31 protein-coding genes, 1 tRNA gene and 1 rRNA gene (1 of these 33 running past the window's edge) are annotated in these 42,503 nt (G+C 61.8%); 13 read left to right on the top strand and 20 right to left on the bottom strand.

The annotated features are described in order from the left end of the window. Together rrf and O6Y00_RS20020 are read left to right on the top strand one after the other, a co-directional pair. Positions 1-104, top strand: a 5S ribosomal RNA gene (rrf, locus tag O6Y00_RS20025); the annotation flags it as partial. An 86-nt stretch (positions 105-190) separates the two neighbouring features. After that, a tRNA-Met gene (locus tag O6Y00_RS20020) sits at positions 191-267 on the top strand. Between the two features lie 54 nt (positions 268-321). Here the strand turns inward: O6Y00_RS20020 and O6Y00_RS20015 are convergent. The 7 genes from O6Y00_RS20015 to O6Y00_RS19985 form a co-directional block, all read right to left on the bottom strand. After that, positions 322-531, bottom strand: coding sequence for a ribbon-helix-helix domain-containing protein (locus O6Y00_RS20015; protein WP_156359569.1), 210 nt, complete (start codon positions 529-531; stop codon positions 322-324). A 241-nt stretch (positions 532-772) separates the two neighbouring features. Continuing rightward, complete coding sequence (locus O6Y00_RS20010) at positions 773-1,189, bottom strand: hypothetical protein (RefSeq protein WP_353444294.1); 417 nt, start codon at positions 1,187-1,189, stop codon at positions 773-775. A 106-nt stretch (positions 1,190-1,295) separates the two neighbouring features. Beyond that, entirely contained in the window at positions 1,296-1,499 is a 204-nt protein-coding gene (locus O6Y00_RS20005; protein ID WP_353444293.1) for a DUF5818 domain-containing protein, read from the bottom strand. Between the two features lie 109 nt (positions 1,500-1,608). After that, positions 1,609-2,004 (bottom strand): hypothetical protein, encoded by a 396-nt coding sequence (locus O6Y00_RS20000; RefSeq protein WP_353444292.1) that lies wholly within the window; start codon positions 2,002-2,004, stop codon positions 1,609-1,611. A 469-nt stretch (positions 2,005-2,473) separates the two neighbouring features. Continuing rightward, positions 2,474-3,424 carry a hypothetical protein gene (locus O6Y00_RS19995; protein WP_353444291.1) on the bottom strand — a complete coding sequence of 317 codons (951 nt, stop codon included), beginning with the start codon at positions 3,422-3,424 and terminating at the stop codon, positions 2,474-2,476. A gap of 192 nt (positions 3,425-3,616) precedes the next feature. Then, positions 3,617-5,098 (bottom strand): hypothetical protein, encoded by a 1,482-nt coding sequence (locus O6Y00_RS19990; protein ID WP_353444290.1) that lies wholly within the window; start codon positions 5,096-5,098, stop codon positions 3,617-3,619. Continuing rightward, complete coding sequence (locus O6Y00_RS19985; RefSeq protein WP_353444289.1) at positions 5,086-9,621, bottom strand: AAA family ATPase; 4,536 nt, start codon at positions 9,619-9,621, stop codon at positions 5,086-5,088. The genes O6Y00_RS19990 and O6Y00_RS19985 overlap by 13 nt, the downstream gene beginning before the upstream one ends. Positions 9,622-9,968: 347 nt before the next feature. On the opposite strand from O6Y00_RS19985, the gene O6Y00_RS19980 reads away from it, so the two are divergent. From O6Y00_RS19980 to O6Y00_RS19970, 3 genes are read left to right on the top strand one after another with little or no spacing between them, the layout of a single operon-like run. Further along, the gene (locus tag O6Y00_RS19980) at positions 9,969-12,566 is read left to right on the top strand and encodes a type I restriction-modification system subunit M (RefSeq protein ID WP_353444288.1); all 2,598 of its coding nucleotides are present in this window, start codon (positions 9,969-9,971) and stop codon (positions 12,564-12,566) included. A gap of 1 nt (position 12,567) precedes the next feature. After that, a complete protein-coding gene (locus tag O6Y00_RS19975) occupies positions 12,568-13,848 on the top strand; it encodes a hypothetical protein (RefSeq protein ID WP_353444287.1) in 1,281 nt (426 codons plus the stop codon). 11 nt (positions 13,849-13,859) lie between these two features. Continuing rightward, positions 13,860-16,985 carry a type I restriction endonuclease subunit R gene (locus tag O6Y00_RS19970; protein WP_353444286.1) on the top strand — a complete coding sequence of 1,042 codons (3,126 nt, stop codon included), beginning with the start codon at positions 13,860-13,862 and terminating at the stop codon, positions 16,983-16,985. A 338-nt stretch (positions 16,986-17,323) separates the two neighbouring features. Here O6Y00_RS19970 and O6Y00_RS19965 read toward each other — a convergent pair whose 3' ends face one another. From O6Y00_RS19965 to O6Y00_RS19915, 11 genes are all read right to left on the bottom strand, one after another. Next, entirely contained in the window at positions 17,324-17,956 is a 633-nt protein-coding gene (locus O6Y00_RS19965; RefSeq protein WP_353444285.1) for a tyrosine-type recombinase/integrase, read from the bottom strand. A 458-nt stretch (positions 17,957-18,414) separates the two neighbouring features. Next, positions 18,415-19,593: a beta-ketothiolase BktB gene (gene bktB / locus O6Y00_RS19960; RefSeq protein WP_353444284.1), complete on the bottom strand. Its 1,179-nt coding sequence runs from the start codon at positions 19,591-19,593 to the stop codon at positions 18,415-18,417. 20 nt (positions 19,594-19,613) lie between these two features. Then, positions 19,614-22,202: a TonB-dependent receptor domain-containing protein gene (locus tag O6Y00_RS19955; RefSeq protein ID WP_353444283.1), complete on the bottom strand. Its 2,589-nt coding sequence runs from the start codon at positions 22,200-22,202 to the stop codon at positions 19,614-19,616. 323 nt (positions 22,203-22,525) lie between these two features. After that, complete coding sequence (locus O6Y00_RS19950; RefSeq protein WP_353444282.1) at positions 22,526-23,317, bottom strand: cyclase family protein; 792 nt, start codon at positions 23,315-23,317, stop codon at positions 22,526-22,528. 2 nt (positions 23,318-23,319) lie between these two features. After that, entirely contained in the window at positions 23,320-24,246 is a 927-nt protein-coding gene (locus O6Y00_RS19945) for a 3-keto-5-aminohexanoate cleavage protein (protein ID WP_353444281.1), read from the bottom strand. 1 nt (position 24,247) lies between these two features. After that, entirely contained in the window at positions 24,248-25,054 is an 807-nt protein-coding gene (locus O6Y00_RS19940) for an ester cyclase (protein WP_353444280.1), read from the bottom strand. Then, positions 25,051-26,571, bottom strand: coding sequence for an AMP-binding protein (locus O6Y00_RS19935; RefSeq protein WP_056413773.1), 1,521 nt, complete (start codon positions 26,569-26,571; stop codon positions 25,051-25,053). The genes O6Y00_RS19940 and O6Y00_RS19935 overlap by 4 nt, the downstream gene beginning before the upstream one ends. Before the next feature lie 10 nt (positions 26,572-26,581). Continuing rightward, the gene (locus O6Y00_RS19930; protein WP_082445142.1) at positions 26,582-27,763 is read right to left on the bottom strand and encodes an acyl-CoA dehydrogenase family protein; all 1,182 of its coding nucleotides are present in this window, start codon (positions 27,761-27,763) and stop codon (positions 26,582-26,584) included. 31 nt (positions 27,764-27,794) lie between these two features. Further along, positions 27,795-28,640, bottom strand: coding sequence for a 3-hydroxyacyl-CoA dehydrogenase family protein (locus tag O6Y00_RS19925; protein WP_353444279.1), 846 nt, complete (start codon positions 28,638-28,640; stop codon positions 27,795-27,797). Positions 28,641-28,682: 42 nt separating this feature from the next. Next, a complete protein-coding gene (locus tag O6Y00_RS19920) occupies positions 28,683-29,441 on the bottom strand; it encodes a crotonase/enoyl-CoA hydratase family protein (RefSeq protein WP_353444278.1) in 759 nt (252 codons plus the stop codon). Further along, positions 29,438-31,375 (bottom strand): flavin-containing monooxygenase, encoded by a 1,938-nt coding sequence (locus O6Y00_RS19915; protein WP_353444277.1) that lies wholly within the window; start codon positions 31,373-31,375, stop codon positions 29,438-29,440. The genes O6Y00_RS19920 and O6Y00_RS19915 overlap by 4 nt, the downstream gene beginning before the upstream one ends. Before the next feature lie 350 nt (positions 31,376-31,725). Here O6Y00_RS19915 and O6Y00_RS19910 point away from each other — a divergent pair, with 350 nt between their 5' ends. From O6Y00_RS19910 to O6Y00_RS19875, 8 genes are read left to right on the top strand one after another with little or no spacing between them, the layout of a single operon-like run. After that, positions 31,726-34,377: a TonB-dependent receptor gene (locus O6Y00_RS19910; protein ID WP_353444276.1), complete on the top strand. Its 2,652-nt coding sequence runs from the start codon at positions 31,726-31,728 to the stop codon at positions 34,375-34,377. 16 nt (positions 34,378-34,393) lie between these two features. Next, complete coding sequence (locus O6Y00_RS19905) at positions 34,394-35,863, top strand: aldehyde dehydrogenase family protein (RefSeq protein ID WP_353444275.1); 1,470 nt, start codon at positions 34,394-34,396, stop codon at positions 35,861-35,863. A 2-nt stretch (positions 35,864-35,865) separates the two neighbouring features. After that, a complete protein-coding gene (locus O6Y00_RS19900) occupies positions 35,866-37,998 on the top strand; it encodes a PQQ-dependent dehydrogenase, methanol/ethanol family (RefSeq protein ID WP_353444274.1) in 2,133 nt (710 codons plus the stop codon). Further along, the gene (locus tag O6Y00_RS19895) at positions 37,998-38,480 is read left to right on the top strand and encodes a MaoC family dehydratase (RefSeq protein ID WP_353444273.1); all 483 of its coding nucleotides are present in this window, start codon (positions 37,998-38,000) and stop codon (positions 38,478-38,480) included. Before O6Y00_RS19900 ends, O6Y00_RS19895 begins: the two co-directional genes overlap by 1 nt. Beyond that, positions 38,477-38,998: a MaoC family dehydratase gene (locus O6Y00_RS19890; RefSeq protein WP_353444272.1), complete on the top strand. Its 522-nt coding sequence runs from the start codon at positions 38,477-38,479 to the stop codon at positions 38,996-38,998. Before O6Y00_RS19895 ends, O6Y00_RS19890 begins: the two co-directional genes overlap by 4 nt. Before the next feature lie 5 nt (positions 38,999-39,003). Next, positions 39,004-39,414, top strand: coding sequence for a Zn-ribbon domain-containing OB-fold protein (locus O6Y00_RS19885; RefSeq protein WP_353444298.1), 411 nt, complete (start codon positions 39,004-39,006; stop codon positions 39,412-39,414). After that, complete coding sequence (locus O6Y00_RS19880) at positions 39,411-40,604, top strand: lipid-transfer protein (RefSeq protein ID WP_353444271.1); 1,194 nt, start codon at positions 39,411-39,413, stop codon at positions 40,602-40,604. The genes O6Y00_RS19885 and O6Y00_RS19880 overlap by 4 nt, the downstream gene beginning before the upstream one ends. A gap of 10 nt (positions 40,605-40,614) precedes the next feature. Further along, entirely contained in the window at positions 40,615-41,376 is a 762-nt protein-coding gene (locus tag O6Y00_RS19875; RefSeq protein WP_353444270.1) for an SDR family NAD(P)-dependent oxidoreductase, read from the top strand. A gap of 16 nt (positions 41,377-41,392) precedes the next feature. On the opposite strand, the gene O6Y00_RS19870 is transcribed toward O6Y00_RS19875, so the two are convergent. Next, positions 41,393-42,322, bottom strand: coding sequence for an alpha/beta hydrolase (locus O6Y00_RS19870; RefSeq protein WP_353444269.1), 930 nt, complete (start codon positions 42,320-42,322; stop codon positions 41,393-41,395). Beyond that, positions 42,315-42,503 carry the end of a flavin-containing monooxygenase gene (locus O6Y00_RS19865; RefSeq protein ID WP_353444268.1) on the bottom strand. Its footprint extends 1,428 nt past the window's final position, so 189 of the gene's 1,617 nt are visible here — the last part of the coding sequence; its start codon lies beyond the right edge, outside the window; its stop codon occupies positions 42,315-42,317. The genes O6Y00_RS19870 and O6Y00_RS19865 overlap by 8 nt, the downstream gene beginning before the upstream one ends.

Here is a 42,503-nt window from a genome sequence, read left to right as displayed (position 1 = left end):
TAGCGTCGGTGTCCCACCCGATCCCATTCCGAACTCGGCCGTGAAACCCGACTGCGCCAATGGTACTATCGCTCAAGCGATGGAAGAGTAGGTCGTCGCCAGGCATTGAAGCCCGTGCAACATGCATTCACAACATATCCAAAACCCATTCACCATGTCTCCTACACCCAACGCACGCTGGCCGTGCCGTCGCGGGGTGGAGCAGCCCGGTAGCTCGTCAGGCTCATAACCTGAAGGTCACAGGTTCAAATCCTGTCCCCGCAACCAAATCATAGAACTACAACCGCCGCCCCTCGGGGCGGCGTTGTTGTTTGTAGGGTACTAAGTTACGTTCGAGTTCTTTCGCGGTCGATGCGACGACGGTTCAGCAACCTCTGCTAAAAGATCTACATTTTTACTCGCCGCGTGTATTTGAAGAGCATCACGAACAACTTCGCTGGCGCTTTCGTAATGTCCCAGAGCTACCTGACTACGAACGTAGTCACATATTGTCTTCGTCAGAGATACATGCAGGGAATGGAGTGCGGCCATACCCCAGACTTAGCTGCTTGTGCAAAGGGTGTCACCCGAAATCCGGCATTAGACCAATCGTTCTGAGAGCAGCTGTAGCTAGAATTTCACCCCATGCTGCGTCCAGGCAGATCTGCGTTACAGCTCTTTGCATCCCGCGGGAAGCACCTCCCGCCCACGTCTGGCAGCAGACTTTTAAGCCGCCTAACGTTTGAGTGGCTGTTCGGGTCGTGCGACGGCTTCAGCTAGATGATCATGCCGTCTAGGCCGTCACTGCCGTGACGTTTCGGATGTCCGATGCCTTCGTCGCTACCGCCATCAGATCTACGTCCGTCAGATCGCGGTAATCGATCCACCATTTGGCGTCGGTGATCTGGAGGCAAGCGTAACAGTCGTTGTCGCTGTTGGAATTTGTTAGCGCTGCGAGCTGCTTGGTCCTGATCGTCGACGCCCAGCTGATTTGCCGATCGGTCCCAGTCAGCGGCGGAAGAACAAGGTGTGAGACAGCGGCGCTGCTTAACGCTGCCGCAGCGGCCTCCTCAGCCCGCTTCTCCGTAATAAAGCAGTCACGACAGGTAGTCGTCTTCAACCACTTGGCCTTACGTTCCTGCTGGCTTTCAAAGCCGGTGAGATGATGAGCCTGCTCATGACCGCAGGCATGAATGATCCGCTGTTCCATGGCATGGATGATGCCCGCTCGTGGTTTGTGCGCAACGCCAATGAGTCAGGTTGAATCAGAATCGCGGCCAGTGGCTGACGACTGAACGGGACAAATATCCAGCCAACTAAGCTGGCGCAACGCCGTCAGCGTTCACCAGATCCGGGCCAACCAATGTGCCGATGAGCCGGACGCGCTTCTCTACGAGATCTACGGGGGTTCGATGCAATTCCAACTCGTAGCGGCCACCGACATCGCGGCTAAGATAGAAGGCTCCGCCATCGCGGACCAAGGTGCCTATCTCATTGATCCTTGTACCAATCGCCACCATCGCTATGTCGTCGCTCCGTTAATGATCATGCAAAATTGCGGGAGATCCTTGGGGCAGCCGATGCTCCTTGGTAGTCGCCTGATCCTGCGAATTCGTTCCCGACCGGTCTCTAAAGACTGATATTCCGCCGCGCCATTTCAACGAATGCCATATCCCCGATTGGTGAGCGGGGCTCGGCTTTAAAGATGTCGGCCAAATCGAGCAGATCCTCGTTGGAAAGGTTCGCGATCGAGGCTTCGATCTCGGCAAGCCGCCGCACGGCGTGATCGCCGCGATCGGCGACCCGCTTCATTCTTGTCTTGAGCATGCCGCCTTTTATCATAAACGTCGCGGGGGCGGCAGGGGCATTTACGGCCGGTTGGCTGAGGTCATTCGGCCAAAAATGCCCGCTATCTGCAGGCGGAAGAAGCTTCTCTAATGGAGAACCGCACCGCGTTTTGGCAGCAGATCCCAAAGCGGCAGGAGCGCGCAACTTCAAAGAATGAACGGCGCCATCACGGTGCATGCGGACCGTCCGCATTTACGGTAAAACTGGTGGAAAGCGGAACGGCCGCTTACGGGCGGCGATTGGCGTAAGCTGACGTTCGTTCAGGGGCAGGGGGCTGCTACGCCAGTTCGGGTGGAAAACGGCATGGCTGCTTGCGGACGCCGGCCGACAGTAAGCAGCCGTTCATTTAGCCAGCTGAAAGGAAGTGCGATCATCCAAATCCGGGGTTCGCGAAACATCATCGCCCCGAGCGGCAGGTTCGTTCAGTGCCGGACCTGAGCTAACTGCGGAACCACGCTATCATACTGACGTCGTCGACTGCTGGGCGGCGATCGCGTCAGCGATTATGCGCCGCCGCCTCGCGCGGTCCAGTACGACCCGGTCCTCACCTGTCTCTTCCAGCCAGCTCCGCAATCGGTGCATAGCGCCACGCACTGTCGTATCGTCGCGGCAATCCTTCAGCATCGCGAACTGAATATGCTGAACTTCATCTGCCGCGAAGATGCCAAATCCGGGTGTAACGAACGTCGCATCGGGAAACCCGAGCAAGGTCCGCGCTTGGGTCTCGGTCACCCCAGCGAGCGATGCAATAACATGAACTGGGCCAGCGACGTTCTTGCCGTAACCGGGCGTTGCTTGATGGTCCGCGAGGAACGGTCTGCCGACCTGCTCGCGCGCGGCTGCGACCGAGAAACTGGCCGGCGAGGCGTTGTAGGTGCAGTACGACTTGGCCACCTCCTAGCTTCACCTCGACCATGTTGGGCCCACGAGCCACGCCGCCGCTTTCGATCAAGGCGGCGGCCATGGTTGAGCGCATTCGTTCGGCGCGTGCTTCGAAGGATAGTCTACCCCACACCAAGGCATCGCCGGACGAGAAGCCGCCCTTTCCAGCTTCCATGACGCCGAGACCGACCAGCGACGCAACGGCATCTGCCACGGCCTTGTCGACCATCTCGAAAAGGTCCGCCTCCGTGCGCGCGGAGGGCGCGAATGGGTTGAGCTTGCCGACATAGTCCTTGAAGCGATCATTGGTCTTCGACAGCTCATCTGGGAGCGGTTGGGTTCCGACCAGCGGGATCACGCGGATCTTTGCCGGAGACGCGTTGTGCGCGGTCATCAACTCTGCATGGCAGATTCCGTTGTCGCCGTCATTTGGCGCCCAACCACCATGACCTGCGTTCAGGACGATCAGGATGTCAGCCTTGCGCACTTCGGCAAGGCAAGCGTCCCAGCTATTGATGTCGGTTCCGCGGCCGGCAGAATCTTCGTTGATCCATACGTCGAAAAGGCTCGTCCCGAGAACCGTCTGGGCTTCGATCCGATCGCGGATCTCGCGCCTGATGTCGGTGAGCGTTCGCCCACCGTCCGGAAACTGCCGGTTGCACTGGCTCGAGATCATGATCTTGATCTTGCGGACGGCTGTCGAGCGTCGCGCCATCCTAATTCTCCTACCTAGCAATTCCGATCCAGAGTCGGTGCATACTTCGATGGTAGTTGAAAGAGATGGCGTGGTCACGCGTCGGACGCAAAGACAGCTCACTATTAACCGCCTCTGCGCCAACCAACAGTCCCCCCGGCCGGTCCAAGACCTCAGTTAATCAAGCGGCCTCGATTGTGTCGCCCACGCGCGTTACTGTGCGGCGCCTGAAGCCTGCGCGGTTAAGAACAGCGTTCGTTCCACAAGTTCGAAGGGTCCGTAATCTTTCTCACGGCGCCAGATCCGCAGTCTCGCCGACCACGCGAGTTGACGGCCCGTCATCGACGCATACGCCATCAGGAGGGCTTGATCCATGATCGCCCAAGCGCCGCATCTGGTACTGCCGCCGGACAGGGGATAGTTCGGACTCCAGTGGTCGAGCCAGTATCGCGTTGTCGAAATATCGACGTCTTCCTGACGGAGCGACAGGCGGTTACGATCCGCCTGGATGAAGGTATGCCCGGGCGCGACGAAGCTGTTCGGCACGGGAATGCCGGTCGAATGCAGGTGACCGTGCCAAAGGCCGTGGGGCAGGGGCAGGAGGCTGCTGCATACCGGCAGCGCGTCACCATGAAGACCCTCGACGCGAACCTCGTCCGGCATCGTCGCGCATAGGGGTTGATCGATCGTCAAGCCGGTATGCGCCATCAGTACGGCGGTCGGCACTGCCGGATGCCGTGCGGGCGCGACGAAGTCTGCGCTGACCAAGTACGACGTCAGGGTCACGTCGCCGAACCGCTCCACGGTTCCGTCCAACGGCGCATGGAGTGAGACCAGCGCCCGGCCGTCGGCGGGCCGGTTGGCGACCATGGCCCTCAATAGTGCTTCCAGATCGTCGGGTTCCGCTGCGCAACGCTCCGGGAAGTCGCTCAACCACGCCGGACGCTCGACGGGATCGACTTCGAAGAGGCCACGGATCGAGGGTGAGACCTCGCTCACGTACGGACCTGCCTCCCGTTGCGGAAAGCCCCATTCCGAAACAGCGATGGCGAAGGTGCGCAGATAGGCGGAACGGTACAATTCGCTCTGCCGCGGCGAGAACTGACCGACGACACCGTCCCGCATCTCTCCGAAGTCGCAAAAGTAGTAGGGGAACTCGGTGTACTGCGCGCCGGTCCGATCGCACAGCTGCTGCCATTCGAAACCCCACTGACGGGTGAAAGGCAGGCCGGTCGCCTCCTCGACATTGACGAGGCTGTTCAACAGCTGAGGGGGGACGTGCTGCGTCCTGTACCGCGTGAAGTATTCCGACTCCTCGAAGCTCAGCGGCGCGGTCCCGGAGTGTGCGTGGCGCCAATCCGTTCCACCCGAGGAACCGTAGATTTCATGCAGCAGGATGTCGGCGAGGATTGAATGCTGCAGGATGTGGCTTCGCACGTCCTCGAGCTCCGGAAGGGAAGCTTTCTCCACCATCAAGAGGACGGTCAGCACCGCGCAGACATCGGATTCGAGTTCCGCAGATCGCAGCGCCGCGAGCAAGGCGTCAGTCGAGGTGGCGCGGGTCGCGGGGTTCTCGATGAGGTCCCGGACGACGCGGGCCGCTCGCCATCGCACCAGCGGGACCGGCCAGAGCAGGCGGTTGAGCGTCAGCTCAAGGCTCAGTGCCCGGTTCATCGGCAGCGCTACTGCAGCCATGCTACCGTTCCGACCGGTTGATCCTGGGTCTCGTCGACGAACCCCTGGACCAATGCATTGGCCACTTCCGCCGCCTTATGGGTCTGCCCGACGAGGACCAGGAAGAGTACGAGATATTCGGATCCCATCGCGAACCACAGTCCGGAATGTCGCCACGAATGCCGCTGCACGCTGGTATCGCGGACATAGTCCTGCCAACGGTCGGCATAATGGAGGGCGGCGGTCCTCAAACGCTTCTCGACGGTGGCCGAACTCGAAAGGGTGTCGGTCCAGCCGTTGCGTTGGACGTGGGCGCGTACGAGCCAGGCATAGGCCCGTGCCGGGCCCTCGGCGGCCAAGCTCACGGCGAAGGCGTGATCCAGCAACTCCTCGATCGACCATGTACCGTCGCGCTCGTCGAAATAGGTTTCGATCGAATTCAACGCTTCGATGGCCCGTCCACGCGAGGTCCAGTGATCGAGCCAACGGCGCATCAGGATCGGCGTCTCGGTATAGCTCACGTCGGCACCGGCGACGTCGTCGACGAACGCGCCGAACCGTCCGGGCGCATAGCGTTTCGGATTCACGACCCGGGTCGCCTTGCGGTTCATCCAGTCGTCGTCGGACGTGTAACGGTCCGTCTTCTCGACCGCCTCCCCGCCAAGATAGCGCAACTGATCCGAATGCAGGGCTGCCACCAACGGATCGTCGCTGCCGCGCTTACCGAATTTCCTGAGCATTTTCGGATCGAGCAGCGTCCGGGCCAACCCGCTTGCTTCCGGGGAATCGAAGTCGATAAGCCTGATGGAAGCCGCCAAGCACTCGTCGGAGTACCGCCATTCGTTCCGGTGCATGTGGTAGCCGTGCATCGCACCAAGCCTTTCCGGCGACGTCGCGGCGACCGCATCGATCAGTTGCGACCGTACGTGGTCGGTCTCGTCGCCATCCGTGAATTCGGTCACCTGCTCGATGATCGGCGCGACGGCCCGGATCCAATCTGCACTTCGACCCGCATCGGTGGGATGCACCGTGACGATCGCCTCGAGCATCTGGATCGCACTCAGATCCTTGTGATGGCCGTAACCGAGAACGCAGTCCGCCGCTCGTCCCATCCACAGTTTGGCGTCGGGAACGCGGTAGAGATGCGCCAAGGCGGCGAGTTGGGTCCAGGACTCACCACGCTCGGCGAAATCGCTGACCTCAGCGGAGAACCTCCCCGCGAGTTCGGGCAGGAAGCGAGTCGCCGCTTCGACGCTGAGATGAGGCACGGCGTCCGCGGCATTGCCGGCGAGCCAGATCTCATCGACCCAATGCATCGATCCACGGGCGATCTCGAAAGAACGAAGGGGTATGCGCCAATCGCCGTCCTCTTCGCTCCCTAGTAGGTGCAGGTCGATGGCCAGCCGTGCGATCGCGTTACGGAAGGCGACATACTGGAAGTAGTCCTGCTCGCGTTCGTTGCTGAACGCCACCGGCGCGAGGTCGGCGAGTTCGATGAACAACGTTTCGAAGCGGGGTCGAACGTCGCCGGTCACGATCCCGTCGGCGGCACCGTCCAGGATTTCGAGGGCGTTTCGCGCCCAGCCGAGATCGCTGCGATCCAGACCGTGGTATCCGGCGGTCGGATCGCCCGTGCGTCGCACGACGACGGCCGACCAGAAGTAGTCGCGGAAGAACTTCTCGAGGCCGGGGCTCTTCTGACCGCGGTATCGACGTTTGACGATGTCGCCTGGCGGGGGCGGCAGGTCGAGCCGCGGCCTTGCAGTCGGGTCCCGCAAGACCGTCCGCGCCGCGAGCAGAGGTGACAGAAGGACGAAGCGTCCGAGCAGTTGAACTGGATCACCGCCCTGCCGCCACGCGGCGCGGAGCATCTCCTCCTGGCAGCGGCGGCGGGTCTCGGCGTGGGCTCTTCCCGACAAGCTCCGACGCAACGCCTTCAAAGTGTCGATGTCGCCCGCGTCGCCAAGTCCGCGAACCAACCGATCGAACAGGGATTGCGGGTCGCGATGGCGGGCGAGCAGGCGCAGCAGCCGCGGCAGGCCGATCACACCGTCGCATGCCGCGCAACGGACGAGCGCATCGAGTGTCCGATCGAAGTCCTGTCCGGGCTTGTGGCGCAGCGCGATCCAGGCCGCCACCCGTCGCCACAGTTCCTCGACCGCAGCTCCGGCGACCTCGGAACGCCTATCCGCGGGAGCATGCAGCACGAGCTGCGTCCATTCGTCGTCTTCGACCTCCACGGGCGAATCGATCAGGTTGGCGATCTGCTGGTGATTGGAATGCGCCGCCAATCCGGTCGCGCGGAACTGCGCGAAGTTGCGCGACTGGAACTGCCGTGCGTTGGTCACGCGATGGCGGATGCCGCGCAACCGCACGGCGTCTGCCAGATCGCCCCGGTCGAACGCGATGCGCTCGGCGGCGGCCACCACCTTGTCGATCTGGACCTCCGACCAGCCTTCGGCCAGCGACTTGACCGCCCAGTCGCGCGTGCAGCCGGCGAGCAGGTCGCTCGGATCACCCGCCTCGGCCTTCGCGAGCCATAGCCACCCCCAGCGCCAGTAGCGAGGCGCCTGCCCATCCAGCCAGGCGACGATCCTGGGAAGCAGACCCGAGTACGTCTCCTCGTGTTCCGGAAGCTCACTGATCCAGGCGAAGAGACTGCCGTGGAATGGCGACAGACCCGACGCACGCGGTTCGAGAAGGAAGGCGACATCATGCTGGGCGCCGAAGCAGGCGCGGACCCCCGTGCTCGGCCAATGGAAATCCGCCCCCGCCAAGCCATGCAGCAGTTCGCGGGCTTCGACCCTGAGCGAAGTCCAGAGCCTGCGGTAGTACGCTCGAATGTCTCCGTCCGGACATGCAGGGAGAGCCAATATGGAATCGGAAGTAATCGGTCGATCCCCGAGCCGGAGACTTTCCGTGGAGTAGATGAGGTGAAGCGGATGGCCGGCGCTGATCCTGAACAGCGCGTTCGCTATCCCGCTGACCCCCTCTCCACGGTCGTTCGACGCATATTCCAGGCGGAAAGGCCGATCGGCATCCTGCCGGGCGACCCAGTGATGGACTGAGGCCTCGTCCATCCTGGGAATCTCGATCCAGTCCGCCGGCTCGGCCGACGCGAGCAGCCGCTTGGGTAGCTGGGTGTAGGGCACCCTTTGCGTGCCTACGACGAGCACCACGCCGTCCGGGAGCGGAAGGAGGGCGCCGAAGAGCTGATTCAGCTGATCGATCCGTTCGGTATCCCGCCAGACGTGGTCGAGCCCGTCGACGATCAGGTACAGCTTCTGACCTTCCCGAGCGAGCGTTGCCGCCGCCATCGCCAGCGTCCTGCAGAGCGCATTGGGATCGTCCTGTGAGTCCGGAACGAGATCGTCGCGCTGGCCCTCCAGCTGGTGCAGCAAGGAATTGGCGATCTCGAAATACGACGTCCGGTTTCCGGCCTGATCGTTCGGCAGGAAGTAATGGTGGCGCAGCACCACGTGCCGCAGCTGTTGAAGCGAACGTGTGAGGTGGCTGAGATAGGTACTCTTGCCTCGTCCCGGGCTTCCCCAGACGATGGTCAGCGGCGTCTGGCCGCTTTCGGTCCGCCTGCGCAGGGCGCGATCGAACGCTTCGCTCGGCGGCGCATATCCGTCCGGGATGGAGAAGTCCTGCCGGATCGGCTGCGGACGCTTGCGCGTGATCAGCTGTACGAGATGTTCGCGCAGGATCCTGCCGTCGGGGGAGGGACTGCCGCGGAACGTCGCCCAGTGGCGGACCTGGTCGCGCAGCCGCAACCAGCCGGTCTCGTCGGTATCGCTTGGAACCAACCGGTCGCGCAGCGACCTCTCGAACCGGACCAGATCGGGCAGGGCTCCGATGAACCTGAACGCCTCGAAGAACGCCCTGGTGTCGTCGCGACCTCCGCATTCGGCCTCGATCGTCGCCAGCATGTCGGCTTCCAGCCGATCTAGGCGGATATGAGCTCCATCCATGCAGGCAGCGAAGGCGGCGGATGGTCGTCGGTTGGTCCGAAGCGCGGCGCTGGCCACCGGTCCGTAGGAGCGTGCCCTACTGAACGCTCGAGCCCACTTCGCCAACATCGAACTACCGCGCTTCTTCTTCTGCAGCAGCCACACCCAATCCAGTGGATGGGTATCCGCGTCGACCGTAAACTTAACCTGCACGTATTCGACACCGCCGTCCCGCCGCAAGGCGATCACGTCGTCCAACGACTGAACGGCTTGATCCTCGGCTTCGAGCTCAACCCATGCAAAGAGCTTCGGATCCTGGAAATGCCGTATCAACACCTCCAGACCGGCCAAGTCTTGATAATCGAATCCCGCCCGAATTGTCGCGGCGCTCTTGATTGTCCCTTTGCTCGCCACCTGCCGAGCATAGCTAATCATACTGTCGAGTGTAGTAAATTCGAGGCGTCGCTCAGTCGAGCGGCGTTGTGAAACATAGCGCCTCGTTCGTGCCCGGGCTCCTAGCAATCGGGAGCACGACACAACGGCTTTTAACCTCGCCTTTGAATTTGCCCCCACGGGGGCGAGTTGCTGCAACTATGCGTACCGTCATGAGGGTGAATGGACGCCCGAAAGCGGAAACCTAAATGACTCGCCGGAATGGCGGTTCTGGGTCCTCGCGGCGCCGAGGCCATCGGCGGGTGTCGACCAAGGCCGGTCGCTCAGATCAGCCACCGCAAACGTCAGCTCCTGACAGAAGCTACCGATGGGATGCCCCGTGTCGCGCAACATTCAGGGTGAGAACGAGGCCTTGCCAGCGACAATGAAAATCGGCACTGAATGACCCGCGGCGACAATTACATTCTCACGATGATTGACGCAAAATCCTCATCCTGTTTGTCGCGCTACAAACTCCACCGGTCGTTGAAAAAAAACTGCTCACCATGAACAAGCAACAGCTCGCATCCAAGATCTGGGAATCCGCAAACCAGATGCGCTCGAAGATCGAGGCCAACGAATATAAGGACTACATCCTTGGCCTCATCTTCTACAAGTACCTCTCCGATAAGCTGGTGGGCTTTGCCTCTGCCGAGGGCTTTACAGACGAAGACCTCCGTGCGGTGACTGAAGACGACGCGGAAGCTGTTGATCACTTCAGGTCGAATCTGGGCTACTTCATCGCACATAAGCACCTGTTCTCAACTTGGATCAACCAAACGGGAGATTTTGGTGTCGCTGACGTACGTGAAGCCTTGTCGGCCTTCAGTCGCCTGATCCACCCGAACCACAAGCGCCTGTTCGATGGCATCTTCAAGACGCTGGAAACCGGCCTGAGTAAGCTGGGCGAAACTGCGGCGAAGCAGACCACGGCGATTAGCAACCTGCTCCAGCTGATCAAAGACATCCCCATGTATGGCAAGCAGGGCTACGACGTACTCGGCTTCATCTACGAGTACCTTATTGGGATGTTTGCAGCCAATGCAGGGAAGAAGGCGGGCGAGTTCTACACCCCGCACGAGGTGTCTGTGCTGATGTCTGAGGTTATCGCGCACCACCTGAAGAATCGCGAAACCATCCAGATCTACGACTCCACCAGCGGCTCGGGCTCACTGCTGCTGAACATCGGGCAGGCCATCGCCAAGCAAATGGGCGACAAAGACAGCATCAAGTACTACGCCCAAGAGCTGAAGGAGAATACGTACAACCTCACGCGCATGAATTTGATCATGCGCGGCATCCTCCCGGGCAATATCGTCACCCGCAACGCCGACACACTGGAAGATGACTGGCCGTACTTCGACGAGCAAGACCCGGTGAACAGCTACAACCCCTTGTACCTGGACGCGGTGGTGTCGAACCCGCCCTACTCACAGAAGTGGGACCCGCAGTACAAAGACGCTGACCCGCGCTACGCCCGTTTCGGCATGGCCCCCAAGTCCAAGGCAGACTACGCTTTCCTGCTGCACGACCTGTACCACCTGAAGCCCAACGGCATCATGGCAATCGTCCTGCCTCACGGCGTGCTGTTCCGGGGTGGGGAGGAAGGCGTCATCCGCAAGCAGCTGATCGAGAACAACCACCTCGATACGATCATCGGCTTACCGTCCAATATTTTCTTCGGTACCGGTATCCCAACCGTCATCCTCTTAATGAGGCAAAAGCGCGAGCGCAGCGATGTGCTGTTTGTGGATGCCTCCAAGGACTTCGCCAGAGCGGGCAAGAATAATAAGCTGCGCGCTTGTGACATCAAGAAGATCACGGATGTGGTGATTGCCCGTTTCACCGTGCCTGGCTTTAGCCGTCTGGTGCCCAAGACCGAGCTGCAAGGCGAGGCCAACGACTACAACCTCAACATACCTCGGTACGTGGACTCGTCTGAGCAGTCCGAGAGTTGGGACCTTTATGCCTCAATGTTCGGCGGTATTCCGTTGAGCGAGCTGGACGCGTGGGCGGATTTCTGGACGGCCTTCCCCAATCTGCGTACCACCTTGTTCACTTTGGATGGCACGCCGTACGCCAAGCCGAAGGCGGATGAGTTGGCTGCAGCCGTGAACCAGCACCCTGAAGTGACAAAGTTCAACGAGGACTTCAAGCGTGCGTTCGATGGCTTCAAGTCCTGGCTGCACAGCGAGCTGATCGGCAAGATGCTCTCGCTGCAGGTTCCTCGCCAAGAAGCGTTGATCTGCGACCAACTGTTCGAGCGCTTGGCCAAGGTCGGAACGGTGCCCCTCATCGACAAGTACCAAGCCTATCAGGTCCTCGACGACCATTGGCAGCCCATCGCCGTGGATCTGGAAATCCTGCAGACCGAAGGCTTTGATGCCACACGCGTGGTGGACCCGAACTTCGTCGTCAGGAAAAAAGACGGGAAGGACGTGGAGGTGCAGGACGGCTGGAAAGGCCGCATCCTGCCCTTTGACCTGGTGCAGTTGGCCCACCACAAGAAGGAGCTGGAGGCCCTTCATAAGAAGGAGGCCGAACTGGCCGAGGTAGTTGCTCAGCTGGAGGAACTGCTGGAATGCTTCAACGAAGAAGACAAGGCCAAAGACACCTTCAACGAAACGGGCGACAAGTTCGTTGCGGCAACCGTGGCCAAGGAAGCCAAAGAGCTCGAGGCCGATGCGAACGTCACCGCTGCGTTCGACCCCGAATCCTATGAGGCCAAGATCATCCAAGCAGCCAAAGAGTTGGCCAAGGAAAAGTCACTGAAGGCGGCCATCAAGAAGGACGCCGCTGCACTTCACCTGAAGACCAAGGCCACCATTGAGACGCTCAGCGGCAAACAGGTTATCGCCCTGCTCGAAAGCAAGTGGCTCACACCGCTGGTGGACGAGCTGCATCGCTTGCCTGGCCTGGTGATGTCCAGCCTCGCTGCCAAGCTGCAAGCCTTGGTTGAGAAGTACCGAATCACCTACGCCGACAACGCTCGTGACATCCAACAAGCCGAGGATGCCCTGGTGGACATGCTGGGCGCGCTGCATGGCGGCGAGTTCGACCTCAAGGGCATTACGGAACTGAAGACCCTGTTGGCGGGGACCTGACATGGCAGACCAGATCACTGGCAAGGTGCCGCGCATCCGGTTCAAGGCGTACAGCGAGCCGTGGGCGGATGAAAAGATTGGCGACGTCCTCGCCGAGAAGCGTCGTCCTATCGTGCTGGAGGACGAGCAGCGCTACGAGCTCATCACGGTCAAACGGCGCAACGAAGGTGTCGTTTCTCGTGGCCACCTTCTAGGGCGCGAAATCCTGGTAAAGAACTACGCCCAGCTCAAGCCGGGTGACTTCGTCATTTCCAAGCGACAGGTGGTGCACGGGGCGACCGGCATCGTGCCCCCTGCCTTGGATGGCGCCATCGTGTCGAATGAATATCTGACCGCCATCGACAGCGAGACGCTCCTGACGGAGTTTCTCACCATCGTGGCGAGCTTGCCCGCGATGCGTAGGAAGTTCTTTCTAAGCTCGTACGGCGTGGACATTGAAAAGCTGTTTTTCGATGCTAACGATTGGAAGAAGCGTGTCGTCACCATCCCCCATGTCACGGAACAGAGTCGTATTAGAGCCTTCTTCCGTGAATTAGATCTATTCATAGCTCTGCATCAGCGCAAACATGACAAGCTAATGGCGCTAAAGAAGGCGATGCTTCAGAAAATGTTCCCCAAACCTGATGAAGGTGCTCCAGGCATCCGGTTCAAAGGCTTCCAAGGAAGCTGGGCGGAAGAGAGCGTCGAAAAAGCTATGGAGAGCATCGCAAACAATAGCCTTTCGAGGGCCAATCTAAACTACCGCTCTGGCTTGGCCAAGAACGTTCACTACGGGGACATCCTCACCAAATTCGGTGAGGTCTTGGATGCGCGAACTGATAACATACCACTGGTCTCCAGCGACGCAATTGTGGAGAAACTTAGCTCGTCCCGTCTCAGGGATGGCGACATAGTGATGGCGGATGCGGCCGAGGATGAGGCCGTCGGCAAGTGTACCGAGCTTCGCAACATAGGCAATCAGATAGTCGTTGCAGGCCTTCACACGATTGCATTTAGACCAAAAAGCTCGTTCGCCCCCTTCTTTCTCGGCTACTACCTGAACTCGGATGCCTTCCATACACAGCTGTTGCCCATCATGCAGGGCACAAAGGTGCTCTCAATATCAAAGAAGGCAATCAAACGGCTACGCGTCCGGTTCCCGACCCACGAAGCCGAGCAACGAAGGATCGGTGCGTTTTTCTATAACTTGGACCTGCTGATCAGGCGACACGCGCGTCAGATCCAGAAATTCCGGCAAATCAAGTCATCATTCTTGGAACCGATGATTTTGTCTGAGCTTTGAGTACATCACCTATGACTAGCTTTGCCAATGAGTCTGAATTCGAAGCCGCTCTCATCCACGAATTGCGCCAGCGCGGCTGGGGAGAGCTGCAGGTCATCAAGTGCCCCAGCGAGGCCGACCTGCTGGCGAACTGGAAGCAGATCCTCTTCGAGAACAACCGAGGTAAGGACCGACTGAACGAGGTGCCGCTGACCGACAGCGAGATGCAGCAGGTGATGGAGCAGATCGTGGCCTTGCGTACACCGCTGAAGCTGAACGGCTTCATCAACGGCAAGACGGTGGCCATCACGCGGGACAACCCGGCTGACCCGCTGCACTTTGGCAAGGAGGTGAGCCTGAAGGTCTACGACCGGCATGAGATCGCCGCCGGGCAGAGCCGGTACCAGATCGCCCAGCAGCCGCGCTACGCCCGTGCCTCTGAGCTTCAGCATGACCGGCGGGGAGACCTGCTGTTGCTGATCAACGGCATGCCGGTGATTCACATCGAGCTGAAGAAGAGCGGTGTGCCGGTCAGCCAAGCCTACAACCAGATCCAGAAGTACGCACGCGAAGGCGTGTTCACCGGTCTCTTCTCGCTGGTTCAGATCTTTGTGGCTATGGAGCCTGGCGAGGCGCTGTACTTCGCCAACCCCGGGCCGGACGGCAAGTTCAACAAGGACTACGCCTTCCACTGGGCCGACTTCAACAACGAGCCCATCAACGATTGGAAAGGCTTCACCTCCAGTCTACTGTCCATTCCCATGGCGCACCAGTTGATCGGTTTCTACACCGTGGCTGACGAGGCCGACGGCGTGCTCAAGGTGATGCGCAGCTACCAGTACTATGCCGCGCACGCCATTTCAGACAAGGTGGCCAAGACCGACTGGAAGAACCCCAGCCGCCTGGGTGGCTACATCTGGCACACCACAGGTTCGGGCAAGACGATGACGAGCTTCAAGTCGGCCCAGCTCATCGCCAACTCCAAAGACGCCGACAAGGTAGTGTTCGTGCTGGACCGGGTGGAACTGGGCACGCAGACGCTGAAGGCCTACCGGGACTTTGCCGGCGACAGCAACCAGGTGCAGGCTACCGAGAACACCGGGGTGCTGGTTAAGACGTTGAAGAGCACCGCACCCGCAGACACCCTGATCGTCACATCTATCCAGAAGATGAGCCGGATCACGAACGACGCCGATGGCTTGAAGACGCACGATCTGGAGACCATGCGCGGCAAGCGCATCGTGTTTATCGTGGACGAGTGCCACCGCTCCACCTTTGGCGACATGCTGGCCGACATCAAGGCGAGCTTCCCGGGCGCTGTGTTTTTCGGCTTCAGCGGCACGCCCATCCACAAGGAGAACGTTCGCAAGGACAACACAACGACGGATGTCTTCGGGGATGAGCTGCACCGCTACAGCATTGCCGACGGCATCCGCGACAAAAACGTGCTGGGCTTCGACCCCTACCAAGTTCTGACCTACCGTGACCGTGACCTGCGGCAGGCGGTGGCGTTGGAAAGAGCCAAGGCAGCGACCGTGGCCGCGGCATTGGCGGACGCGGCGAAGAAAAAGGTCTTCAACCGGTACATGAACGACGTGCCGATGGCTGGCTACCGCGACGCGGCTGGCGAGTACCAGCGCGGCATTGAAGACTACCTGCCGAACGCCCAGTACGAGCGCGACGAGCACCGCCAATCTGTGCTGAAGGACATCGCCGACAACTGGGAGGTGCTGAGCCAGGCCGGGAAGTTCCACGCCATCTTTGCCACCAGCAGCATCACCGAAGCGATCATCTACTACCGCCTCATGAAGGCGCAGTGCCCGACGCTGAAGATCACCGCGCTGTTCGACCCACACATCAGCGATGACGACACCGGCGGTACCGATCCAGCCTTTAAGTCAGAAGGTCTGGAAGAGATCATCAAGGACTACAACACCACCTATGGCCACAGGTTCGACATGGGAACCCACGCGAACTTCAAGAAGGACCTGGCAGCAAGACTGGCCCACAAGGCGCCCTACATCCGGGTTGAGGCCGAACCGGAGATGCGGCTCGATCTGCTGATCGTGGTGCACCAGATGCTCACTGGCTTCGACTCGAAGTGGGTCAACACGCTGTACTGCGACAAACTGCTGCAATACGAGAACATAATTCAGGCGTTCTCGCGCACCAATCGGTTGTTCGGGCCCGACAAGCCGTTTGGCACGATCCGCTACTACCGCAAGCCACACGTGATGAAGCGCAACGTGGAAGCGGCGGTGAAACTGTATTCCGGTGACAAGCCCATCGGCCTCTTTGCCGACCAGCTGCCCCGGAACCTGGAGCGCTTGAACGACTGCTTCATCGAAATCAGCGCCATCTTTAGCGCGGCGGGCGTCACTGACTTCGCCAAGCTACCCGACGACTTGGCTGCGCGGGCAGCTTTCGCCAAACAGTTCAACCGGTTCAGCGCGATCTTTGAAGCAGCCAAGATTCAGGGTTTCATCTGGGACAAGGCAGTCTACGAATTCGACGCCGAGCCCAAGCAAACGATAGCGGTGGCGATCACTCAGCAGCAATACCTGACGCTGCTGCAGCGCTACAAGGAACTGGGGGCTGGCGGTGGCGGTGCCGGAGAGAGCATTCCGTTCGACATCGACAGCCACATCACCGAGATCGACACCGGCAAGATCGACGCCGACTACATGAACTCGCGCTTTGCCAAGTACCTCAAGGAATTGCAAAGCGGAGACGGTTCGTCCAAGGAGGCGACCTTAGCCGAGTTACATAAGTCGTTCACGTCGCTCTCACAGGAGGACCAGAAGTTCGCCAGGATTTTCTTGCGCGACGTCCAACGCGGTGATGTGCAAGTCGACCCCAATCGAACCTTTCGAGACTACCTGACAGAATACAATATAGCAGCAATCGATAAAAAAGTGGCGACTATCGCCTTAGCTTTGGGGTTGGATGCTGCGAAGCTGATCGCTTTAATGAGCACTCATCTCACGGAGTCTAATCTCAATGAGTATGGTCAGTTTGATGATCTTAGGGAAACAGTAGATCAGGATAAAGCAAAGGCTTACTTCGATGGTCTTGAAGGTAGTTCACTCCCAATGTTCATGGTTAATATCAAGACTGCTAATTTTTTGAGCAACTTTCTCCTGCGGGATGGTATCTAAGGAAGTTGGGCCGTGTTCGATTTGCCTTCGAAACCTTCCTCCAGTTTAGGGCTGGCCCGGCCCGAACGGTTTGCTTGTTACAACCAAACCCCATAGCAGGCCGTTCTCGCGGCCCGCCCTGCTCGTTTAATTACCGTGATGGCCGAACAGGCGAATGTCGGCTCTTCGAAGAAATCGACATCTGGAAGCCGGTTGGGAACGACAGCTTAATCCCAATCCTTGCCCTCCGATGCCGACTTTAGTGGCTGATTGATCGCCCGACTGGTAGATTAACGAGCGTCTGAAGTTGGGAATGCTGGGAAGGGCATTGAATGGCGACTTATGGGTCAATGATTGAGTCAGACCTCCGTCCGCTCTGACAGTTCCAAAGCGTCTTCGACATCAACGCCAAGGTAGCGGACCGTGCTCTCAATCTTCGCATGACCGAGCAGGATCTGCACCGCGCGTAGATTTCCTGTCGCCTTATAGATGATTGATGCCTTAGTGCGTCGAAGCGAGTGAGTGCCGTAATCCTCAGCTTGGAGGCCGATACCAACGATCCACTCGCGAACAAGGCAAGCATACTGCCTCGTGCTCATGTGATCCATATAATCGTTGCGACTTGGGAAGACGAAGTCGTTCAAAGTGCCGCCACGACGCTCAAGCCACGCTAGCAACGTTTTGCGTGCCGGTTCGACGATTTCGAACTGCACGGGGCGTTTGGTCTTTTGCTGCACTACAACCGCGCGATCCCGGATCCGGCCGCCAGCGACTATGTCGCCGATCCGCACCTTGACGACGTCGCAGCCGCGCAGCTTGCTATCGATCGCAAAGTCGAAAAGAGCTCGGTCCCGGAGACGTCGGTGCTGGTCAAGCCAAAATCGAATGGCCCAAACTTGCTGTGGTTTGAGGGCGCGCTTCGCGCCTCGCACGCGACCCTCATTCCAGGGGCGGAGTTCACGAAATGCTGGATCTAACGATGAGTGCCCCATCGCATATCTCCACAGTATCGAGTTAGCGCCGCAACCTACATCGAAGAAGGTAAAGGAGCCGTTCCCATCTATGGTTGGCGGCGATGCCGGTGAATGAACGGTAGAGATTGGGAAATCTGTGTCAGCAGGTGGATGTCTGTAATTGGGTCAAAACGAAGCTTCGATGCTAACGTATCGGCGACAAGGTTCTCAACCGCTTTGAAAAGCTCATTCTACTCTAGACTGAAGATAGCGATAGACTAAAGTTGGCGGTGAAGCAGACAAGTTAAGATCGAGGGCCAATTAAGGCGCAGTGGTTGAAAGACATTCATGAGATGGTGAAGCTGGGACGAAGGATTGCGTCTAAAGTCAATGATATCAGAACTAGCGTCACTCCCGCATCTTGCGTTGTCGATAGCGTTCGCTCGTTGCCGCTCACAAAACAGAATGATTCTGCCCCAAGGAGACCACGAATCCTCTCAACCGCGTTCGACGATCATCGCTATACCCTGCCCCCCGCCTATGCACATTGTCACGAGAGCGTAGCGGCCGCCGTTGCGGGCAAGTTCGTAGAGAGCCTTCACCGTCAGGATAGCCCCCGTCGCACCGACCGGATGGCCGAGCGATATACCCGATCCGTTCGGATTCACCTTGTCGGGGTCGAACCCAAGCGTTCGCGATACCGCACAGGCCTGTGCGGCAAAGGCTTCGTTGGATTCGATCACGTCGATCTGGTGAAGCGTCAGACCAGCGCGTTCGAGTGCAATTGGTACCGCCCGAATAGGCCCCAACCCCATGTGGCTGGGCGCAACGCCGGCATGACCCCAACCAAGAATCTTGCCGAGCGGCGTCAGGCCGCGCGCCTCCACCGCAGATGCCGACGCTAAAATCACGGCTGCGGCACCGTCGTTGATCCCCGACGCGTTGCCTGCCGTCACTGTGCCGGCCTTCTGAAAGGCAGGGCGTAAACTCGCCATCGAGTCGGCATTCGCGTCGCCGCGGACGTGTTCGTCGACCGCGAATTCGCGTGTGCCGCGACCTTGTTTGACGGTGATCGGCAGGATCTGGTCGTCGAACCGTCCTTCGGATTGCGCTTGCGCCGCCCGCCGGTGGCTCTCGACCGCGGTGGCATCCTGATCGACCCGCGAGACGTCGTGATCGCGCGCGATGTTTTCCGCAGTGATGCCCATGTGATAGCCGTCGATCGGATCGCTCAGGACCGCGATCATCGCATCAACCATCTGCACGTCGCCCATCTTCTGGCCGAACCGAACCGCGGGCACGTGGTGAGGCGACCGGCTCATTACCTCTGCACCGCCGGCTGCCGCGATCTCGACCTCGTCGAGTGCGATCATCTGCGCGGCCGAGATGATCGCTTGCAGGCCCGATCCGCATAGCCGGTTGAGTGTCAGGGCAGGGGCGCGGTCGGGAACCCCAGCCTTGAGTGCCGCGACCCGCGCCAGATACGCGTCCTGCGGTATCGTCTGGATCACCTGACCCATCACGACATGCTCGATATCGTTGGGCGTCAACCCGGCTCGCCGCACTGCTTCGGCGAGGACGCTCGCGCCCAAGTCCGCGGGCGCGTGATCCTTCAGGCTGCCCCCGAAATCACCGATCGCGGTCCGTACGCCCGACACGATATACACTGGCTTCACGCTCGACTCTCCGACGTTGTTCAATATTTGAAGCTTGCCTGCAGCAGGACTTCCCGGCCGCGCGCCACGACTCCGCGCTGCTCGCCCTGCGTAAGTGGAATGCTAGTGCCGCCGGTGCGATCACCCGCAAACAGCAGATAGTACTTGTTCGTCAGATTGCGACCAATCAGCGACATCTGCCACCGGCCGTCGGTCGGCCCGATGCGGGCGCTCGCGTTGAACCGCCAGAAGTCGTTCTGCTTGGAGGCGGGCGCAAAGGAGTCGCTCGCGAAGTATGCGGAGTTATAGAAGGTATCGCCGGTCACCCCGACTTCGAAATCATTGCTGGCCGGGATGGTCAGCTCGAAGCCCGCATTGCCGGTCAGGTCGGGCGAACGCGCGGGGGCTCGGCCGTCGAGCACCTGTTGCAGGATCGGCGTCCCTGCCGCGGTCAAAGTCCGCGTACCCGTCGCGTTGGTCACAAACGAACATCCGGACGGTGCAGCGGCGGTAAGCGCAACGGCCGCTGGAATCGTGTAGCCGTAGCACTGGCCGGTGTAATCGCGGAACCGGTTGTGTACGTATGCAACCGCGGCATGCAGTCGCAGCATCCGTGTGGCGTCGAAATTGGCCTCAAGCTCGCCACCACGCTGGCGTACCTGTCCGGCGTTGCTGATCTGGAATCGTATCGTGCTAGCGTCGTATTGCGTGACCTGCAGATTGCTAAAGTTGTATGCGAAGGCTGATGCAGTCAGTCGCAGCCGCCGGTCAAACAGCTCACCCTTGGCGCCCGCCTCAAAGCCTTTCACCGTTTCCGAATCGAAATCGATGTCGGCGAGCGTCGTGTTGGTCTGGATCGGGCTGGTGATCCCGAACCCGCCCGATTTGAAACCGGTCTTGTAGGCGATGTACAGCGTCGAATTGGCCACCGGATGGTAGGACAACGTCGCCTCGGGCGAAATGTTGTCATCCTTGAAGGTCCCCGCGAGGATACCGGGAGTCTGGTCGGTCGAACTTGCGAACACGGTTGCGGCAGTATTAAACCGGCCCAGCGCCGAGTTTATGCCATAAAGGTTCTGGTTCCGCGTCTTCTTCTTCTCCGACGTGTAACGTGCGCCAGCGGCAAGTTCGAGCTTAGGCACAATCAGCCAAGTTGCCTGGCCGAACACCGAATAGGTGCGGCCGGTAAGGTACGCGTCCTTCTCGTACGTCTCGATCCTATCGTTGAACGGATTGTAGCTTATGTCGGCGCGAAAATTGGTGTCGTTGTACAGTTCGTCGCGAGTGTCGCCGTAATACGCGCCGACGAGGAAGTTGACCGGCCCGTCAAGCTTGGTCAGCAGGCGGAATTCCTGGCTAAAGCTAGCGTAGCTGGTGTCTTCGTACGTGGTCAGCGCGTTGTCGACGGTGTGCGTCAGGCCCGATACGCTGCGATACCGGTTGTAGATGCGGCCGGTCAGCGACGACAGGTTGAAGTCGTCGGTATCGTATTTAAGCACCAGCGACGCCGTGTACGCCTTATTCAGCCCGCGCGAGCGGTTGTCACCATCTAGCGCGGGAATGCGGTTGGCGATCGCGGGGACGATGTTGCTGAAGCTGGTCTGGTTGTCGGCGCGGCAATCGCCGAACGGATCGGCGACCCCGAACGACCGTGGCCGGTCGCCCGTGCACGGACCGATATTCTGTGAGAACGAGCCGCCGCCCTGATCATGCGCGATCAGCCCGAACAGTTTTGCGCTTGCCGAAAATGCACTGGTCGGATTGTACTCGAGCGTCACGCGACCCATCGTCTCGTCGTCCCCGACCCTGCGACCCGGTGCGCCGGGTAGCGTTCCGGTCGACGCGGGCAGTGCGGCCGGAAAGAACGGGTTCGGCGCGACTTGCGCGTTGTTGTAGAGCCAGCCCTTCGCATCACGGTGCTTGATCGCCACGCGGCCGCCAAGTGTCTCGGTGATCGGGCCGGAGACATGCGCTTCGCCCGAGACTTCGTCGGCGACGAATTCATAACCGACGCGTCCGCCGACCTCGAAGCGATCGGTCGGTCCTGCGGTGGTGATCGAGATGACGCCGGCCGGGCTGTTCTTACCGAAGAACAGCGCCTGCGGGCCCTTCAGCACTTCGACCTGCTGGATGTCAAAGAATCCGAGTGTCGCAACGCGCCCGGAGGACGACTGGATGCCGTCGATCGCAACCGAGACGGGCTGTTCATACCCAACCTGCGTCGGCGGCGAGCTGATCCCGCGGATCGCGATCGAACCGCCACCGATCGTGCGATAATTGCTGACGATCACGGTTGGGGTTAGTTCGCCGATCTTGGTAAGGTCGGTGGCGTTGTATTTGTTGATTTCTGCGGCCGACAGCACGGACACGGCGACGGGCACGTCGAGCAACCCTTCCTTCCGGAGACGCGCGGTGACAACGATGTCTGCGTCGCTGGCGACCGGGGCGGCATCCGTGGCCTGCTCAAGCGGCGTGGGGTTGCCTGACGGGACGGCGACTGAAGCGGCGGGGGGGACCGGCGTGCCCTGGGCGGGTGCGAACTGCGCGAGCGCGGTCCCCGCTATCAATGCTGAAGAACAGACGGCGGCAAGCGCGCCGATCCGGACCGAACGATATGAACGCACCTTCATGCCATCCTCCTCCTGTGTCGCGGTATGATTATCCGGCCGACCTCCAGTTTTAGATGGTCTGCCGAAGCCGCTGTGGTGGTCGGTGAGGGAACCTCCCCCCCGACATGTCGAAAGCTAGGCGCGCCTTCCGTCGACTGTCAACAGAAACGTTGACAATAACTTGGGTGATCGGTTGGAGGCGTAATTACGCAACATCAAACAGGTCGTGCTGACAAACAGAAGCGCGCGTTACACTTTTTCAGCGGCTCGTTCTGCCTTCCGACGAGTAGGGGAAAGAGCAGTTAATCCACGCAGGCGTTGACGATATATGCAACCCAAGCGGCTCAGGAATCGAGTATCGCCACTGCGCGTGTCCATCCGCCCGATGCCGCACGAATCTTTACGGGGAAGCAGGCGATCGTGAACCCGGTTGCCGGCAGGCTCTCCAAGTTGTGCAATTTCTCGATATGGCAGTAGCCGATGTCGCGCCCGGCCTTGTGACCCTCCCAAATCAGTCCTGCGTCACCGCTCTTCGCATATTCAGCTGCGGTATGGACGAACGGCGCGTCCCAACTCCAGCCGTCGGTGCCGGTCACGCGCACGCCGCGCTCCGTGAGGTACAGCGTCGCGTCGCGTCCCATGCCACAGCCCGAAGCGACATAATCGTCGTATCCGAACCGGTTGCCCGCGCTGGTGTTGACGACGACGATCTCCAGCGGGGACAGCGTATGTCCGATCCGCGCCAGTTCCGCCTCGACGTCCTCAGCGGTCGCAACGTAGCCGTCGGAGAAATGCCGAAAGTCGAGTTTGACGCCGGGCTGGAAGCACCAATCGAGCGGTACCTCGTCGATCGTGATCGCGCGCTTGCCGCCATCTCCAATCTTGGCATCCATGGTGGACGCATAGTGATACGGCGCATCGAGGTGCGTTCCATTGTGCGTGGTGAGCGCAACGCGTTCGATTGCCCAGGCCTCGCCGTCGGGAAGGTCGTCTGCTGCCAAACCCGGAAAAAAGCCGAGCAACCCCGGGACCGACGCCTTGTGATCGATGTATTCTATACTCGGGCCGTAGCCGGGCGGATCGGAGATCACGTCGTTTTCGAGGAACACCGATAGGTCGATGATCGTGCGTGCCATGCTCAGAACTCCACCCGGTCGCCACCCTTGAGGTCGAGCATCGCGCGCGCCTCGCTCGGCGTGGCAGGTTCATGCCCCATCTCGTGCAGAATGCGGACGATCTTCGCTACCTGCTGCGCGTTCGAGACCGCCAGTTCGCCGCGTTCAATGAAGAGGCTGTCCTCCAGCCCGACGCGGACATGCCCACCCATCAGCGCGGCCTGGGTCAGGAACGGCATCTGGTGCCTGCCCGCCGCCAGCACCGACCATTGATACGAGTCGCGCCCAAACAGCCGGTCCGCAGTCGCCTTCATGAACATCAGATTTTCGAGATCGGGACCTATCCCGCCCAGAATGCCGAAGATCATCTGGATGAAGAACGGCGGCTCGACGATCCCCGCAGCGACGAAATGCGCGAGGTTGTAGAGGTGGCCGACGTCGTAGCATTCATGCTCGAACTTAGTGCCGCCCTCGCGCATCGTCGTAATGATCCGGTCGATGTCGCGGAAGGTGTTGCGGAAGATATAGTCGTCGGAGTTGAGGACATAGTCCTTTTCCCACGCGTGCTTCCAGTCGGTGATTCGCCGCCCCGCGCCGTGGAACGCGAAGTTGATGCTGCCCATGTTGAGCGAGCACATCTCCGGCTTGAAGCGCGTCGCCGCCGCCAGCCGATCGTCGAGCGGCATCGTCGCCGAGCCACCCGTGGTCAGGTTGACGACCGCATCGGTACGCTGGCGGATCACCGGCAGGAATTGCGCGTAGACGTCCGGATCGCCGGTCGGCTGTCCCGTCTCGGGCACGCGCGCATGAAGATGCAGGATCGCAGCGCCCGCCTCTGCGGCAGCTATCGCCTGGTTGGCGATTGCCTCGGGCGTGATCGGCAGCGCGTCCGACATGCTCGGCGTATGCGCGCCGCCTGTCACCGCGCACGTGATGATGATCTTGGCCATGTTACCCTTTCCGCTCGCGTTGCAGGGCGAGCAGATGACGATGGAGCCCGAGCCGGTCGCCGGATACCTGCGCGCGTGAAACCGTGCCGTCGGCCACGTCGATAATCGCCGCCAATCTGAGGATGACCGTTTCTCCGACCAATGCCCGGTCGATGTCGACGAACCCGCCCGCATAGCGTCCGTGGCTTTCGACATGCGCGGCCGCGCGGGGGCCGGCGGTGAACATGTGGGAGATCGTCAGCGTATCGATCTCGACCAACGCGGCAAAGTCCGGTCCGTCGACTAGCACGGGCTCGACTGCGGCAGCCCTTATCATTCCAGGCAACCAATCGCGCACAATCGCCTCGGTTGCGGGATCGGGCGGCAGTACCGGCTGATCCCACGGCGCGAGAGCAGGGGCGGCAACCGCGTCGGGCAGGCCGCTCTTCAACTGACGCTTGCGGGCGAAGTAATCCTCCTCCGCCCAGCCATGCGACAACCGCTCGCCAGCTAGACGGAATACCGTGATCCCGCGCCATGATGCGACGCGACCGTCGTCGCGCACCGATGCGCCGTGCTCGGTAAAGCGCATCGCCACACCGTCGACGCCGAGGATCGTGTCGTGGACCGTTACCGTCAGTCCCGGAAACTGATCGAGTTGTGCCGCGGTTGCGGGAAGATACTGGTCGTCGCGCCCGTCGAACACGTGTCCACCGATCGACAGCTTATAGGCCGGGTCCATCACCCATTCGACAGCTTGCGGATCGTGCGAGGTCAAAAAATCGACTGCGAACCCGCGTAGTGCGCGTGCCTGGGGGGACAACGTCATGCCACAATTTCCGACCGCGCGCGGTCGAGCGTGCGCAGATCCTTTTTCAGTATTTTCCCGGACGCGTTCTGCGGCAGTGCACCGACGAAGCGAACCGAGGTCGGGCATTTGTAATGCGCCAGATGCTCGCGCGTGTAGGCGATCATCGCCGCCTCGTCCGGGTCTGCACCGATCCGCGGCACCACGTACGCCCTCGGGGTCTCGCCCCATTTTGCGTGCGGCACGCCGATCACAGCGACCTGGCCGACATCCGGGTGCGCGCCGAGGACGTTCTCTATCTCGGTCGGATAAACGTTCTCTCCACCTGACACGATCATGTCCTTGTAGCGATCGTGGATGAAGACGAACCCTTCGCCGTCGCAATAGGCGGCATCGCCGGTCCTGAGCCAGCCATCGGGCGTGACCGCCGCAGCCGTCTCGGCGGGTTTCCGCCAATAGCCGATCATCACCATCCCCGACCGGATCCGGACCTCGCCGACTTCGCCGGGTGCGACGCGCACCTCGGTGTCCGGATCAACCAGTTGCAACTCGACCCACGGCAAGGGCCGGCCGCACGATCGCAACCGCTCGGGCGTCGGTCCATCGGGATCATGCTCGTGCGGCGGCAGGCTTATGACGGTCCCGGCGGTCTCGGTCGCGCCATAGGCATGGCTGAACTCGCAGCCGAACAGCGCGATCGCGCGGCGCAGCAACGGTTCGCCGATCGGGGCCGCACCGTAGAGAATGCGTTGCAGTCCCTGCGGCGCGATGCCGCCTGTGTCGACATGGTCGACCAGCCTTTGCACCACGGTCGGGACGAAGAACGTGTGCGTCACCCCGTGCCGGTCGATCGTCGCCGCCACACTGGCCGGGTCGAGCTTTTCGAGCAGCACGGTATGCCCGCCCTGACTGAGCGCCATCATGCCGTAGCCGATCCCGCCGATATGGAAGAGCGGCATCGCCACGAGATTGACGCTGTCAGCGGTGAACGCCCATACCTCGCGTGCCATCCGCTCGACATAAGACAGGTTGGTCTGGCTGATCAGTACGCCTTTCGGCACCCCCGTGGTCCCCGACGTATAGAGGAGCAGGGTAGCCGCATCGGGATTGACCGTAATCTTCGGTGGCACATCGGAGGCTGCGTCGCGCAACGCATCGAACGCCGTCAGATCGATCGTCTCGACCGCTACGCCGGTAAGGCGATCGGCCAGTACATCCTGCACCAGCACAAGCTGTGGTTCGCCATCCGCAATGATCGCCGCGATCTCGCCCGCCGCCAGTCGCCAGTTCAGCGGCATCATGATCGCGCCGATCTTCGCGCATGCGTAGGCAAGCTCGTAGAACACGCACGCCGCATGCGACAGCAGCGCCACCCGGTCCCCCGCACCCACGCCGCGCTCGCGCAGCACGTTGGCCAGCTGCGTACTGCGTCGATCGATATCCGCGAACGTCAGCAGCTCGTCGTCAAACGCGAGGCACTTCGCGTCCGGTGTCTCGGCCGCGAAATGCTGCATCAGCGTCAGCAGGGTCGGTTGCATCGTTCGCCCCTCAGTAGCTTTTCGGCAGGCCAAGGCTGTGTTGCGCAACGTGGTTCAGGATCATCTCGCGACTGACGGGCGCGGTCTTGTGCAACCGGGCGATGAACCACAGGTCGGCAAGCCCGTACTCGTAGCTCAGCCCATTGCCGCCATGCGTCTGGATCGCCTGGTCGAGTGCCTTCAGCGACGCCTCGGCGCCGGCGAACTTTGCCATGTTCGCGGCTTCGGCAGCATCCTCGCCCTGGTCGTACAGCTGCGCTGCACGCGCATTCAGCAGGCGCGCCGCTTGGACGTTGATATACGCCTCGGCGAGGGGGTGCGCGACGCCCTGGTGCTGGCCGATCGGTGTCTTCCACACACTGCGATCGCGCGCGTACTGCGCCGCCTTGTCGAGCGCAAACCGCGAAATGCCGTTGTTGATCGCCGCTGCTGCTACCCGCTCAGGGTTCAGTCCGACGAACACCTGTTTCAGGCCCGCACCGCGCGTGCCGATCAGCATCGATGCGTCGAGCTGGATGTCGTCGTAAAAAGTCGTGAACTGCTTCTCGGGCGTCATCACCGCGGCATCGATCGGCTGGTAGCTGAGCCCCGGTGCGCTGGTCGGCAGCAGGAACAACGACAGTGCTGAGCGCCCGTCGCCCGTCTCCATCTCCGGATCGCGGGCGACGATCATCACCGCGTCCGACACGTCGATTCCCGACGTCCAGTATTTAGAGCCGTTGAGCACGAACCCGTCGCCGTTGGACACGATACCAGTCTTCACCTTGTGCGTGTTGGAGCCCGCATCCGGCTCGGTGATCGCGAAGCAGATCTTCTTGGTACCGTTGGCGATGCCCGGCAGCCATTCGGCCTTCATCTCGGGCGAACCATGCGCAGCGATGATCGGCGCCGTGATCGAATTGATGACCAGCGAAAGCAACGGGCATCCCTGCGCAGCACACTCCTCGATCACGACGTTATAGTCGCCGATCCCGCCGCCGCTGCCGCCATGCTCTTCTGAGATGTGCACGCCGAGAAACCCGGCCTCGCCCAGCGCACGCCAGAGTTCGACCGGTTCTTCACCGCTCTTGACGCATTGCTGATAATATTTGCGGCCGAACTTGCCGACCAGCTTGGCGACGCTTTCGCGCAGTTCGCGGTGGTGATCAGCGGTGTCGACTAGGGGGGAGAAGAACATTGGTTGAGCGGACATGCGGTACGTTCCTTGTAGATCTTATGGAATGTCAGGCGGGCCAGTCGAAGAAACCGCGCCCAGACTTTGCGCCGAGCCGGCCCTCGGCGACCATTTTCGCAAGCATAGCTGGCGGTGCGAAGCGTGGCCCGTGCGCTGCCTCCAGCGCACGTGCGACCTCCAGCCGAACGTCGAGGCCGACGATATCGCTCAGCCGCAACGGGCCGACCGGGTGGCGATAGGCGAGCACTGCGGCGCGATCGATATCGTCCGCGCTGGCGACGCCGTCCTCGAGCATCCGTATCGCTTCCAGAGACGCCGCGAAGTCGAGCCGGCTGGTCGCGAATCCCGGTACGTCGCGCACCGTGATCGTCTCCTTGCCGATCGCCTTGCCGAATGTACGGGCCTGCGCGAGCGCGTCCGAAGAGGTGGCGGCGCCCTGCACAATCTCGAGAAGCTTGATCGACCAGACCGGATTGAAGAAATGCAGCCCGAGGAACGTCGACGGATCCCGTACGCTTTTGGCCAGCACGTCGATCGACATCGCGCTGGTGTTGGTGGCGAGTAACTGGGGGGACCTGACGGACGCGCTGGAGAGGACGTCACGCTTAAGATCCAGCCGCTCGGGTACGGATTCGACGATCAGCGCCAGGCCTTCGGGAATCGCCTTCACCGTCTCGACGCGAACGACGCGGGCGGCGGTAGCTTCGGCTGCATCGGCGTCCAACTTGCCACGCGACACTGCGCCAGCCAGCGTAGTCTCGACCGTTCGCGCCATAATCGCAGCGCGCGTCGCGTCTGGTTCGACGACGTGGACCCTTCGTCCGGCCAACGCTGCAACATAGGCGATACCCACGCCCATCGTGCCGCCGCCGATCACTGCGATATCGTCCGTCACGTCACATCCTCTCTTCCGTTGCAGCGGATTTGCGATTGTGAGTCATTCGCCGAGCCAGACCGGCGCGCGTTTCTCCGCAAAGGCCCGCGCGCCCTCTTGTGCATCGACGGAAGCGAGCACGGTCTCGACCATGTCGCGTTGCAGGTCCCACCGTCGATCAAGCGGCCAGTCCGGCGACGCGGCCATGATCCGCTTGCTCGCCATCACCGACAGCGGTGCGTTCCCGGCAATCTCGTTCGCCAGCGTCAGAGCCGCTTCCAGCGCACTGCCGGGCAGCGCGAGCCGGTTAACCAAGCCCCAGCGGTGCGCAGTGGCGGCGTCCATTCGCGCGCCGGTCAGCGCATATTCGAGCGCGATCGCTGGCGGGATGCGCTCGCGTAGCCGCACCAGCCCGCCCGATCCCGCGACCAGCCCACGCGAGACCTCCGGCAACCCGAACATCGCGGTGTCGCCTGCGACGATCAGGTCGCACGCGAGCGCCAACTCGCACCCTCCCGCCAGCGCGTAGCCTTCGACGGCGGCGATCAATGGTTTTGCGGGCGGTTTTTCGGTGACGCCGGCAAACCCGCGACCTTCGAGTTCCGGTCGTTCGCCGTCGACGAACGCCCTCAGGTCCATTCCCGAACAGAAATTTCCGCCCATGCCGGTGACGATTCCAACGCGTAACGTCGGATTCGCATCCAGCACGTCGAGCGCCTCGGCCAGAGCCAGCGAAACGGCGCGGTTGACCGCGTTGCGCTGCGCCGGCCGATCGATCGTCATCACCAGCACCGAGGCGCGGCGTTCGACCACCACGCTCATGCCGACATCCGTTCACGGGTCACGTGGTAGTCGTCCAGGTCAGCGGTATCGGTCATCCGCCACATGTCGAGGATGCGGAACGGGTTGTTGACGACGATCCGCCCCTTTGAATTGCGGACATAGCCATCGACGCCGGGATAGGTCCAGACGAGCCCGGCATGCGTCTCGTCGACCTTTGCGTTGTACGCGTCGTGGACATCCTGCCGCACATCGACCGTCGCGATCCCCTTTGCGAACATCTGCCTGAGCAAGGACATGACGTAGTGCATCTGCCGTTCGAGCACCGAGATCAGGCTGCCACCATGCCCGTATTGCGTGTTCGGCCCGTACAGGCAGAAGAAGTTGGGATAGCCCGGCACGGTCGTGCCGAGATAGGCGCGTGCGTCGTCGCCCTCCCAGTCGCCGTGAAGATCGCGACCGTCGACCCCGACGACCCGCATCGGCGCGAGCAGATTGACGACGTCGAACCCGGTCGCCCAGATGATCGCATCCGCATCGTGAGTCCTGCCGTCGCTCGTCACAATGCCGTGCGGCCGGACTTCGGTCACCGCGCCGTTGACGTACTCGACATGCGGTCGCGCCAGCATCCGATACCAGCCATTGTCGAGCAGCATCCGCTTGCCGAACGGCGGGTAGGACGGGATCATGTCGGGCAACAGGTCCTGACGCTCGCCGAGTTCGGCTTTCATGTACGCGGTCAGTCCGCGACGGTGGGAGTCGTTGATCGCATTGATCGACTTGCCCTGGCCGTCCCAATCAGGGTCCTGCCGCAACGCCTCATATTGCTTGTCGTTGAACGCCCAGCTCAGTCGCAACCGGTACCAGAGCCGGTACAACGGCATCGCCTGCATCAGCTGCTGCAGTTCCTCGGGAATCGCCTGCTTGAACTTGGGAAACGGCGCGACCCATTGCGGCGTGCGGTTGACCACCGTCAGCGAGGCGACCTGGTCGACGATGGCCGGGCCGACCTGCATCGCGCTCGCGCCGTTGCCGACCAAGACGACATTCTTCCCGGCGAGATCGATCCCTGCATCCGGATAGCGCGCGGTGTGGACGCTGGGCCCCTCGAACCGGTCCATCCCCGGAATGTTCGGCAAGCGCGGCTTGTTGAACGCACCCACACCGCTGAGGATCATGCTCGCCGTCAGCGTTTCCGCCGCCCCGTTCGCATCGACGACGTCAGCCCGCCACTTGGCCGCATTCGCATCCCAGCGTGCCTCGGTGACTTCCAGACCAAACCGGATATGGCGGCGGATGTCGAACCGGTCGGCGACATCCTGCAGATAGGCATGGATTTCGCGGCTCCCCGCAAAATACCGCGACCATTCATAGGGCGCGTAAGAGAAGGAGTAGAGATGGCTCGGCACGTCGCAGGCCGCACCCGGGTAGCGGTTCTCGAACCACACACCGCCAAGGTCCGGGCGTCGCTCGACGATAGTGTATGGAATGCCGGCAGCGGCGAACTGGACCGCGGCGCACATCCCCGAGATACCGGCGCCGATGATCAGTGCGCGGAACCCCTCCGGTGGTGCGACGGCTTCGTTGTCCCCGACCGACGATCGCTCGCCACCCAGCTGCAGCTCGTGCCGGATCATCGGCGCGTACCCGGCGGCAATATCCTCGCCAAGCGACACGCTCATCATCGCGACCAACAGAGCATAGTCGGGGTTCGTGAGCGCGGGCGGGCGGCCATCGAACCACGCGCCGAACGCGGATACCGCCGCCGCGCGGATCTCGTCCTGTACTGCGACGGGTAAACCGCCATCGTCATTGTCATCCAGCCCGCGGGTTCGGGTCGGCACGAATCGTCCTTCGATCCAGCCCCGATCACCCGTCAATTGCACCAGCACGCATGCCAGCGTTGGAATATTCGCGCGCGCGATCGCCGCCGTTAGCGATGTCTTGTCCATGGTCAGCGCGTTTAAATCGTCCATTACGCCCTCTAAGGCACGGGCCAGGCTCGCTGCCTGCCCCAAATACGTGTCAGAATCACAGCGATATAGTCAACACTTTTGTTGATAAACCTCGCCTGATACCCGCAAAGTTCGTTTTGCGGAGCGTAAGCATGATGCCTCCGGCAGCGTGATCTCACGGGTTTGGTGGTACGAAATCGCCCTGTAAGTATGCTGCGATGCAAAATATTGTTCGCAGTTGCGGTATCTTGGGCAGTACCAACGCAGCCCGATAAAAATGAAACACCTGTGTTGACGATTCAAAAATAAAGGCTTCTATTCCGACACAACGGCACCGTGGAAAATAACGGGCCTTGGATGAGGAGGGGCTGATGAAGGTATTTTCCGTCGCAAGCATGCTGATGGTCTCAGTGGCCGCCTGGCCGATCGCCGTCCACGCGCAGTCCAGCACGCCAGCCGTGCCTGCATCGACCGCCGCGCCCGGCGCGGTGCAGCTTGCGCAGGCGGACACGCCCATTCAGCCCGAACAAACGCCGGTAGCCGCTCCCACGACGGAGGCGACCAGCCAAGTCGGGCTCGCCGACATCATCGTCACGGCGACCAAGCGCAACGAGAACCTGCAGCGCGTTCCCGTGTCGATCACCGCGATCACGTCCGAGCAGCTGGCCGCCAAGGGCGTGTTCAACACCGCCGACCTCAACAATTCGACGCCAAACCTTCAGGTCAGTTCGGCATACGGCGAAGCGCAGCCGAACTTCACGATCCGCGGTATCGGCGTCGGGACTGAATATAACTCCAACGCAGCGTCACCGGTCGGCATCTATGTCGACGAGGTCTATCAGTCGTTCCGGGCCAGCCACGGTCAGCAACTTTACGATCTCGATCAGGTCGAGATCGTGCGCGGCCCGCAGGGCACGCTGTTCGGCCGCAACACGACGGGGGGCGCGATCAACTTCATCAGCCGCAAGCCGTTGCTTACGGGCCAGAACGGTTATGTGACCGCCGGCTATGGCTCGTTCAATCGACGCAACGTCGAGGGTGCGGTCGAATTCACGCCGGTCGACGACCGGCTCGGCATCCGCATCGCCGGCAACTACGTCGACTCCGACCCGTATGTGCGCAACCGCGTTCCGGCGGGGACACTGATCAAGTCGTCGCCGAATGTCCCAGACTCGGTGGCGTTCGGCACACGCGCGACCGGTATCGATCCCGGCGGTGCCGAGAATTTCGGCTTTCGTGGACAGGTGCGCTTCAAACCCGTGGACACTGTCGACCTCAATCTGAAAGGCTATTATGCCAAATCGAACGGTGGCCAGGATTCGCCGCAGAGCGTCGGCAACCAACTGACGAGCGATACCATCACCCTGCAGCGGGCTGGCCTGGGGCCACTCTACAATGTTCCCGCGATCGCGCCGTTCCTGCCGCCGCCATATAGTCGTAGCGCCCGCGGCATCGGCTTCCGCGAGATCGAGGGCAACTCGATCGGAACCGCACGGATCGAGACATGGGGCGCGGTGTTGAACGCCAAGATCGCGTTGTCGGATTCGTTTAACCTAACTTCGATCACCGGCTACGATCGCACGCATCTTGGCCTGTTGCCATTCATCGATTGCGACGGCACGCCGTACGACGTGTGCGCCATCGGGTATGAGTCACGGTCGCGCAGTTTCAACCAGGATCTGCGGCTCGACTATGGATCGGGACCGTTCAAGGCGATCGTCGGTGCCTATTACGGATACGACAAGATCGTCACCAACAACCGGCCGGATTTCCTGGGCTTCCTCAGCGACGTCAACGCGGCGATCGGCAACCCGAAGACCTATTTCAATCCCGGTGGCCTGGTTAACCCCGCCGGTTTCCCGACCCGGCTCTTTGCGACGCAGGACTATACGCAAGTCCGCAAGTCCGCGGCAATTTACGGCGAAGGCAGCTACGAGGTCACGCCCAAGTTGAAGCTGACCGGCGGGCTGCGCTATACGAAGGACAAGTTCGGTTACGTCAACGCCCTGACGACCTATTTCGACGATACCGGCGCCGCTCGGCTCTACACGGTGTCGGACTACAAGCTGAATGGGCAGAATGCGAACTATCTTATCGGCGTGTCGCAGGGTGCGGTGGGGCGTTTCAACCGACATGACAAATCGTCGCAGCTTACCGGGCGCGCGATCGCCGATTATCGGTTCACTGATGTGATCTTCGGGTATGCAAGCTATAGTCATGGCTATCGCGGCGGCACGTATAACGGCCTCGCCTTCCAGTCGACCAATCAGGTTTATTTCGTTCAGCCCGAGACGGTGAACGCCTATGAAGTCGGACTGAAGACCCGCTTCCTCGACAATCGCCTGCAGTTCAACGTCTCGGCGTTTCACTACGACTATTCGAAGCAGCAAAACCAGATCATCGATCCTAGCTCGGTCACTTTCCTCATCAACCTCGATGGCAAGCTGACCGGCATGGAAGCGGAACTGACCTTTGCCGCGACCCACCGACTGCGCCTGAACGCCAGCATCGGCGCACTGCACAGCACGTATGATCATGGCCAGTGCCCGGCCGCACCGATCACCGGTTTCCCGCCCCAGGCGGGGAATTGCCTCAGCACCGGCGGTGGCAACGTCGACGTGGGCGGCAATCCGTTTCCATATGCCAGCAAGTTCTCCGCCAATTTGGGGGCCGACTGGAAGGCGCTCGATCTCGGCGCCGGCGCGCTGAACCTGCATGTCGACAGCAGCTATACCGGGCGTTTCAAGTACGATACCTTCGGTAGCTACGACTATGTCGGCACGTCGGGAAGCTCGGTGAACAGCGGGCGTGGTCCGCTCAAGTTCGGCGAGGGCAATTACTGGGTGCTCAACGGCCGGATTGCGTATTCGACGTCGCGATACACGCTGGCCGCCTACGTCAAGAACGCGACCAACAAGCTGTATTTCCCGAACGCGATCAACGTCGAGAGCAGCTATGCCAGCGACTACATCGTCCGCGCAGCACCGCGTCAGTTCGGTGGCGAAGCGACGTTCAAATTCTGATCTGTTGGAGAACGACATGGAAACGCACGCACACGACGACATCGCGGCCATCCAGTTCGATCTGTTGATCGATGGCGATCTCGTGACCGGGGACCGAACGCTCGACGTGATCGACCCCTCGACCGGCGGGACACTGGCGACGGGTGCGTGCGCCTCCGAAGCGCAGCTTGAGCAGGCAGTAGCGGCAGCGGCGAAGGCGTTTCCCGGTTGGGCGGCGACCACGATCGCCGAGCGCCAGCGAGTGCTGAGCGCGATGGCCGACGCAATTGATGCCAACGCCGAGACATTGGCGCGTATCGTCACCAGCGAGCAGGGCAAGCCGATCGGTGATGCGCGCGCCGAGGTCGGCGGGCTGTCCTATTTCATGCGCTATTATGCTGCGCTCGATCTGCCGGTCGATCTGCACGAGGACGGCGACAATCGCCGGGTCGAGATCCACCGCGCACCACTCGGTGTGGTTGCGGCGATCACGCCGTGGAACTTCCCGATCTTGATCGGTGGCAACAAGATCGCGGCGGCGATGCTGGCAGGCAATTGCGTCGTCCTGAAGCCCGCGCCGAGCACGCCATTATCTGCGCTGTATCTCGGAATGCTGGTGCGGGACGTGGTGCCGGCTGGCGTCTTGAACGTGCTCGCCGACCGCAACGATCTTGGCGAACGACTGACGCATCATCCGCTGGTGCGCAAGATCAGCTTTACCGGATCGACCACGACGGGCGCGCGCGTGATGCAGGCGGCATCGTCGACCATCAAGCGCGTGACCCTGGAGCTGGGCGGCAACGACGCCGGCATCGTCCTGGACGATTGCGATCCGGCAACCGTCGCACCAAAGCTGTTCGGCGCCGCGTTCATGAACAATGGGCAGGTATGCGTTGCGATGAAACGCGTCTATGTCGCGGACAGCCAGTACGACGCGATCTGCGATGCGATGGCCGACCTTGCCCGCGCGGCCGTGGTCGGGCCGGGACTGCAGCAAGGCACGCAACTCGGCCCGGTGCAGAACCGCCAGCAATTCGACAAGCTGAAGTCGCTGATCGAGGAAACCCGTGGTGCGGGCACGATCATCGCGGGGGGCGATTCACCTGAAGGGGACGGGTATTTCATCAACCCGACGATCGTCCGAGACATCGCGGACGACGCTCGGCTGGTGACTGACGAGCAGTTCGGCCCGGTCCTGCCGATCCTGCGCTATTCCAACCTCGACGACGCGATTGCGCGCGCGAACGATACCAGCTTCGGCCTAGGTAATTCGGTGTGGTCGGCGGATCCGGCGCGCGCGGGTGCGGTCGCCGCAAGACTTGATTCGGGTACGGTATGGATCAACCAGCACGGCGATATCACACCGGACACGCCTTTTGCCGGCGCCAAGATGTCCGGCCTCGGCGTCGAGTTTGGACAGGATGGCTTGCGGGAGTTTACGCAGACCAAGGTCGTCAACTACGCCAAGACTAGTCACGTGGTACCGGTCGCAGAGGGAGTTGCATAACGATGAAGAAGTCCGCGCTTCGTTGGCAAGCGACACTATGCGCGGTGCTCCTCGCCACTGCGTGTCGCAAACCCGATTACAGCAATCCCGCGCCTGCGCAGCAGCAGGAGAGCGTCACGGGCGTCACCGATGCGCGGTTGGCGGCGGCGGCCAAGGAGCCTCAGAATTGGCTGACCTATGGCGGAACCCAGGACGAGCAGCGCTTCAGCCCATTGACCGCGATCAACACTGGCACCGTGAAACAGCTCGGTCTCTCGTGGGATCACGAGTTCGACGTGAATCGCGGGATGGAGGCGACGCCGCTGGTCGCCGACGGCATCCTCTACACGACGACCGCCTGGTCCAAGGTCCACGCGTTCAACGCCGCGACCGGCCAGCTGCTGTGGAGCTACGATCCCAAGGTGCCGGGCAAGTCCGGCTTCAACGCGTGTTGCGATGTCGTGAACCGGGGCGCGGCCATCTATGACGGCAAGATCTTCTTCGGGACGCTCGATGGACGGCTGATCGCGCTCGACGCCAAGACCGGCCAGCCGGTATGGTCGATCGTGACGGTCGACCAGTCTAAGCCCTATACGATCACCGGTGCACCGCGGATCGTCAAGGGCCGGGTGCTGATCGGCAATGGCGGCGCGGAATACGGCGTCCGGGGGTATGTCTCGGCCTACGACGCGAAGACCGGCGCGCTCGACTGGCGTTTCTACACCGTGCCGACAAAGTCTGGCGGACCCGATGGTGCGGCATCCGATCCGATCATGGCGAAGGCCAAAGCGACCTGGGCGGGTGATTTCGACAAGTTCGGTGGTGGCGGGACGGTCTGGGACTCGATCGTCTACGACCGCACCTACAACCAGATTCTGATCGGCGTCGGCAACGGCTCGCCGTGGAACTATCAGCTGCGCTCGCAGAGCAAGGGCGACAATCTGTTCATCTCGTCGGTAGTCGCGCTCGACGCCGATACCGGCGCGTACAAGTGGCATTACCAGGGTACGCCCGGCGATTCTTGGGACTTCACGCAGACCAATTCGATCATCCTGGCGACGTTGCCGGTTGCCGGCAAGCCGACGCCGGTGATGATGCAGGCGCCCAAGAACGGCTTCTTCTACGTCATCGACCGCAAGGATGGCCGGCTCGTTTCGGCCAAGAACTTCGTCAAGCAGAACTGGAACAGCGGGTTCGACGCGAAGACCGGTCGACCGGTCTTCGTGCCGGCTGCGCGCTATCAAGGCACACCGTTCGTCGTCACGCCGTCGGGTCTGGGCGCACATAACTGGCAGCCGATGGCCTTCAGTCCGCAGACCGGGCTTGCCTATATCCCCGCGCAGGAGGTGCCGTTCGCTTATGGTAACACCGGGCCGTTCGTGCCCCGCGCCGGCGGCTGGAACACCGGCACCGATTTCGGCATCAACGCGATCCCCGACGAAAAGGCCAAGCTCGCCGCGATCCGTCCGCTGTTGAAGGGCCATCTTGCGGCATGGGATCCGGTCAAGCAGAAGGAGGCGTGGCGCGTCGAATTCGATGGACCGTGGAACGGCGGCGTCCTTGCGACCGCTGGCGCACTGGTGTTCGAAGGCAGCGCGGACGGCAAGCTGTCCGCGTTCGACGCCAAGACCGGCCGGACGCTATGGTCGTTCGACGCGAAGATGGGGATCATGGCGCCGCCGATCAGCTACGCCGTCGACGGCAAGCAATATATCGCGGTGATGGCGGGCTATGGCGGCGCATACGGCGTTTCCAGCGCATTCTCGCCCAACACCGGTCCGCGACCCAATGGCCGGCTGCTGGTGTTCGCGATCGACGGCAAGGCACCCTATACCGTGCAGCGCAATCCGTCGGGACCGCCGGTGATCGTCGCGCAGAACTGGACACCGGCGCAGGTCGAGCACGGCCGTCAGATCTTCGAGACGACCTGTGCGATGTGCCACGGCGCAGGGGCGCATTCGTCCGGCGTACTGCCTGACCTGCGACGCTCGGGCGCGCTCGCCGACGCCGATGCGTGGAAGGAGATCCTGATCAACGGCGCGCTGCAGGACCAGGGCATGGTCAGCTTCAAGAAATGGCTGTCGCCCGCCGATGTCGAGGACGTTCGCGGTTATGTCGCGATGCGCGCCAAGGCACTCAAGAAGAATGGTGGATGATGCAGACTTCGACTGACACCGCAGTGCGCCCGACCGAAGATGTCTTGGGCGCCTATCTGGTCACGCGCGACACGCCGGTCGGGTATGAACTGCAACCGCTGAAGAAAAAGGCTGCAATCCAGCTGATGGGATCGCGTTTGTGGGGCCGGTTCAATCCCAACCACTGGGACCCGGTCTATGCCGGCGCGACCGGCCTGAAGGCACCGATCCAGACCGGCGAGATGTCGTCCGCCTATATCGCGGAGATGTGCGTCAACCACTTCGGCGCAGCGATGTTCACCGGTGCGCGCGTCGTGTGCAAATACATCGCCTCGACGCTCGCGAACGAGGTCATCACGACGCACGGCGTGGTCCGCGAAAAGATCGCCAAGGGCGATGGCTTCCGGTTCGTCGTCGATGTCTGGGCGGACAACGAGGAGGGTGAGAAGAAGACGGTCGGCTTCGTCGAAGTCGATGTCGACGTGAAGGGAGATCGCGCATGAGCACCGACCAGTTGCGGCCGATGTCCCCGGTCCAGATCGCGCAGACTCGGGACTTTATCAACGGGCTCGAGGCTGGTGCAGCGACCTATTGGGACATGGTAGAGATCGGCGACGAACTGTCGCGTGAACTGACGATCAGCCCCGAACTCGTGATCCTATATGCGGACGGCGTGGAGGATTTCAATCCGTGGTACGAAGGCTGGCGGATGAACAGCTGGACGATACCCGGCGAATCTCCGTTCGGCGGTGCGATCGTGCCGCCGTTGCTGGTCTCGCATTTCGTGCTGTCGGTGCAGTTCGATCACACCAGGCCGTTTGCGATCGGATCGATCCACACCAATCACGATTCCGAGATCGTGGCGCCGATCCCGGTCGGCGCGACGGTACGGATCACGACGCGCGCCACCGAAAAATACGTGAAGCGGGAGCGGCGGTATGTACGGCATTCGGTGACGGTCGAGGACGTCGCGAACGGCACGCTCTATTTCCGCGAGACGCGGGATATCCTGTCGCTGTGAGCGCGATGGTCGCAGACGGGCTGTTCGAGCTTCACGGCGACGAACCGCGGTTGATCGGTACGCGGTGTGCGGCGTGCGGCACGGTGTATTTCCCGCAGGCGCCGAGTTGTCGAAACCCCGACTGCCGGGAAAAGACCGTCGAGCGCGCGGTCCTGCCGACCCGCGGCGTCCTTGTGAGCTACACCGTGCAGCGTTACCAGCCGCCGGCGCTGTTCCGGATCGACGATTGGCAGCCTTACGCGATCGGGCTGGTTGACCTCGGCGACGGGCTGGAGGTGATGGGCCTGCTTTCGGGATTTGCGCTCGACGGGATCGCGATCGGAACGCGTGTGCGGCTGGTCGCCGAGTCGCTATATGCAGATGCGGAGCGGGGCCCCGTGCTTACCTACAAGTTCGCGCGGGAGATCGACGCATGACCCAGTCCGTCTACGTGCTGGGTGCCGGCGCGCATCCGTGGGGCAAATGGCCGGACAAGCCGCAATTGCAGCTAGCGCTGGAGGCGATCGATCTCGCGCTGGCCGATGCGGGGTTAGGTTGGCCCGACGTGCAGGGTCTCGTCGCAGCGAGTTCGCGGTTCGAGGGCGGCATGGGGTGGGGGCTGCATGCCAACGAGATCGTCCAGGCGGTGGCCGAACAGGGCATTCCGTGCGTCAACGTCGGAGGCGCCTGCGCGGCCGGGGCGATCGCGTTCCACACCGCGCACGCGATGATCGCCAGCGGCGAGCATGAAGTCGTGTGCGTGATCGGTGCCGAGCGGATGCCGAAGGGTTTCATCCCGCGCCCGCCCGGCAGCCAGGACGATATCACGGACAGCGACTACCTGCGCTGGGTTGCGATGGGCGCGACCAATCCCGCGTATTGGGCGATCGAGGCACGGCGGCGGATGCATGAGCTCGGCACCAGTGAAGAGACTCTTGCGCGTGCCGCGGTGCTGATGCGGCGGAATGCTACGGGGAATCGCTTAGCCCGGTTCCGCAAGGAAACGATTGTCGACGAAGTTCTCGCATCTCCGATGGTCGCCGATCCGCTTCATCTGCTCCAGATATGCCCGGTCAGCGACGGTGCAGCGGCCATCATCCTTGGCAGCGAGGCGTGGATGAAGCGGACCGGACGCCTTGCCGTTAAGGTCGCGGGGTGCGCGATCGCAACGGGCAGTTTCGGCGATCCCGGCCGTCGCATTCCAACGATCGCCTCGAGCGTGCGTGCGGGCGTCACGCATACCAGCGAAGTCGGCAACGCGGTCGCGCGGGCCTGCGCGATGGCGGGGATCGGGCCCGAAGACGTCGACGTGCTCGAAATGGCCGACAACACCGCATGGCACATCCTCGCCTGGCCAGAGCAATTCGGATTCTATGAGGCGGGCAAGGGCGACTGGATGCTCGAGAACGGTGAACTCGACATCGGCGGGACATTGCCGATCAACCCGAGTGGCGGGTTCCTGTCGTTCGGCGAGGCGACCACCGCGCAGGCCGTGCTGCAGATCTGCGAACTGACATGGCAGTTGCGAGGCCAAGCCGAAGGGCATCAGGTTCCCGGTGCGCGCATCGGCATGTCCGCGGTACTGGGGCTCGGCGCGAACGGCGGCTCGGTCATCCTGAAGGCGTGAGGACAAGACTATGCGAATGACGGACATTGCCGCGATCGTGACGGGTGGCGCGTCGGGACTCGGCGAGGCGACGGCGGCCATGCTGGCAACAGCGGGCGCGCGCGTGACAATCTTCGATCTGAACGCCGAGATCGGTGAGGCGACCGCCACGAGGATCGGCGGACGGTTCGCGCGTGTCGACGTCACCGACGATCAGGGCGTGGCGGATGCACTGGCCGAGGCGGAACAGGCGCACGGCGTCGCGCGCGTTCTGATCAATTGCGCAGGCATCGCGCCGGCGGTGAAGACGGTCGGCAAGGACGGGACGCCGCATCCGCTCGACCTGTTCCGCAAGACGGTCGAGATCAATCTAGTCGGCAGCTTCAACATGATCTCGAAATTCGCCGCGCGTCTGGCGGCGGCCGATCCGATCGGTGAGGAGCGCGGGGTGATCGTCAACACCGCATCGGTCGCGGCGTACGACGGGCAGGTCGGGCAGGTGGCCTATGCTGCATCGAAGGGTGGCATCGTCGGGCTGACATTGCCCGTGGCGCGCGACCTAGCGCAGCACCGGATTCGCGTGATGACGATCGCGCCGGGCATCTTCCTAACGCCGATGCTGATGGGATTGCCGCAAGCCGCGCAGGATTCGCTCGGGACTCAAGTGCCGCATCCGTCGCGGCTCGGGCGTCCGGAGGAATATGCGCAGCTGGTGGCGTCGATCATCGCCAATCCGATGCTTAACGGCGACGTTATCCGCCTCGACGGTGCGATCCGGATGGCCCCACGCTGATCTAGGAGGCGCTGATCTAGGGGCCGCCGATCTGGGACGCGGCGATCCGTGCGGCAGCAAACGCGATCGCTTCGTTGGCAACGGGTGTCAGTTGCGGCAGACCGGCAAAACCATGGATCATACCCGGATACCTACGCAGCGCGACGTCGACCTCCGCGTCACCCAATCGCCGAGCGAGCGCTTCGCCCTCGTCGCGTAGCGGGTCGAACTGTGCGGTGACGATCGTTGTCGCCGGCAGCCGCTGCAAATCGGCGCGCGTCAGATCGAATGACGGATCCGCCCCGCCGTCGCCGCGATACGCGTCCCACGCCCATTCGAGGAACGAGGCCGTCAGCATATAGCCTTGCGCGAACTGCACCGCCGAAGCGCTGTCGCTCGCAGGATCGAGCAACGGGTAGATCAGGCCGATATGGTCGAGCGGGACACCCTCATCGCGGCAGCGCAGCGCGAGGCCGAGTGCGATATGGCCGCCCGCACTGTCGCCAGCAACGGCGATGCGATCGGAATAGAGGTCGAGCAGCCGAGCCTCTGCTCGAAGCCATTCGAGTGCTGCCTGCGCGTCGTCGAGTGCAGCGGGGAAGTGGTGTTCGGGGGCCAGCCGATAATCGACCGCGACGACCGTCCGGCCGCTCGCATAGGCGAGTGTCCGGCACATTGCATCGTGCGTGTCGAGGTTGCCAAGGATGAAGCCGCCGCCGTGGCAGAACAGGATTGCTGCGGTTCGATCGAGCGTCGGGCGATAGACCCGCACCGGGATCGGTCCACCCGGCCCGGGGACGACGTGATCAACCGTCGACGCTATGAAGGGCTTCGGAGCGCGCGCCTGGAACGCGTTCGCGGCCCGGCGTAGATCGGTGAGGGACACATGCGGCGGTGGCCGGCGCAACGCCATTCGCGGGTCCGCGAGTAGTGTGTCGAATGCCGGATCGGGGGCGTCGTCAGGCATCGGCGTGCTGGCCGACCGTACGCAGCGTCAGCCCTTCATACCCCTTGGCCGCGGTCTTCTCCAGGATGCGGCGATACCCGCGGACGCCCCCGGAATACGGCATGAAGACGCGCGGCTTCCCCGGCATTTCGGCGCCCAGATAATAGGACGGCGTCTTCGGGTAGAGGGTTTCCTGCGCCCG

The organism is Sphingomonas faeni (genome assembly GCF_040407565.1).
Classification (GTDB): domain Bacteria; phylum Pseudomonadota; class Alphaproteobacteria; order Sphingomonadales; family Sphingomonadaceae; genus Sphingomonas; species Sphingomonas faeni_F.
Note: the sequence above shows the minus strand (reverse complement) of the source record. Positions and strands in the feature narration are given on the sequence as shown.

Coding starts and splice junctions, on each gene's coding strand:
- O6Y00_RS19990 (WP_353444290.1), bottom strand. CDS start 5,098: ATGGCTGCAGTAGCGCTGCCGATGAACCGGGCACTGAGCCTTGAGCTG.
- O6Y00_RS19945 (WP_353444281.1), bottom strand. CDS start 24,246: ATGGCCAAGATCATCATCACGTGCGCGGTGACAGGCGGCGCGCATACG.
- O6Y00_RS19950 (WP_353444282.1), bottom strand. CDS start 23,317: ATGGCACGCACGATCATCGACCTATCGGTGTTCCTCGAAAACGACGTG.
- O6Y00_RS19900 (WP_353444274.1), top strand. CDS start 35,866: ATGAAGAAGTCCGCGCTTCGTTGGCAAGCGACACTATGCGCGGTGCTC.
- O6Y00_RS19895 (WP_353444273.1), top strand. CDS start 37,998: ATGCAGACTTCGACTGACACCGCAGTGCGCCCGACCGAAGATGTCTTG.
- O6Y00_RS19955 (WP_353444283.1), bottom strand. CDS start 22,202: ATGAAGGTGCGTTCATATCGTTCGGTCCGGATCGGCGCGCTTGCCGCC.
- O6Y00_RS19875 (WP_353444270.1), top strand. CDS start 40,615: ATGCGAATGACGGACATTGCCGCGATCGTGACGGGTGGCGCGTCGGGA.
- O6Y00_RS19885 (WP_353444298.1), top strand. CDS start 39,004: ATGGTCGCAGACGGGCTGTTCGAGCTTCACGGCGACGAACCGCGGTTG.
- O6Y00_RS19975 (WP_353444287.1), top strand. CDS start 12,568: ATGGCAGACCAGATCACTGGCAAGGTGCCGCGCATCCGGTTCAAGGCG.
- O6Y00_RS19980 (WP_353444288.1), top strand. CDS start 9,969: ATGAACAAGCAACAGCTCGCATCCAAGATCTGGGAATCCGCAAACCAG.
- O6Y00_RS19905 (WP_353444275.1), top strand. CDS start 34,394: ATGGAAACGCACGCACACGACGACATCGCGGCCATCCAGTTCGATCTG.
- O6Y00_RS19920 (WP_353444278.1), bottom strand. CDS start 29,441: ATGAGCGTGGTGGTCGAACGCCGCGCCTCGGTGCTGGTGATGACGATC.
- O6Y00_RS19890 (WP_353444272.1), top strand. CDS start 38,477: ATGAGCACCGACCAGTTGCGGCCGATGTCCCCGGTCCAGATCGCGCAG.
- O6Y00_RS20000 (WP_353444292.1), bottom strand. CDS start 2,004: ATGCACCGTGATGGCGCCGTTCATTCTTTGAAGTTGCGCGCTCCTGCC.
- O6Y00_RS19995 (WP_353444291.1), bottom strand. CDS start 3,424: ATGGCGCGACGCTCGACAGCCGTCCGCAAGATCAAGATCATGATCTCG.
- O6Y00_RS19935 (WP_056413773.1), bottom strand. CDS start 26,571: ATGCAACCGACCCTGCTGACGCTGATGCAGCATTTCGCGGCCGAGACA.
- O6Y00_RS19870 (WP_353444269.1), bottom strand. CDS start 42,322: ATGCCTGACGACGCCCCCGATCCGGCATTCGACACACTACTCGCGGAC.
- O6Y00_RS19910 (WP_353444276.1), top strand. CDS start 31,726: ATGAAGGTATTTTCCGTCGCAAGCATGCTGATGGTCTCAGTGGCCGCC.
- O6Y00_RS20015 (WP_156359569.1), bottom strand. CDS start 531: ATGGCCGCACTCCATTCCCTGCATGTATCTCTGACGAAGACAATATGT.
- O6Y00_RS20005 (WP_353444293.1), bottom strand. CDS start 1,499: ATGGTGGCGATTGGTACAAGGATCAATGAGATAGGCACCTTGGTCCGC.
- O6Y00_RS19940 (WP_353444280.1), bottom strand. CDS start 25,054: ATGACGTTGTCCCCCCAGGCACGCGCACTACGCGGGTTCGCAGTCGAT.
- O6Y00_RS19880 (WP_353444271.1), top strand. CDS start 39,411: ATGACCCAGTCCGTCTACGTGCTGGGTGCCGGCGCGCATCCGTGGGGC.
- O6Y00_RS19930 (WP_082445142.1), bottom strand. CDS start 27,763: ATGTCCGCTCAACCAATGTTCTTCTCCCCCCTAGTCGACACCGCTGAT.
- O6Y00_RS19915 (WP_353444277.1), bottom strand. CDS start 31,375: ATGGACGATTTAAACGCGCTGACCATGGACAAGACATCGCTAACGGCG.
- O6Y00_RS19970 (WP_353444286.1), top strand. CDS start 13,860: ATGACTAGCTTTGCCAATGAGTCTGAATTCGAAGCCGCTCTCATCCAC.
- O6Y00_RS19965 (WP_353444285.1), bottom strand. CDS start 17,956: ATGGGGCACTCATCGTTAGATCCAGCATTTCGTGAACTCCGCCCCTGG.
- O6Y00_RS20010 (WP_353444294.1), bottom strand. CDS start 1,189: ATGGAACAGCGGATCATTCATGCCTGCGGTCATGAGCAGGCTCATCAT.